The 57671-nt window shown below is 53.1% G+C and carries 52 protein-coding genes and 1 riboswitch (2 of these 53 running past the window's edge); of the genes, 16 read left to right on the top strand and 36 right to left on the bottom strand.

What is annotated here, in order from left to right:
- Positions 1 to 164, bottom strand: the beginning of a protein-coding gene (locus tag J2T14_RS21725) for a response regulator transcription factor (RefSeq protein WP_307474114.1). The gene continues 1513 nt to the left of window position 1, outside the view; only the first 164 of its 1677 coding nucleotides appear in the window; it begins with the start codon at positions 162 to 164; the stop codon falls past the left edge of the window.
- Positions 157 to 1995, bottom strand: a complete 1839-nt coding sequence (locus tag J2T14_RS21720) for a sensor histidine kinase (protein ID WP_307474112.1) — start codon at positions 1993 to 1995, stop codon at positions 157 to 159. The genes J2T14_RS21725 and J2T14_RS21720 overlap by 8 nt, the downstream gene beginning before the upstream one ends.
- Before the next feature lie 210 nt (positions 1996 to 2205).
- Between J2T14_RS21720 and J2T14_RS21715 the strand changes: the two genes are divergently transcribed.
- The 3 genes from J2T14_RS21715 to J2T14_RS21705 all read left to right on the top strand — a co-directional run bounded on the left by J2T14_RS21715 (position 2206) and on the right by J2T14_RS21705 (position 5069).
- Positions 2206 to 3096, top strand: coding sequence for a carbohydrate ABC transporter permease (locus tag J2T14_RS21715; protein WP_307474111.1), 891 nt, complete (start codon positions 2206 to 2208; stop codon positions 3094 to 3096).
- Entirely contained in the window at positions 3096 to 3935 is an 840-nt protein-coding gene (locus J2T14_RS21710; RefSeq protein ID WP_307206123.1) for a carbohydrate ABC transporter permease, read from the top strand. The genes J2T14_RS21715 and J2T14_RS21710 overlap by 1 nt, the downstream gene beginning before the upstream one ends.
- A gap of 333 nt (positions 3936 to 4268) precedes the next feature.
- The gene (locus tag J2T14_RS21705) at positions 4269 to 5069 is read left to right on the top strand and encodes a hypothetical protein (RefSeq protein WP_307474108.1); all 801 of its coding nucleotides are present in this window, start codon (positions 4269 to 4271) and stop codon (positions 5067 to 5069) included.
- A gap of 209 nt (positions 5070 to 5278) precedes the next feature.
- On the opposite strand, the gene J2T14_RS21700 is transcribed toward J2T14_RS21705, so the two are convergent.
- From J2T14_RS21700 to J2T14_RS21675, 6 genes are all read right to left on the bottom strand, one after another.
- Entirely contained in the window at positions 5279 to 6046 is a 768-nt protein-coding gene (locus J2T14_RS21700) for an ABC transporter permease (protein ID WP_307474106.1), read from the bottom strand.
- Complete coding sequence (locus J2T14_RS21695) at positions 6047 to 6808, bottom strand: ABC transporter ATP-binding protein (RefSeq protein ID WP_307474105.1); 762 nt, start codon at positions 6806 to 6808, stop codon at positions 6047 to 6049.
- Positions 6809 to 6822: 14 nt separating this feature from the next.
- Complete coding sequence (locus J2T14_RS21690) at positions 6823 to 7689, bottom strand: pentapeptide repeat-containing protein (RefSeq protein WP_307474103.1); 867 nt, start codon at positions 7687 to 7689, stop codon at positions 6823 to 6825.
- A gap of 14 nt (positions 7690 to 7703) precedes the next feature.
- Complete coding sequence (locus J2T14_RS21685; RefSeq protein ID WP_307205023.1) at positions 7704 to 8033, bottom strand: PadR family transcriptional regulator; 330 nt, start codon at positions 8031 to 8033, stop codon at positions 7704 to 7706.
- A 258-nt stretch (positions 8034 to 8291) separates the two neighbouring features.
- Entirely contained in the window at positions 8292 to 9164 is an 873-nt protein-coding gene (locus J2T14_RS21680; RefSeq protein WP_307474100.1) for a DUF4097 family beta strand repeat-containing protein, read from the bottom strand.
- Between the two features lie 184 nt (positions 9165 to 9348).
- Entirely contained in the window at positions 9349 to 9870 is a 522-nt protein-coding gene (locus tag J2T14_RS21675; RefSeq protein ID WP_307474098.1) for a LysM peptidoglycan-binding domain-containing protein, read from the bottom strand.
- Between the two features lie 457 nt (positions 9871 to 10327).
- On the opposite strand from J2T14_RS21675, the gene J2T14_RS21670 reads away from it, so the two are divergent.
- From J2T14_RS21670 to J2T14_RS21660, 3 genes are all read left to right on the top strand, one after another.
- Positions 10328 to 10990: an HAD family hydrolase gene (locus J2T14_RS21670; RefSeq protein WP_307474096.1), complete on the top strand. Its 663-nt coding sequence runs from the start codon at positions 10328 to 10330 to the stop codon at positions 10988 to 10990.
- Positions 10991 to 11020: 30 nt separating this feature from the next.
- Positions 11021 to 11896 carry an RNA polymerase sigma-70 factor gene (locus J2T14_RS21665; protein WP_307474094.1) on the top strand — a complete coding sequence of 292 codons (876 nt, stop codon included), beginning with the start codon at positions 11021 to 11023 and terminating at the stop codon, positions 11894 to 11896.
- An 84-nt stretch (positions 11897 to 11980) separates the two neighbouring features.
- Positions 11981 to 12418 carry a carboxymuconolactone decarboxylase family protein gene (locus J2T14_RS21660; RefSeq protein ID WP_307206132.1) on the top strand — a complete coding sequence of 146 codons (438 nt, stop codon included), beginning with the start codon at positions 11981 to 11983 and terminating at the stop codon, positions 12416 to 12418.
- Positions 12419 to 12578: 160 nt separating this feature from the next.
- Here J2T14_RS21660 and J2T14_RS21655 read toward each other — a convergent pair whose 3' ends face one another.
- The gene (locus tag J2T14_RS21655; protein WP_307474092.1) at positions 12579 to 13397 is read right to left on the bottom strand and encodes a class I SAM-dependent methyltransferase; all 819 of its coding nucleotides are present in this window, start codon (positions 13395 to 13397) and stop codon (positions 12579 to 12581) included.
- Positions 13398 to 13520: 123 nt separating this feature from the next.
- Positions 13521 to 14375: a protein-glutamine gamma-glutamyltransferase gene (locus J2T14_RS21650; protein WP_307474090.1), complete on the bottom strand. Its 855-nt coding sequence runs from the start codon at positions 14373 to 14375 to the stop codon at positions 13521 to 13523.
- Between the two features lie 171 nt (positions 14376 to 14546).
- Between J2T14_RS21650 and J2T14_RS21645 the strand changes: the two genes are divergently transcribed.
- Positions 14547 to 14843 (top strand): hypothetical protein, encoded by a 297-nt coding sequence (locus J2T14_RS21645; protein WP_307474088.1) that lies wholly within the window; start codon positions 14547 to 14549, stop codon positions 14841 to 14843.
- A gap of 87 nt (positions 14844 to 14930) precedes the next feature.
- Here the strand turns inward: J2T14_RS21645 and J2T14_RS21640 are convergent, their stop codons facing one another.
- The 6 genes from J2T14_RS21640 to J2T14_RS21615 form a co-directional block, all read right to left on the bottom strand.
- A complete protein-coding gene (locus J2T14_RS21640; RefSeq protein WP_307474085.1) occupies positions 14931 to 16082 on the bottom strand; it encodes a bifunctional cystathionine gamma-lyase/homocysteine desulfhydrase in 1152 nt (383 codons plus the stop codon).
- A gap of 1 nt (position 16083) precedes the next feature.
- The gene (locus J2T14_RS21635) at positions 16084 to 17007 is read right to left on the bottom strand and encodes a PLP-dependent cysteine synthase family protein (protein ID WP_307474083.1); all 924 of its coding nucleotides are present in this window, start codon (positions 17005 to 17007) and stop codon (positions 16084 to 16086) included.
- A gap of 14 nt (positions 17008 to 17021) precedes the next feature.
- Complete coding sequence (locus tag J2T14_RS21630) at positions 17022 to 17669, bottom strand: class I SAM-dependent methyltransferase (protein ID WP_307474081.1); 648 nt, start codon at positions 17667 to 17669, stop codon at positions 17022 to 17024.
- A 228-nt stretch (positions 17670 to 17897) separates the two neighbouring features.
- On the bottom strand, positions 17898 to 19646 hold the full coding sequence (locus J2T14_RS21625; RefSeq protein ID WP_307474079.1) for a putative bifunctional diguanylate cyclase/phosphodiesterase: 1749 nt from the start codon (positions 19644 to 19646) through the stop codon (positions 17898 to 17900).
- A 152-nt stretch (positions 19647 to 19798) separates the two neighbouring features.
- On the bottom strand, positions 19799 to 20371 hold the full coding sequence (locus tag J2T14_RS21620) for a DJ-1/PfpI family protein (RefSeq protein ID WP_307474077.1): 573 nt from the start codon (positions 20369 to 20371) through the stop codon (positions 19799 to 19801).
- Between the two features lies 1 nt (position 20372).
- Positions 20373 to 20849 carry a RidA family protein gene (locus tag J2T14_RS21615; protein WP_307474075.1) on the bottom strand — a complete coding sequence of 159 codons (477 nt, stop codon included), beginning with the start codon at positions 20847 to 20849 and terminating at the stop codon, positions 20373 to 20375.
- A 136-nt stretch (positions 20850 to 20985) separates the two neighbouring features.
- Between J2T14_RS21615 and pdxR the strand changes: the two genes are divergently transcribed.
- Positions 20986 to 22386 (top strand): MocR-like pyridoxine biosynthesis transcription factor PdxR, encoded by a 1401-nt coding sequence (pdxR, locus tag J2T14_RS21610; RefSeq protein WP_307474073.1) that lies wholly within the window; start codon positions 20986 to 20988, stop codon positions 22384 to 22386.
- A gap of 12 nt (positions 22387 to 22398) precedes the next feature.
- Here pdxR and J2T14_RS21605 read toward each other — a convergent pair whose 3' ends face one another.
- A complete protein-coding gene (locus J2T14_RS21605) occupies positions 22399 to 22788 on the bottom strand; it encodes a hypothetical protein (protein WP_307474071.1) in 390 nt (129 codons plus the stop codon).
- Between the two features lie 214 nt (positions 22789 to 23002).
- On the opposite strand from J2T14_RS21605, the gene J2T14_RS21600 reads away from it, so the two are divergent.
- The 3 genes from J2T14_RS21600 (at position 23003) to J2T14_RS21590 (ending at position 28179) form a co-directional block, all read left to right on the top strand.
- Positions 23003 to 23386, top strand: coding sequence for a hypothetical protein (locus J2T14_RS21600; protein WP_307474069.1), 384 nt, complete (start codon positions 23003 to 23005; stop codon positions 23384 to 23386).
- Positions 23387 to 23530: 144 nt separating this feature from the next.
- Positions 23531 to 25180 carry an SWIM zinc finger family protein gene (locus J2T14_RS21595; protein ID WP_307474067.1) on the top strand — a complete coding sequence of 550 codons (1650 nt, stop codon included), beginning with the start codon at positions 23531 to 23533 and terminating at the stop codon, positions 25178 to 25180.
- Between the two features lie 2 nt (positions 25181 to 25182).
- Positions 25183 to 28179: a DEAD/DEAH box helicase gene (locus J2T14_RS21590; RefSeq protein WP_307474811.1), complete on the top strand. Its 2997-nt coding sequence runs from the start codon at positions 25183 to 25185 to the stop codon at positions 28177 to 28179.
- A gap of 92 nt (positions 28180 to 28271) precedes the next feature.
- On the opposite strand, the gene J2T14_RS21585 is transcribed toward J2T14_RS21590, so the two are convergent.
- The 5 genes from J2T14_RS21585 to J2T14_RS21565 form a co-directional block, all read right to left on the bottom strand.
- Complete coding sequence (locus J2T14_RS21585) at positions 28272 to 29585, bottom strand: ATP-binding protein (protein WP_307474065.1); 1314 nt, start codon at positions 29583 to 29585, stop codon at positions 28272 to 28274.
- A 138-nt stretch (positions 29586 to 29723) separates the two neighbouring features.
- Positions 29724 to 30716, bottom strand: a complete 993-nt coding sequence (locus J2T14_RS21580) for an ABC transporter permease (protein WP_307474063.1) — start codon at positions 30714 to 30716, stop codon at positions 29724 to 29726.
- Complete coding sequence (locus J2T14_RS21575) at positions 30713 to 32203, bottom strand: sugar ABC transporter ATP-binding protein (RefSeq protein WP_307474809.1); 1491 nt, start codon at positions 32201 to 32203, stop codon at positions 30713 to 30715. The genes J2T14_RS21580 and J2T14_RS21575 overlap by 4 nt, the downstream gene beginning before the upstream one ends.
- Positions 32204 to 32344: 141 nt before the next feature.
- Positions 32345 to 33484 (bottom strand): sugar ABC transporter substrate-binding protein, encoded by a 1140-nt coding sequence (locus tag J2T14_RS21570; protein WP_307474061.1) that lies wholly within the window; start codon positions 33482 to 33484, stop codon positions 32345 to 32347.
- 272 nt (positions 33485 to 33756) lie between these two features.
- Complete coding sequence (locus J2T14_RS21565; protein WP_307474059.1) at positions 33757 to 34506, bottom strand: HAD family hydrolase; 750 nt, start codon at positions 34504 to 34506, stop codon at positions 33757 to 33759.
- Between the two features lie 141 nt (positions 34507 to 34647).
- Between J2T14_RS21565 and J2T14_RS21560 the strand changes: the two genes are divergently transcribed.
- Positions 34648 to 34833, top strand: coding sequence for a hypothetical protein (locus J2T14_RS21560; RefSeq protein WP_307206151.1), 186 nt, complete (start codon positions 34648 to 34650; stop codon positions 34831 to 34833).
- A gap of 48 nt (positions 34834 to 34881) precedes the next feature.
- Here J2T14_RS21560 and J2T14_RS21555 read toward each other — a convergent pair whose 3' ends face one another.
- From J2T14_RS21555 to J2T14_RS21545, 3 genes are all read right to left on the bottom strand, one after another.
- Positions 34882 to 38382: a glycosyl hydrolase gene (locus J2T14_RS21555; RefSeq protein WP_307474057.1), complete on the bottom strand. Its 3501-nt coding sequence runs from the start codon at positions 38380 to 38382 to the stop codon at positions 34882 to 34884.
- Positions 38383 to 38659: 277 nt separating this feature from the next.
- Positions 38660 to 39304, bottom strand: coding sequence for a hypothetical protein (locus J2T14_RS21550; RefSeq protein ID WP_307474055.1), 645 nt, complete (start codon positions 39302 to 39304; stop codon positions 38660 to 38662).
- Positions 39305 to 39319: 15 nt separating this feature from the next.
- Positions 39320 to 39985, bottom strand: a complete 666-nt coding sequence (locus J2T14_RS21545) for a peptide-methionine (S)-S-oxide reductase MsrA (protein WP_307474053.1) — start codon at positions 39983 to 39985, stop codon at positions 39320 to 39322.
- Between the two features lie 218 nt (positions 39986 to 40203).
- On the opposite strand from J2T14_RS21545, the gene J2T14_RS21540 reads away from it, so the two are divergent.
- Positions 40204 to 41124 (top strand): helix-turn-helix domain-containing protein, encoded by a 921-nt coding sequence (locus tag J2T14_RS21540; RefSeq protein WP_307474050.1) that lies wholly within the window; start codon positions 40204 to 40206, stop codon positions 41122 to 41124.
- Between the two features lie 90 nt (positions 41125 to 41214).
- Here the strand turns inward: J2T14_RS21540 and J2T14_RS21535 are convergent, their stop codons facing one another.
- The 7 genes from J2T14_RS21535 to J2T14_RS21505 form a co-directional block, all read right to left on the bottom strand.
- Positions 41215 to 42147, bottom strand: a complete 933-nt coding sequence (locus J2T14_RS21535) for a macrolide 2'-phosphotransferase (protein ID WP_307474048.1) — start codon at positions 42145 to 42147, stop codon at positions 41215 to 41217.
- A gap of 371 nt (positions 42148 to 42518) precedes the next feature.
- On the bottom strand, positions 42519 to 43112 hold the full coding sequence (locus J2T14_RS21530) for a TetR family transcriptional regulator (RefSeq protein WP_307474046.1): 594 nt from the start codon (positions 43110 to 43112) through the stop codon (positions 42519 to 42521).
- An 82-nt stretch (positions 43113 to 43194) separates the two neighbouring features.
- A complete protein-coding gene (locus tag J2T14_RS21525) occupies positions 43195 to 43608 on the bottom strand; it encodes a VOC family protein (protein ID WP_307474044.1) in 414 nt (137 codons plus the stop codon).
- A gap of 156 nt (positions 43609 to 43764) precedes the next feature.
- Positions 43765 to 44232, bottom strand: a complete 468-nt coding sequence (locus J2T14_RS21520; protein ID WP_307474042.1) for a DinB family protein — start codon at positions 44230 to 44232, stop codon at positions 43765 to 43767.
- A gap of 193 nt (positions 44233 to 44425) precedes the next feature.
- A complete protein-coding gene (locus J2T14_RS21515) occupies positions 44426 to 44761 on the bottom strand; it encodes a hypothetical protein (protein WP_307474040.1) in 336 nt (111 codons plus the stop codon).
- A gap of 298 nt (positions 44762 to 45059) precedes the next feature.
- Complete coding sequence (locus J2T14_RS21510; protein WP_307474807.1) at positions 45060 to 46886, bottom strand: APC family permease; 1827 nt, start codon at positions 46884 to 46886, stop codon at positions 45060 to 45062.
- Between the two features lie 92 nt (positions 46887 to 46978).
- Positions 46979 to 47167: riboswitch (cyclic di-AMP (ydaO/yuaA leader) on the bottom strand.
- 345 nt (positions 47168 to 47512) lie between these two features.
- Positions 47513 to 47998 (bottom strand): SRPBCC family protein, encoded by a 486-nt coding sequence (locus tag J2T14_RS21505; protein ID WP_307474038.1) that lies wholly within the window; start codon positions 47996 to 47998, stop codon positions 47513 to 47515.
- 265 nt (positions 47999 to 48263) lie between these two features.
- On the opposite strand from J2T14_RS21505, the gene vanG reads away from it, so the two are divergent.
- From vanG to vanT, 3 genes are read left to right on the top strand one after another with little or no spacing between them, the layout of a single operon-like run.
- Positions 48264 to 49334 carry a D-alanine--D-serine ligase VanG gene (vanG, locus tag J2T14_RS21500; protein WP_307474037.1) on the top strand — a complete coding sequence of 357 codons (1071 nt, stop codon included), beginning with the start codon at positions 48264 to 48266 and terminating at the stop codon, positions 49332 to 49334.
- Entirely contained in the window at positions 49331 to 50137 is an 807-nt protein-coding gene (locus J2T14_RS21495) for a D-alanyl-D-alanine carboxypeptidase family protein (protein ID WP_307206164.1), read from the top strand. The genes vanG and J2T14_RS21495 overlap by 4 nt, the downstream gene beginning before the upstream one ends.
- A complete protein-coding gene (gene vanT / locus J2T14_RS21490) occupies positions 50134 to 52359 on the top strand; it encodes a serine racemase VanT catalytic subunit (RefSeq protein ID WP_307474035.1) in 2226 nt (741 codons plus the stop codon). Before J2T14_RS21495 ends, vanT begins: the two co-directional genes overlap by 4 nt.
- A 320-nt stretch (positions 52360 to 52679) precedes the next feature.
- On the opposite strand, the gene J2T14_RS21485 is transcribed toward vanT, so the two are convergent.
- From J2T14_RS21485 to J2T14_RS21470, 4 genes are all read right to left on the bottom strand, one after another.
- Positions 52680 to 52853, bottom strand: a complete 174-nt coding sequence (locus tag J2T14_RS21485) for a hypothetical protein (protein ID WP_307206166.1) — start codon at positions 52851 to 52853, stop codon at positions 52680 to 52682.
- A 97-nt stretch (positions 52854 to 52950) separates the two neighbouring features.
- A complete protein-coding gene (hflX, locus tag J2T14_RS21480) occupies positions 52951 to 54228 on the bottom strand; it encodes a GTPase HflX (RefSeq protein ID WP_307474032.1) in 1278 nt (425 codons plus the stop codon).
- Between the two features lie 455 nt (positions 54229 to 54683).
- Entirely contained in the window at positions 54684 to 55700 is a 1017-nt protein-coding gene (locus J2T14_RS21475; protein ID WP_307474030.1) for a LacI family DNA-binding transcriptional regulator, read from the bottom strand.
- Positions 55701 to 56161: 461 nt separating this feature from the next.
- On the bottom strand, positions 56162 to 57671 hold the final stretch of the coding sequence (locus J2T14_RS21470) for an S-layer homology domain-containing protein (RefSeq protein WP_307474028.1). 3395 nt of this gene lie beyond the right edge of the window; only the last 1510 of its 4905 coding nucleotides appear in the window; its start codon lies off the right edge, out of view — the gene reads right to left on this strand; its stop codon occupies positions 56162 to 56164.

Below are 57671 nucleotides of genomic sequence, written 5' to 3'. Positions count from 1 at the left end.
TCCACCATGACGAGGTCGATCTTGTTCTCTGGAAGCAGCTCCAGCGCCATTCGTCCATCGGATGCTTCCAGCACCTCGCTAACCCCAAGCCCTCTCCAATCGCCCAATATGCGAATCGCTTCGCGCAGCGGCTCTTCATCGTCGACAATAAGCACTCTATACATAGCTGCCGCCTCCCCGCGGTAATAACATTTGCATCTCCGTACCGGCATTATCCGTCCTGATGACAAGCTCCGCTTCCTCGCCATAGAGCAGCTTCAGCCTCGTATTCAGATTCACGAGGCCGATGCCGTCGCCGGCATTGTCGCCCTGACGCTCGTCCCATTCCTTGCGGAACGACTCCCTTACCTGCTCTAGTCGTTCTTGCGTAAATCCGGGTCCGTCGTCATGGACCGAAATAACCGAATGCTCGGCATCCGCCCTCGCTCCGATACGGATCGTGACGGTGCTCGACACCTTCTCCAGCGCATGCTTGATCGCATTTTCGACCAACGTTTGTATCGACAGCTTCGGTATTTCCAGCTCCATAAGGGATTCGTCCCAGTCGTACACGACTTGCAGCCTGCTCCCGAAACGCGCCTTCTGCAGCGCCATATACCGCTCGATATGTTGCAGCTCCTCTCTGGCGCGAACGATGTCTCTGCCGCTGATCGCATAACGGAGCGTAAGCGCCAATGCATCGATCATATCGGCAATGTCGTAGCGCTCGCTCTTAAGAGCTTTGGTCGAGATCGCCTGCAGCGCATTATACAGAAAGTGCGGGTTGATCTCCGCTTCCAGCGCCTTCAGAATCGCGTTTTTCTCCACCAGCTTCATTTTGTACCGCTCGTTGATGAGCTCATTCGTCCGGCGCACCATCAGGTTGAAATGGCGGGACAAATACGCCAGCTCGTCCTTGCCGACGACCTCCGTCTCCGCCTCGAAGTCTCCTTTACTGAACCGGTTCATCTGATAAGAAAGCTTCTTAAGCGGCCTCGTAATCGCATTCGAGAAAAACGTCACAAGGATGAGCGCGAGCAGCAGGAACATGAATCCGATCAGGAAATTCAAGTTGCGCGTTGTTGTAGCGGCCGCATAGATCTGTCGGTATGGAATCGGCTTTACGAGCTGCCAGCCGTCCTGCTCGCCCGTGTTGTAGACGACCAAATATTTCCGATCCCCCTCCGACCACGTCAATCGCCCCGACCGCTGCTCATCGAGCCGCTCCAGCACCCCGTCAAGCTTCATCCGGTTGTAGAAAGAGGGATCGTCCATGGCGAACGGAACATGATCTCCCGGACTGAGGAACATGAGATGCTGGCCTTCGCTGAACGGAATATCCTTCATTATGTCGTCCTTCACCGACGAATTGAGATAGAACGACAGTACCGCCTGCGGCTCGCGAGACGCGATGGAACGCAGTACGCGGTGATACGCCATGAAGCTTGTCGTTGTATCGACGGGATATCCGGGCTTCGCATCGGCCAGTTCGAAGGATTGATAGGCTTGATTAACGGGATTGTCCATCGCCTCTTGAAACCAAGGCAGACGGACGATATTAGGATCGATTGCCGTTCGTACCGTAACGTTGTAATTTTCTTTCGTAAGCGCATAGTACTTGCCTTGCTCCACAACATACAGGTAGATCGCCTCTACGTCCTTGCGCGAGAAATACAAATTGCGCAAGTACTCCTCTACAAACATGCGGGACGCGTATTCCTCCGACTCATGCATGATGGCATAAGTTAGCTCGTCATAATTGATTTGCGGCAGCGACAATTGCTCGATCCCGTTCAAGTAGTCCTCCAGGTTCTGATTCACGAGCAGCAGGTTATTCGATGTGCTCGCGATGCTGCTCGCCACCGACTCCTTCTGGAGCATCTGGTACGAGATAAAGGTGAGCGAAGCAACGACGAGTATAATAATGGTCGCGAAAAGCAAAATAAGCTTGTTCGCAAGCCGCCTGTTCACATGTTCGATCAGACCCGTTAATGCCTTGGATGCCCGGTTAACCAATGGCTCATCCCTCCTTTTTATCGGGGCGCAGTCCGAAGCCTAGCTGTTCACCTTTTTACCCCTAACTGTTTTCTTAAATCCATTTTGACGCTCATAGCGCTGCTTTATAATCGAATGTAGCGATTGCTCCTTATCATACAATAAAAGATTGTTTTGTATAGGCTTTGTGCACATGAGGCCTACATGAACCGCAATGAAAGAGGTGTACTCATGTTCAAGTCTCTAGGGAGAAAATGGAGCGAGAAGCTTGAGTTCGGCATATTCACACTGCCCGTGCTGATCTGTATCGCTATCGCATTTTATATCCCGTTCGCAATGACCATTCGTTACTCCTTGACGAAGTGGAACGGTATTTCCAAACACCCTACGTTCGTAGGACTGGATAACTTCAAGCAAATTTTCACGGGTGACGCGAACTTCACCAGCTCCGCTTGGTTTACGATCAAGTACGCCGTATTGTACATCATCATCGTGAACGTGCTGGCGATTCTGCTCGCGATTGTACTCGATATGAAGCTGAAGTCGACGACGTGGCTAAGAGCGGCCTTCTTCGTTCCGTACATTCTTAGCCTTGTTATCGTCGGTTTCATCTGGAAGTTTATATTCATGCAAGGCTTCGAATCGCTTTACGGCAGTACAGGCTGGGGCATCTTCAGCCTAAGCTGGCTCGGCGAGCCCGGTCTTGCGTTCGTGTCCATCCTGCTTGTATCGGTATGGCAATCGATCGGCTTCTACCTCGTGATCTATATCGCCGGCCTTCAATCCGTGCCGGATGACTTGAAGGAAGCGGCGACCGTCGACGGCGCCGGACCTGTTAGGCGGTTCTTCAGCATTACGCTGCCATTGCTTGCACCGTCGATTACGATCTCGGTATTTATGGCATTAACCAACTCGATCAAAGTATTCGACGTCATTCTGTCGCTGACCGGCGGCGGGCCCGGCGGTACGACGTACAGTATCGCGTATGACATCTACCGCGATACGTTCCAGAACAATCTGTACGGCTATGGCACGGCCAAAGCGCTCATTCTGTTCGTTGCCGTCCTGCTCGTCACTATCATTCAATTAGCGATCTTCAAACGCAGGGAGGTTGAAGCCTAATGAAACGCAACCGCCAAGGAAAAGCCGGACGGATCGTGCTCGAAATCGTCATGGTCCTTCTCTCGCTCGTCTTCCTGTATCCGTTATTCTTAGCGATCAACAACTCCTTGAAGAGCTTCGGCGAGGTCATGACCGACGTTGTCGCATTGCCGAAGAAGCTCGTCTTCGAGAACTACTCGTACGTATGGTCGTTCATCGACTATCCGAAGCTGTTCTTGAACAACTTCATCATTACGGGCGTCGGACTGGCGGGTATCGTATTCGTCTCCTCGATCGCCGCTTATAAGCTTGCACGTACGAAGTCGCGCTCGAGCGCGCTTCTCTACATGCTCTGCATTATGCCGATGCTGATTCCGTTTCAGTCGATCATGCTGACCGTATTGCAGCTTGCCAAGGATCTTAACCTGTCCGAGAGCACATGGGGGCTCGGCGTTCTGTACTGGGGCTTCGGCGCACCGCTGGCCGTATTCATCTACCATGGCTTCGTGAAGGGTATTCCAAAAGAAATCGACGAGAGCGCGACGATCGACGGCGCTTCGGGCTTCCGCTTGTTCTTCAGCGTTATCTTCCCGTTGCTCAAGTCGGTAACGGCGACGATCATCATCATCGACGTGATGTGGATTTGGAACGACTTCCTGCTGCCGCTCCTTATGGTGAACGGTTCGCCGGATACGAAGACGCTTACGCTGGCCGCGTACACCTTCGTCGGTCAATATACGTCCGACTGGCAATATGCGATGACCGCCATGGTCATGGCCGTGCTGCCTTCGATCATCGTGTTCATCTTCTTGCAGAAGTACATCGTCAAAGGCGTCGTAGCCGGCGCAGTAAAGGGTTAATCGATTATAGGGTTAAAGGCGTTCAGCCGGAGCTGTCCTTGATGGACGGGCTCCCGGTTGAACGCCTTTTTTCTATGGCTGTTGCCGCGGCCGCCATGCTGCTAGCCCGTTACTTGTTTACTGGGTGCAATAACGGGAGGTTTTCCAGTTAATGATGGTCGGCAACTGCTTTCGGCAAAATTAACGGTATTAATTCCAGTTATTCCAACAACCTCGCGCTTGCGCAGCTCAATGTTTCCCTTCACCCGCCGAATGCAGCAATCCCTTTTTTCAAAAACGCCTCGAAGTGGTAAACTATTATTATCGTTGTCCAAACAGAAAGGCGGAGAACCAATGGTACATACGTTCAACATTGTTCCTGACACATACACGCGCTTCGAGGATGAAGCGGAGCTTATCGAAGAATGCAAAGGATGGGGTCTTCTGTCCGACAAGGCCAACAAAAGCAAGTCCTTTACGTACAAAGGCAACGGCATGAACCTAACGTGCACGATCGCCGGATATGTCGATTCCTACACCGCCGTTATCCAGTTCGAAGACGGGCAGCTCCACTGCGTTCATCCATCGTACTTAAAGGAAATGCAAGCCTCGAGTTACAGTCAGAAGTCGACGGCAACAGCGGCGTCCTCCGATCCGGAAGGCATCGGATCCATAACAACGGCAGAAGAACTACCGAGCTCAGAGGCAGCTGTCGAGATCTCGCAAGCAGCCGTAACAGAGGATGAACCGGCACCCCCAGCCGAACCGGCTGCCGCAGCATTGCCTCCTATCGAGGATATTTCCGAAGAGCCTAAGCCGAAGGCGAAGGAAAAGACGTCCAAGCGAGCACCGAAGCTGGCGCTTCCGGAAGAAAAGGTCAAGATGACCGCGACGGTCCAGGAATTCACGAGCGTACCGAACAACTTCTCCGATAACGAGGACGAGGTCATTATTTACGAAGCGGTATCGATTATCGATCCGGCGACCGAAGTCGGCCTTGCTTGGTCCAGCCATAGCGCAACCCTTAAGAAGCTGGAGCTTGAGGTTGGAGACACGTTAACTTTCGAATGCAAAATCGTAGCAAAGAAGCTGACGAAGCACCCCGTTCCTTACAAAATCAACAACCCCGCGAAAATCCAGAAGGTACAAGCTTAGCCTAGATACCGAAGCGAAGCCGCATAGAGGGATACGGTCCGAAATTTCGCCGTTCCCTCCTTGCAGCCGCAGGCCGCGATATATTATGCAATGGGACCAAGCACAAAAAAACGAACGGCCTCCGCAGCAGTCGTTCGTCTTCATGTCTTCGTATAGATGGGAGCATCCCTTATTTCGGGATGGTACCAGCGAAGCTGACATTACCTGTATCACGCCCGCTTTTTATACGCCCTCATCGCAAAGAAATAGGCTACGATCAAAATCCCGACGCACCACGCAAGAGCGACCCATATATCATTTCCCACCGGCTGATCCGACAACAGTGCACGAATGGCTTCCACGATCGAGGTCACCGGCTGATTTTCAGCGAAGACACGAACGACCGATGGCATCGACTCGGTCGGCACGAACGCCGAACTGATAAACGGCAGGAAGATAAGCGGGTAGGAAAAGGCGCTTGCGCCATCGACCGTTTTAGCAGACAGACCTGCAATGGCCGCTAGCCATGTCAATGCCAGCGTAAACAGAGCGAGTATGCCGACAACCGCAAGCCACGACAGTATCCCCGCGGACGAATGAAAGCCCATAATCAAAGCGATGAGAATAATGATGATAAGGGATATAGCATTGGATACCAATGAGGTGAGCACATGTCCCCAAAGAAATGCGGAACGTGAAATGGGCATGGTTTGAAACCGTTCGAATATGCCCTTCTGTACATCGTTGAACAGCCGAAAAGCCGTGTAGGAAATTCCGCTAGCAATGGCAATTAGAAGTATACCTGGCAGCAGGTAATTCACATAATTATCCGTTCCGGCTTGAATGGCTCCGCCGAACACATAGACGAACAGCAACATCAACGCGATCGGAGTGATGGTGACCGTAATAATAGTGTCCATGCTGCGAGAAATATGACGCATAGAACGTCCTAGCATAATGCCCATATCGCTGAAGAAGTGTTTCTTTACTCCATCCATTTACTTTCCCTCCCTTTTGCCGACGATTGCAAGAAATATATCCTCTAATGTCGGCTGTTTTTCAACATACTCCACCTTTGCGAGCGGGAACATCTTTTTCAGCTCCGAAAGCGTGCCGCCGGCAATGATCTTACCCTCATGAAGAATGGCAATTTTGTCGGCAAGCTGCTCTGCCTCTTCCAAATACTGCGTGGTTAGAAGAACCGTCGTACCGCCTTTGGCAAGCCCTTTGACAATCTTCCATACCTCGATACGCGCCTCAGGATCGAGTCCTGTGGTCGGCTCGTCGAGGAATATGATCTTTGGTTTTCCCACAAGGCTCAAGGCGATGTCGAGCCTGCGGCGCATGCCACCCGAATAAGTGGATACTCTGCGGTCTGCGGCTTCCGTCAGGCCGAAGCTTAGAAGCAAATCGTCTGCAACCTGTCGCGGGTTTTTAAGGTATCGCAGCTTGGCAATCAAGATAAGGTTTTCCCGTCCGGTCAATAATTCGTCAACGGCGGCAAATTGACCGGTCAGACTGATCGCTTGTCGCACATTCTCGGGTTTTGAAGCAACATCGAATCCGTTTACGGTAACGGATCCGCCATCTTGTTTGAGCAGCGTGGTGAGGATTTTGACGACCGTAGTCTTGCCTGCCCCGTTGGACCCGAGCAACGCGAAAATGCTGCCCTCTTCCACCTCGAAATCTACGCCCTTTAGGACCTGAAGATCCTTATAGGACTTTTTGAGCCCCGTTACTTTAATTGATTTGGTCAACATATTTTTATCCCCCCTTAAATTACGGTAACCTTAGACAGATCGACCTCCATGCCTTTAAGGGCGGCATAGGTCAGTTTATCCATCATTGCGCCGTCAAAGCAGATGGTTTTGATCATGCGATAGTACTTTTTCGTTAAAGCAAACCCGGGCTGGAAAGAAACATTTCTAAATGTAGCGCCCTTGAACGAAACTTCGGTTAATGCCGCTTTGTCAAACTTAACGCCGATAAACGTCTGTCCGTCAAAACACTGCCCGCTCAGATCAGAATGTTTGAAGTCAACCCCATCAAATAAACAGCCTTCAAAAATCGTTTTTCTAAGGTCGGTCATCGTTAACGTCACGTCGGTCAGCCTTACTCCCGTGAATTTGGCTCCGTCAAGCCCCGACTTGCTGAAATTGGTTCGTACAAGGATCGTCTTATTGAAGCTTGCATTTGCCAGGTCAAGTGCGGATAGGCTGCAGTCCGTCAGATTCGCGCCGTCAAAATTGGCTTCGCGTACGTCGCTGCTCTTAAACGAACTGCCGGTCAAATCTGCGCCCGAAAAGTCGGAACCGTGCAACGCGCTGCCTTTAAACTGTCCTTTATGGGCCGTAACGCCTGCAAAGTCGCTTTTCGCCAGGTTGCTTGCGCTGAAGTTCGTCACCACCTGACGTTCCAGCGAGCGGGAGAGGTTGGCGACCTCCAGGATCGTTTGCTCGATGTCGCCGATACTCTCAATCGTCATCTTAAACGCTGTTTCATCGTCCTTGCCCTCAGCTTTGAGTTCACGGAACCGCTCCTGCAAATCGGAGTGCAGGTCGGCCTTTAATTCGGTGGCGCTTTTTACTCCATCGTATGGCGTAAATACGCCGTTCAAATAATTCGTCAATTTCTGATTCATAACATCATCTCTCCCTATAATAAGTTTTCAAGCACGCGCTTTGCGTACTCCCAATTGCTTTTGTTGCGGGCGTAAGCATCTTTGCCCTTTCCGGTAATCCTAAAATATTTACGCCGGCCGCCCTGCGATTCATCGCCCCAATACCACTCGATATCGCCGTCGGCCTCTAGCCTCCGGACGCTCGAGTACATCGTGGCTTCCTTTAATTCATACTCGCCATCCGAGCGCTCGGCAATCAGTTTGACAATCTCGTAGCCGTAGCGGTCAGCTTCGGACAAGAGCCGTAAAATCATCGTATCGGTATGTCCTCGCAGCAGGTCGGATGTAATTTTGTTTTCGCTCATGTAATCAACCTCCATGTCTGTATAATACGACATACTACTGTGAGTGTCAAGGTAATATTTTTGTTCTAATACCTTGTTGAGTTAATATCATTCATATCGGTATCTAATGACTTGTCTCCATGGGATCACGTGAAGCGAAATTGGGAGTTGGACGAGTTTAATCGATCACTTTACATTTCTTCAACTCGATTCCAAAAACAGCAAAGAAGCCCCCCTGTATCAGAAGAGGAGCTTAAGCGATACTAATAAATTTCCCATTTAATTGCCATATGCTTTGCGGGTGGTGTCAGCTTCGCTGGCACTGCCCCATTTCGTATCGATGCTGATCGCGCCAACAGCCGTCTTTGCTTCAAGGCGGTGTTCGCCTGAACCGATCTTGCCAACCTTCTCGCTGCCGGCATCTACGCTGTATCTGGTCTCGCCAAGATTAGCCGTAACTTTGCCAAGATCGCTCTTCAGGTCGATATCCGCGGCTGTAGGCGTTTCCTCAAGCCGAATATCTATAGCGCCAATATCGGCCGTCGCGATGAGGTCGTTGTCGAGCTTGACGCCTTCCACGCTGATCTCGCCTGCACTCGTCTTAAGCTTCATGCTGCCCTGAACTCCGCTAATCCGAATGGCTCCCGCATCGACTTGAATGTCGAGGCTGCCCGACTTTACATCGTTCGCTTCTACGATGCCAAAATTGTTGCGGATCGTAACCTTATCGTACAATTGATCCGGCAAGGCAATAACGAGCTTACGGGAGCCGTTTTGTTTATTGGCGGCTAAGATCCCCTTCTGCTCGTCCTCGTTCACGGTCAGCTTCAGCTCTTTCGATTGAACGGAAGCATCGAAGCCGAACCGGTTGTCGATCGCTTTGTCCGTTCGAAGCTCGATCTCGGCCGTACCGGTCTCGCTTCTTGTCACTTCGATAGCCATCGCTTCCGTGTCCACATAGATGCTGTCGAATTCGTCTCCTGCAAAAGATTTCTTCTTCACATTCCATTCGCCCGATCCGGATTCCTCGCCGATGGTCGAAGCTTCGACCTTTTCCGTCCATTCTATCGCCTGCCCTGAGCAGCCTTGCAGGACAAGCGCGAATGCGAACGCCGCCGCAACAACCACGCCCGTCTTCTTATTCTTTATCATTGGTGAATTCTCCTTTGGCACGAACCGTTTTTTCCTTGCCTCTACATTCATTGTAGACGCAGAACGACTCGCTTCATTCTGACCGGAGTCCATAAAAGTCCTTAGACCTTGGTCGGGGAAAGCACGCAAAAAAGCCCGCGCGCGGCTGAATGCTACCGCAGGCGGACTCTTTTTTAGTTTTATCTTAGTACAGCTTGCCGGAGAACGGCATCACATTCGATTGGTTCGGTTGATTTGGTTGATTCGCATGATGCATTTGGCTCGGTTGAATTGGATGGCTCGCTTGATACATCTGGTTCGCTTGGCCCGCTTGATGCATCTGGTTAGCCATCATCGGCGCATCCGCTGCACCCTCGATGTACGTCTTCTGGCATCCCATATGGGAGATGCGCGGGATGTGGACTTGCGTCCCCGGTTGAAGCCCTTGGCCTGCAAGTTGCGGGTTCGCTTCGTCCAGTATCACTTTAGGAATATTGTACATGTGGGCGATCTTATCCATCGAATCTCCCGCTTGCACCTGATGCTGGGCAACGAACATATCATTGTCGACGATAGTGCCGTCCTCGCGGAACGGGAAGAACGGGAAGAAGAACGGCGAGAAGAAGAAGAACGGGAACAAAAAGCGGCCAGGGAAGAACGGGTGCGGGAACGGACGGAAAGGTCTGCGGAATCCTCCGAATCCACCAGGAACAAAACCACGATCCATTAAGTAAAACCTCCAATATTTTTTATAGTCATCTGTCTATATAACATATGGGCATTTGCTCATGGTGTGCCCCAGTCACGCGAAAATGGGCTTGTTCGTCTCCCTCCGCCCAGTCGGCTACAGCTTCTGTTCGAGATATCAATCCAAGTAGCGTTGCAGTAACTGCAACGGAATAACCCCATTTGTCCCCCGTATCTGACTCGGTTGCAGGGAATGCAACGGATCCTCCCAATTTGCACTATTCCGCCATGATAAGCAATGAATCTGTTGCTGTCTGTGCAACGAGCGCCTGCTATGTCCGTTGTTTCGCCCTATCCGTTGCAGTTTGTGCAATTGACGTGAGTATGCGATATGACCATTCAAGACATAGCCACCTTAGCCGTATTTTACAAATCATAGATGCATCGATTACAATCGCTTTATCACTTAAACGCATCGAAGTGTGAGGAGGATTCTGTTGATAAAAGCCGTTTTGTTCGATCTCGATCTTACCTTGCTCGACCGCGACGTCTCCGTGGAGCGCTTCGTCAGCCATCAATACGACCGTTATTATGCGGCTCTGCAACATATTCCGAGAGAAGTTTATGCAGCCGCCTTCATCGAACTGGACGCGGGCGGCTATGTCTGGAAGGACATTGTTTATGAACAGCTCGTACGTCAATTCGGCATTGAAAACATCACGCCGGCAGAGCTGCTGGACGACTATGTAGCGCAGTTTCACAAGAGCTGCGTTCCTTACCCCGGCCTCAAGGCCATGCTGGATACGCTCAAGACTGAAGGGTACGCGCTTGGGTTGATCACGAACGCGATCGGTGATTTTCAACAACGCAATATCGAGGCGATTGGAATCGAGCCTTATTTTGATGTTATATTGATCTCAGGTTGGGAAGGGGTTAAGAAGCCTCACCCGGACATTTTTCTGCGGGCGCTCGATAAGCTCGGCGTAGAGCCGGAGGATAGCGTCTATATTGGCGACCATCCGCTGAACGATGTCGAGGCCGCACGCCATGTGGGCATGAAGGGCATTTGGAAGAGCCATACCCGCTGGGAGCAGCCTGCGCAATTGGATGGCGTCGTTCATGATTTGATCGAAATTCCCGCACTCATATCGCGTCTCTAAACCGACTGCCTTGGAAGGAGTTTAGCTGTTATGGATTTTCAAACCGCGTATAACGCCTACCGCTCCCTGCTGCAAGCAATCGCTTACCGCATGACCGGTTCGCTGGCAGATGCAGAAGACATCGTCCAAGACGTATTCATCGAATATAGCAAGCTGCAGACTTCCGATATTGCGAATCCAAAAGCCTACATCATTCGAATGACGGCGAATCGTTGCATAAACTATATGCAATCCGCCCGGATGAGGCGGGAGCAATATGTCGGCGCTTGGCTGCCGGAGCCGCTTGTCAGCTTCGCGACCTCGGGCAGCGATAATCCCGCCGATCTCTACGATCATGCGGAAACCGTATCGTATGCCCTTCTCGTTATGCTTGAACAGTTAAGCGCAGTCGAGAGAGCCGTTTTCATCCTGCGTCAATCGTTCGATTTCGAATATAGCGAGATTGCCGATATTTTAGGTAAAACGGAGGCCAATTGCCGCAAAATATTTAGCCGCGCAAACGATAAGCTGCATAAACAATCGCCTGTTCTGCCGGACAACACGGCGCAGGCAGCACCGCTTGCGACCGCTTTTCTCGCGGCTGCCCGAGGCGGCAGCGTCGATGCGCTTGTCAGCTTGCTGACCGAGGACGCGCTGCTCACATCGGACGGCGGCGGCAAAGTCCGCGCTGCGATCTTCACGATTATCGGCAGAGAACGCGTTCAAGCATTCCTCGAAGGCGTCGTTGCGAAGGGTTTCCTCGGCGACTCGCAGAGCATGGCGCTTATTAACGGACAGCCGGGCATCGTCTTCTATAGAGATGGCCGCCCGCTCAAAACAATCAGCTTCCGGCTTGATGCGGCCGGGGAGCGGATCGAGCATATCTATATCGTGCTTAATCCGGATAAATTACAAAGGATAGGGTAACCTGTCACAAACGAAGCTCCTGTATTGTCTTTTTAATGAGACAGTCAAAAATAACCGGTGCATAACCGGAGAGGAGCCATCATCATGGAACAAAGAATGAATCTGGCCGGTGAAATCCCAGCCGCATACAAAGCGATGAGCGGTCTTGAGGCTTACGTACAATCGACAGGCATCGAGAAATCGTTAATGGAGCTAATTAAGATCAGAGCGTCGCAAGTTAACGGCTGCGCCTTCTGCATCGATATGCATTCGAAGGATGCCCGCAAGGCAGGCGAGACGGAGCAACGCATCTACATGCTGAACGCATGGCGGGAAGCGCCGTACTATAGCGACTCCGAGCGTGCGGTGCTTGCGCTGACCGAAGCGGTTACGCTAGTGACGCAAGGACATGTGCCGGACGATGTATATGCGGAAGCGGCGCGCCACTTCGACACGAAGCGGCTTGGCGAGATCATTATGGCGATCGTTACGATCAACGCTTGGAATCGCATTGCGATCTCCACTCGCATGATGCCGCAGTAGCTTGGAACACGCCAGCCTGACTGCTTAGGATTGATCCCTGCTGCGTTACGGCCTACGATAGAGGCATGCCGCGATAATCATATCGCGGTATGTCTCTTTTTCTACATTGACTGGTTCCTTGACTTGAATCATGTATTTACTGGAACTGCCTTACCGCCAACTATTTCACGCCCAGCCGGAGCCGATAGCTGAACAGCACGTCAAGCTCCCGTCCGGCAAAATATCGCTCGGCAACCTCGCGGAATTCCGCCAACTCCCCGTCCAGCGCCTTCGAGCCCTGCTTCTGCACGGCGCGAACGCCGCCTTGGCTTAGCGCAATGCCGACATAGCGGTCGGCGTCGCAGCGCTCCATGTTATGAAAGACGATCTCCCGCGCATACTTGAACTTTCCGCTCGCCCGAATATGGCCCAAGTGCTGCTCCTTGTCCGCCTTCACTGCCCGCTCCTGCTCTGGAATCAGCTCGGCGATAAGGATCTCCGACTTTGCGAGTAACCGCTCGTATGCCGACTCGACCTCCCAGTGAATAACCGGGGGCCAATCGCAGTCATATGCCGCGAACACGCCGCCATCCGTCAATACGCGGGCAACCTCGCTCAGCGTACCTACCGGTTCCATCCAGTGGAACGATTGCGAGCAGGTTACGAGGTCGATGCTCTCGTCAGCGAGCTCCAACCGGTCGGAGTACCCTTTCACGAACGAGATAGATTCTGCAGCGTCTGCAGCAAGTTTGCTAAGCGCTTTGCCTCGCATATCATCATTGGGCTCGACACCGACAATACGGTCGGCATGCCCCTTCCATACGAATGTAGACAAGCCCGTACCGCAGCCGAGATCGGCAACCGCGCCTGGCCTCCTCCCGAGATAAGTCGTCAGCAGCTCGAGAACCTTCTGCGGCGCCTCCGGGCGATAACGATTATAGTCGTCCTCGAAGCCCGAGAACCGGTTAACGTTATTTTGGATAACCGAATGAGAATTCATTGCTTCAACACCTCCGTCTCTAATTCATCACCCTTATTATGGATATCCATTGCTTTCGTTGCAATAGTCCGCCTCATAGAAAAAACCCGCCGACTAGGCGGGTCCATCCACGATCTAATACACTTATAGAAGCATTCTGTCCTGCTTCCTCATCTTATGATTGCGGTAGACGTAGACAGCCGTGCCGATTCTGGCGACAACGGGCGGTTCCGCCCGCTCCGCAAGGACAGATTCGCGGCTTCTCGAAGGGAGCGTCATCAAGTAACCGAAGTCGGGATGGTTGACCAGATCGGATAGGAACGCCGACTTCGTGCTGCCAGGATTGCGCGTGCGGTTAAGCGCTTCGATCATCCCCGCTGCGCTCTTAATGCCGACACCGTGACCATAGTAGAGATCGTTGGCCAGCTTGATCACATTTTCCCCTTGCCATTCCGGCCTGTCGTCGTCATGATCGGGATTCTCGAAATATAGGATATCTCCCGGATAAGCTTCAACGTAACTGTATAACGTAATTAAACGCAGGTCGTTGTCGTATGTCCAGTCGTACAGCAGCAAGTCGCGAAAGTGGCGGTTGAAGTTGCTTTCGCCCAGCGTCTCAAGCATAGCCTTGTACAACAGAATGACGATGGCCGTCGCGCATTCGAAAGCATACAGCTCGCCGTTCGCATAAATATCCCTAATGCCGTCCGAAGGAAGCACGCCCGGTCTTAGCTTGAAGCCCCCTGCCTCCGTACGACTCCAAAGCCGCTCGTTGCACCTTGATTTTTTGAATACCGCAAAGCTGGCTCCGCTGTCGTTCAAGTCTTTGGCAGCCTGCACAATATTCGATCTTAATACGAGCTCGAACTGCAGCGCTTGAAGCGATGGATACCGATACATCTCAGGGCTGCGTTCCTTCTGGCGCACGATGCTTCTTTGCAATTCCGTGAGCGGCAGCTGGCTAATCTGCTGCGCATTGCTGCCCGTTATATTGATCACCTTCATACCTCCATTATCCGCATTCGTGTATAGGTTATTGTACGTGAGCAGCTGTCTTTTGGTGAGGCGGATTCGTAGGAGGTCTTAGGGAACGATCATGAAACTGTCACAGACAAGCAGTCCGTTTTGTCATACGATACAAGTAATAATAGGAGAGGAAAGTGGGCATTTATGAAAAAAGAACATATCGTCCATTTCAAGGTTATGCGCGGCACTTCAACGGAACGAATGAGAGGGCTTGTGTACTTAGAGGAAAATGAGCAGCCGACTTCCCGGCATTTCGAGCAATGCCTGAAGCAATGCGGCTTCGAAGTTCGGCTTGCGAACAAGGAGCAGTTCATCTATAAGCCGGTTGATCCGAGCGAAGATTACACGATTGACGTACTCGAGAATTACGGCAGGCAAAACGGCGATCTGCAAAGCGACTACCTGGCCAGAAGCTTCATGAAGCCTAATCGACCCATCTGAATGTGCTGCTATTCCGCAGCACACTAGTCACCGGGCAAACAGCGAAAGGTTCTTTCGCTATTTCACGCCGAGCACCCGCCCAACAAGCTACTCCAGCCCCACCTCGAACTTCAGCGCCTGCTCCAAGTCTTCCAGCAAATCCTCGGCGTCTTCGATGCCGATCGATAGGCGGATTAGGCCGCCGGTAATGCCGAGCGCATCGCGCCGCTCCTTCGGAATCGAGGCATGAGTCATCTTGGCCGGAAGAGAAATGAGGCTTTCCACCGCGCCCAAGCTTTCGGCCAACGTGAAATATTTCAGTCGTCCAAGCAGCGCAACTGCCCGCTCCTCGCTGCCTGCATCGAAGGAAATGATGCCGCCGTAACCGCGCGCCTGCCGACCGGCCAGCTCATGCTGAGGATGGCTCGCAAGCCCCGGATAATAGACCGCGACCACCTCGGAGTGACCGTCCAAGTACGCGGCGATTCGCCGCGCGTTATGCTCATGGGCTTCCATTCGCAGCCCCAAAGTCTTCAGCCCGCGCATGAGCAGCCAGCTGTCCTGCGGGCCAAGCACGCCGCCCGTCGCATTCTGGATAAAGCGCAGCCGCTCGGCTAACTCCTCCGAGCTCACGACGGCAAGTCCTGCAACGACGTCGCTATGCCCGCCCAAATATTTGGTCGCGGAGTGGACGACGATGTCCGCGCCCAGCGCAATCGGCGTCTGCCAATAAGGCGTGCCGAACGTATTGTCGACGATGAACAGCAGTCCCGCCGCCTTCGTCCAGCGCGCCAGCTCCTCGATGTCCGTTACCTTCAGCAGCGGATTGGTCGGCGTCTCGACGAACAGCGCCTTCGTATTCGGCCGGAGGGCGGCAGCCAGTTCGGCGGGGTCGGTCGTATCCGCGAAGGTCGACTCGATACCCTGCCGCTCCAGAACCTTCGCAGCGATGCGATACGTCCCGCCGTATACGTCATCCGTTATAATGACATGATCGCCGGAGCGCAGCAGCCCGAATACGGCATGGATCGCTGCCATGCCAGACGCGAAGGCGAAGCCCGCCGTCCCTTCTTCCAAGTCGGCGATCAGCCGCTCAAGAGCGTGCCGCGTCGGGTTGCCCGTACGCGAATATTCATAGCCTTTGTGGACGCCGACACCGTCCTGCTTATACGTGCTGACCTGATAGATCGGCACGCTTACCGCCCCCGTATGCGGATCGATCGGTATGCCTCCATGTATGAGCTTTGTCCTCGGTTTCATGCTAGACGCCTCCGTCGTATATATTTTTGCTTAAATAGCGTTCGCTGCTATCCGGAAAGACCGTTACGATTCGGCTTCCCGCCTTCGCTCCCGCCGCCTCCGCCAGCGCCGCATGAAGCGCGGCTCCCGACGAGCTGCCGACAAGCAGACCCTCCAGCAGCGCTAACTCCTTTACCCGCGCGAATGCATCAACGTCCTTCACCGTATGAATCGCATCGAAGTAGCTGCGATCCATGAACGGCGCGAGCGCTTCAACGCCGATCCCCTCCGTTCGATGCGAGCCCGCTGCGCCTCCGGCAAGTATCGAGCCTTCCGGCTCGACGATGACCGTTTTCACTCGCGCATCCCGCTCCTTCAAGTAACGCGCCGTTCCCATGAATGTGCCTCCCGAGCCCGCTCCCGCAACGAAAATATCGAGCGCTCCGTCCATATCGCCCCAAATCTCCGGGGCAAGCGTGCGATAATACGTCAGCGGGTTATCGGCATTCGTGAATTGCCCCGGCATATAGGCGCCCGGCAAGGTTGCCGCCAGCTCCTCCGCCTTTCGGATCGCGCCGCTCATCCCTTCGGATGCCGGCGTATGCACGATCTCGCTGCCAAGCGCCCGCATAAGCCGCTGCTTCTCGATACTGAATTTCTCCGGTACGACGAACACCGTCTTAATGCCCCTCCGCACCGCCGCCAGCGCAAGACCAATGCCCGTATTGCCCGCCGTAGGCTCAACGATCGTCCCTCCAGGCTTCAGCCGTCCGCTCTCCAAGGCCCGCTCCAGCAGCATCTGGCCAAGTCTGTCCTTCACGCTGCCGCCCGGATTCATGAACTCCAGCTTCGCGTACAACTCCACGCCCTCCGGCAAAGGAAAAGCCGTCAACTGAATTAAAGGGGTACTGCCGATCAGCTCATGCACGTTCCTGTACATCACCATTCGCCGTCCTCCTCTCAGCTGCCGTCCGTCTTGACCGCTTCCATCAGCCACACATAACGGTTCATCGGACTGAGCGCAACATGAAACCCATGGGCTTCGAACATGCCAGTCAGCACATTTAACGTCGTATAATATTCAGACTGCAAATCTTTTAACAGTTCCTTATATCCCGCTTCTTCCACCGCCAGCTCGATGCTTCGCCTTGCCGCCTCATCCTGAAACGCCGTATCCGCGAAAATAATCCGGCCGCCGTCTCCGAGCCATGCCGCATATTGCCTAATCGCCTGCTCCTTCTCCTCATCCGTCAGATGGTGGAACGCGTACGTGCTAACAATCGTATCGATCGGGTCCGCAATGGCCGGATAATGAAGGAAGTCGCCCTCCACCAGCGTGGCGGCCAATCCCCGCTTGCCGAACTGCGCCCGCATCCCTTCGGACGGCTCGATGCCGTATACGCGAAGACCTCTTGCCAGCAGCTTCTCCGTCAGGTTGCCCGTTCCGACGCCGAACTCCACGACCGTTCCGCTTGCACGTACAGCTACCGCCTCCAAGATGTCCTCGTAACCCTCGAACACTTCCCTGTACTGCCTATCATGCCCTGCCACCGTACGATCGTAATGCTCCGACCACTCGTCGAACAGCTTGTTAAATTCGGTTCCCACTTCGCATCCGCCCTCTCTGGCCCGGTATGAAAACCAACCTTGTTCATATGATTAATCGTATATATATCGTTAACATATGAGTTCAGAGTGGCCAAGGTGTAAGCGGGAGCGACCTATAAGCCTTTTTGTGCGGCAGCCTATAAGGCAAGAAACGACGTGCAAAATAAAAAACCTTACCGCCTATGAACCCCAAGGTTCACGGAAAGCAAGGTTTCCCATCCGTTACTTCTATCCAAGCAGAAGCTGTTCCAGTTCGCCGGCCGCCAGCGGCCTGCTGAAGAAGTAGCCTTGCACCTTGTCGCAGCCTTGCTCCCGCAAGTAGGCTAGCTGGTCCGCGCTTTCCACGCCTTCCGCGATAACGTTCATGCTCATTCTTTTGCCGATCAAAATAATTTGTTCCACAAGCGTTGCCTGATGATTCGATTCCGCCCCGATGAGATCGATGAACGACTTGTCAATCTTCAGCGTCGAGATCGGCAGATGGGTCAGATGGCTTAAAGAGGAATAGCCGGTACCGAAGTCATCCAGCGCGATCTTAATATTCGTACGCTTCAGCTCGTTCAACTTCAAACTTACATGGTCGTACGATTCGAGCAGCACCGACTCCGTTATCTCAAGCTCCAGGTCTTGCGGATCGAGTCCCGACGCTTGCAGCGTACTCAGCACCATTTCGTTAAAGCCTGTCTGAAGCAGTTGCAGCACAGAGATATTGACGGACATCGTCAAATGCCCGAACCCCTTCTGATGAAGCTCCCGCAGAAATCGGCAAGCCTTCCCCAGTACCCATTCGCCGAGCGGCACGATCTGATGCGTATCCTCCGCTACCTTAATGAATTTGAGCGGCGACACACAGCCAAGCTCCGGGCTTTTCCAGCGCAGCAGCGCCTCTAGACCCGATATCCGATTCGTCGCCAGATCGATTTGCGGCTGATAGGCAAGCTCGAACTCATTAAGCTCAAGCGCCTTGTACAGCTGTTTCTCGATCATCATCCGCTCGGCGAAGATCTCGTTCAGCGGATGGTCGAAAACGATATAATTGTCCTTGCCCGCTTCCTTCGCCTTGTGCATCGCAATATCCGCACGCTTGACCAGCTCCATCATATCGCTGCCATGATCGGGATACAGGCTGATACCGACGCTTATGCTGATATGAATCATCGTGCTCTCCATGTCGACGGCTTGCTTGAAACAGGATAGAATGCTTCCTGCCGCCTCATGGATATGCTCCCGCTGCGCCAGACTATGCCATACGATAATGAACTCATCGCCGCCGAACCGATAAACGACGCCTTGTTGAGCGACAATCGACTTCAGCCTCTCGCTCGCCTTTACGATAAGCCGGTCGCCGAATCCGTGCCCCATCGTATCATTGATATATTTGAAGTTGTCGATATCCACGAACAGCAGAGCCGCATGGCCCTCTCTCCCCGCAAAAAAAGAATTGCCCACGTTTTCGTACAAGCCCAGCTTGTTGGGCAACCCCGTCAGCAGATCGTGGTAGGCCAGATGCTGCATCTTCTCTTCGCTTTCTCTCAGCTTCCGCTGGTTCTGGGTGACGAAATCGTATTGCTGGCGAAGCTCATCCTCGGCAGCCGTGATTTCCTCATAGGCGGATTCCAGCTCGTCATGGGCTTGTACCATCTCGCGATAAGCAAGCTCCAGCTTCTCTTCTACCTTCTTAATACGCTTAAGCGTCCGCCATATCAGGGCAAAGACGAGCAGCGCCGTAACGAAAATGAAAAACCAGCCTTTTATCATATTAATTTTCGCGATCCATCCGGCATTATTCGTAACTGCCGACACCGCCCGATCGGTTAGCAATATCCATAAGCAGCCTACAACAAAATAAACGCCGGCAATGCGGATCGACCCCAATAGCGGGCTGAAGGCGCGCTTATCTCCCCCTCCCTTGCCTTTCTCCCCGTAAGAATCGCTACTATACAGATGGGTACTTTTGTCTTTTCGTCTTTGCAGCATATGGCCCCCCATTCAACGCGCACAATGTTCACTGTAAATTTTTCTGCAAATTACCCGTAATTCCTCCATAATTCTATCATTTACGCAAACTAAAAAGGAAGGAACATAGCCCTGTCAGGCTAAATCCCTCCCTTACTTCCGAGCCATGCCGCTTACGCTAAGCTCTTATAATACGGATAATCCATCGCTTGCTGAATGTCCGCCGCAACAGCTTCGCCCCAGATCGACTCTATGAAAAAAAGCCCCAAGTCCACCGACGCGGTAATGCCGCCGCCCGTAAAGACGCGACCATCTTGTACGTACCGCTCCCTAACCGCCGTCCCGCAATAAGAAACAAGCAGTTCGATCGCGTTCGGATTCGTCGTCGCCCGCTTCCCCGTGAGCAGGCCCGCTGCGCCAAGAAGAACCGCGCCCGTGCAGACGGACGCCTTATAGGCCGCCTCCTCGGCCGTTCGCAGCCAATCGATGAACGAAGCGTCGCTAACCAGCCGCCTCGTCCCCATTCCCCCCGGAAGGAACACGACATCGTAATGTCCCAAATGCGGCAGAACCAGATCGACCTTCACCCGCATGCCTCGATCGTCCGTAATCTCCTCCTTGGTTGCGCAATAATCCCAGGTCATGTCTTCCACCAGTCCTCGCTTCTTCAGCCACGTTACCGCGTTATGAAAGCCGCTGAAATCAAGCATCGTCATATCGTCGAATAAAATAAACGCCAGCCGCATCTTACCGTTCCTCCCGAACCGCAAAAATGGAATCAATAATAACGGGCAATCCGCCGCGCAACGAAACCGCTCCGAATACGGAGCGCGCATGCACGCCTCTGTCCCCGAACACCTCGGCCATCAGGTCGGAGAAGCCGTCAAGCACCTTATGATGCTCCGCGAAGTCCGCGCTCGCGTTCACGAACCCTTGCGCCTTCACGACGCGCTTCACGTTGTCCAACGAACCGAGATACGACTGCACGACAGCCAATATTTCAATCGCCGTCTCTCTTGCGCACTTGTATCCGTCCTCCGTCGTATAGTCAATGCCAAGCTTCCCTCTCGCTCCGCCGCTTGGCCCTTTGCCCGATACGAACAGTAGACCGCCTTCCATGACGCAGTTCGCATAGCTGGCTGCCGGTTCACTGGCTGTTGGCAGCTTGATGCCTAACGCTTCCAGCTTGGACGATGCCGTATCCGATGATGCTCCATTCCACATATCGATTCCCCCTAAACGCTTCTTTATTGCCGGTGCTTAGCTCACAGTCTATACTACAAGTGACTACTAACGAAGTGTCAGTTGGCAACTACTTTTAGGGGTCAGATGAAGAGAAGCAAGCGGAGGAATCAAACCGATGGACATTACGCTTAATCCGGGCGACGAAGGACCGCTCTACATACAGCTCTATAAACGAGTCAAGACGCTTATCCAGAACGGCAACCTGCAGGGCGGCGCGAAGCTCCCATCGGTGCGGGCGTTGTGCCGACAATTAGGCGTCAGCAAAACAACGGTAGAGACCGCCTACCAGATGCTGCTGGAAGAAGGTTATGCATCGAGCAAGCCGCGCTCCGGCCTATATGTCATCGATTATGAGCATCGGACATTCGCAAAAGCGAAGAGGCCCAATAACAAGGAAAAGAAGAGGTCCGCCGAGCCGCAAGCACCGATGATCGACTTCAGCCTGCTGACCGTCGACGGCGAATCTTTCCCCATTCGTCAATGGCGATCTGCGTTAGCGGAATCGCTTGCCATGAACGGCCGGTCCATTCACGAATACGGCGATCCTCGCGGTGAATACGGCTTGCGAGAGCAACTGGCGCGCTATTTGACGAATTCGAGAGGAGCGGTCTGCACAGCCGAGCAGATCGTCGTCGGCACGGGCATTTCGAACAGTATACATATTCTATCGAGGCTGCTGGGCGATGGCGCGGCCGTAGGGGTCGAGGAGTACGGGATTGCACAGATCAGAACGATTTTCGAGCAGCATCGGATCAAGCTCGTGCCGATTCCGAACGATGACGATCATAAGCAACCGAACCTCGCCCAACTTGAACGAAACCCGCTGCAGGCGCTCTATATGACGCCGTCCCATCGTCCAGCGGGCAGTCCGCTTCCCTACAAAACCAGGCAGCTGCTGCTGCAGTGGGCACAGAAGGGCGATCGTTATATTATCGAAGACGACTATGACGGGGAATTCCGTTATGACGGCAAAACGATTCCCTCCCTGCAAGGGATGGACCGCAACGATTCCGTCATCTATTTGGGCACATTCTCCAAGTCGTTCACGCCGGCGCTGCGCATGAGCTACATGGTCCTTCCAATCGAACTCATGGAAAGGCTGAACGGACTCGCGCAGATTCTAACATGCCCGTCGCGGATCGATCAGTGGGCAATGGGGCTGTTCATCGAGAAGGGGCATTGGTATCGTCATATTCGCAAAATGAGGCTGGTCTATCGGAGGAAGCTCGAGCGGATCATTCAATGCGTGGAGCGCCATATGCCCGGCAGAGCCGAGGTGACAAGCGACCGTGCCGGGTTGCATATCGAGCTGACGCTGCAAGCGGGCTGCAGCGCCGAGAGGCTGATCGAGCTGGCCGCTGCGTCAGGGGTACGCGTCTACGGGCTGCAAAGCCCCGGCATGCGCGGGCATAACGAAAAGCCCAAAATTTATTTGGGCTTCGGAGGTATCGATGATAGCGATATGGAACGCGGCATTCAAATGTTAAGTGAAGCATGGTCGACAGTATGGGGCTGAATGTGTAGCCTGTTATTTTTTTGCCAGCCTAACCATTAAAGATATGCCCTCTACGATCAGTCCGATTACGAATCCGGCTGCAATCGCCTCCATGAAAAAGAGGATGCTGGCGAGGTCCTCCCAACCGTTCATATCTCTGGAATAGACGACCATCCCGATAAGACCGGCCGCCAGGCCGGCAGTGGAGCATAACGCCAGCTTGCGCAAGCCGAGCCATCCGAAGAAGCCGAACAGGAACGAAACGCCCGTGCCGAGCAACAGAAACCGGATTGCATAATCGCCCGTAAACGACTGCCCCAGGAAGCCGAAACGAATAATCCATAGCAGCAAGGTTGCCATAAGCGCGGAAACGCCCGCCCAAAGCCACCATCGACTGCTCCTTGCAACAGGAAGCCACCTCATAATAACTGCCCCTCTCTTTTGCAACGCTTTTTGCTTGATGTCATTATTAAGACGTATTTCATGCTGCAATTGTTTCGGTACAAGGCCGGAATAGGCGTTACGTTATAGTCGGAGATTATGACCGTTATTTCTGAGCCAATCGAGTAGAATCGTCCAAGATTCGCTTCAGCCTTTTCATAGAATATAGTATTCTACCTGAGAGGTTGTGAGACTGATGGCTGTGAATTACAAATATTCAACGGGTCCGGTCGAGAACTCCGTTAATGTCGACACGACGTTCACCCCGCCCGGCGCATCGAGCTTCGTATTCGTCAAGGCGCTCAACAATAGTACCTGCAATAACGTCAGGGTGCGCGTGAAGCTGTTCGAATTGAACGGAGCGAAGAGATTGTTGACCGATCGTTTATTAACGTTAAGTCGATTTCAATCGGACTTCGTTATTCTTGAAGTGGCTTCGCTTGCCCAGTACGAAGTGCAAATCCTCACCGGCAACCGGAAGGTGCTCGTATCCGTTTGGGGCAAAAATGCCGACGGTCAGCTCGTAGCGGCTCAGCGCTTCACGCAACGGGAGCTCACCAAAGTTAAAATTAAACGCTGAAACATATCCATCTTTCATAGAACCTCAATGATCGGCGAGGCTGTCTATTCCACTAGCGAATAGGCGGCCTTATTGCCTCATATGACGACTATTCTTGTTAGTGATATAATTTATTTAATGTGATTTAAGGGAGATTGTACGAACATGGACGACTTGTTTGCAATGGATCAAGGCCAGTGGAATATGCTCATTCAAGACGTCGCCGACAACTTCGACGAGGCAACCGTCAAGCGCGGATACGCTTACTATAGACAAGGGCGCGTCCTTCATCTGTCGATGAGCGCGCCGCAGCACATTGAGGGCGTTGTAGAGGGAAATGAAAACTATGAGGTCGAGATGAATCTTGATTTTTTCACCTTAAATCATTGCACCTGCCCTGTGCGGAACAACTGCAAGCATCAATTTGCGGTGCTGCTCGAGTATGCGAGGCTTCAGAACCGGTCCGTCGAAACGCTTGTGAACGCCCAGCAATATGTGACGGGAAGGCCGGCCCCAAGAACGGCAACCTCCATGACGGTCGATCGAAGGCCGAAGCCGTCAGCGGCTAAGCCGGTTGTCGCATCCGCAGCGGAGCTGTCGGCCAAGGGCGACGAGCTGCCTCGAATGACGATAGAGCAATGGCATGAATGGTTCGCCCTCTGCACGGCAAGCTTGCAGGACAGAACAAGGAACGCGCAATATGCGCAGGATTCGCTGAAGTCCATTTTCGCCCATAAACCTTCGCTGTCCCCCGTTCTGGAGCAGTTTCTTCAATTGCACGCGCGCCTATTCGTGCTGCAAGCGCTGACGATGCCTATGAACGGCTCATCGATGCAGCATAACTTCTATATGGGATTCTTCACCCATTCCGCGGCGTCCGATGTGGAGAAGGAGATTATGGGCTTACTGGATGAAAGGCTTGCGCTAAGAGACGAACCTGAGCAATGGGAACGCGCAACCGGGACGCTTGCTTTCTTGCGCCGCAAAATGCTTACCCAGCCACGCAATCAATCATCTGCTTCCGCTTTTTATTTTGAGCTATGGACCAATTGGCTTCAGCCCAATATGGACGGCACGGAGCTGTATGCCGAGGAGCTGCGGCAGCTGGAGGCGGCTTCCGATACATTAGGGAGTGAATTGCGTGCGTATCCGTGGACGATCGCGCGGAGCTGGGCTTGGTTCGGACAAGAGAACGACCGCGAGTCGAGAGAGCTTCTGCTCGCCGTCAATCGGTCCGAATGGAATCCCGACGATCTGTTTCGTTTTTTGCGGGAGATGATACGAAATGAACAATGGGATCGCCTGGTTGAATGGATGACGTGGATTGGCTCTGGCATGACGGGCTTCTCCGGCAATGCGGAGCTGTTGTATTCCCAAATCTGGGATGTGGCCGTACGCCATCGTCCGGATGCCGAACCGCTTATGTGGGATGCGCTGAAGCGGCGGCTCCCGGCAAGCCTTGATGCTTACGAGGATAAGCTGAAGGCATACGGCAAGCTGCGCGAGTGGATGGACTACCAAATAAGCCAAGGAAGAGAACCGCTTGACTATCGTGTCACGGAATTCGCCGATATCGAGAAAAACGATCCCGGGTTGCTGCTTCCCTTCTACCATCAAGCGGTGGAGCGATACGTACTGCTTAAGAACAGAGCCGATTACAAAAATGCGGTCAAGCTGCTAAAACGGCTGGCCAAGCTATATAAGAAGCTGAAGCGCGAGGACAGATGGGAGCTCTTCTTAGGCTCGTTCCTGGACCGCCACAGCAGGCTCCGCGCGCTTTCGGAAGAACTGCGGAAAGGAAAGCTGATCCCATGAGCATAGGCACGCATGTCGATACGGCCAAGGTTACGGTCACTTTAACGACGCAAGGCGACGCCCTTCTTTACGGGCATAAAGCGAATCGCATTAGCGCTCTGAACGGATTGGTGCTGAAGCAGCTCTTGTTCGCCTGGCACGAGCCCTCCTTCTACGGAACGGAGCTCGAGGTGATGCAGGTGCAGAACACGGAGCTGATATTATTGCCTGCCGAGCAGGTGATTCCTTTCTTCTCCGAGCTGGAGCTGCTCTCTTCTATGGAATGGGAATGGGCGGGACATGGCCCGGCGATCGTCCAGCTCGCGCCTCTGTTGGCGGCAAACCTCGAGGAGAAGCGCTATATCCCGAACCTATCGGCTTTCCTGGAGGGTAAGCTGGAATGGAGCTGGGACGACAAGGATACAGATGCGGCTACGTTTGCGACACAGGATGGCCGGCAAGCCGGAGAAACTCCATCGCAACAAGACGAAGCTCTAACCGAAGGTCTTAAAGCCGCCTTCTCTGCGTCGGTGTTCAAGCGTTTCTATTCTACGGAATCGGAAGAAGCCGATCTGCGCAGAGAATTTCCGCTCTTGTTCGCGAGCGATCATTCGACTGTCGAAGGCATGGACGAGCAGGCTTGGCTCATGGCGATCGGCTGGAGGGCCGATACGGCGCCTTTCCGTCCCATGCTGCAATTGCTTGAGCCCGGCGAAGAGGAGCTGGAATGGCGGCTGCGGCTTGTGCTTCAAGATAAGCTGGACCAGACGGCAATTACGCCAATACGGCTTGCAGGGGACGGCAGCGCGCTCGGCTCTTGGCCCGCCTCGTGGTCAAGCTACGTGCAGGAACGCTCGACCGGATGGCTTGAGCATCTTCGCGCATGCTTGCCGGCTGAACAGCTGGCAGAGGTCAGTTCGGGCAGCAAAGATCTGCTAAGCGCTCCGCTATCGGATGAGGCCGCTTGGCAGTTTCTAACGACGGGCAGCCGCCGCCTGCTCGAAGCCGGCTGGCAGGTGCTGCTTCCCGCCTGGTGGGAGGCGGCCAGCAAGAAGAAGCCGCGGCTGCGCGCCAAAGTGAAGGACAACGCGGGCCGCGGGACGAACCGCTCGTTGTTCGGCCTCGACTCGCTCGTCGACTTCGACTGGCGAATCGCGATCGGAGAAGCCGATCTGACCGAGGAGGAATTCGCCGAGCTCGTCGCCCGGGGCGAGCGTCTTGTCCGCTTCCGCGGACAATGGATCTCGCTTGACCCTGCCCTGCTGTCGCAAATTCGCAAGCTGATGGCAAGCGTGGACCGTTCGGAAGGCCTTTCCTTCCAAGACGTTCTGCAGTTGCATCTTCTCGGAAGCGACGGCGGGAGCAGCGCCGAAGACATTGCTGCGGATGCGGCCGACAACGCGGCCCGCGTTCAGCTGGAGGTCGAGCTTAACGAGCATCTCGTTAAGCTGATCGGACAGCTCGGCTCGCAATCCGAGCTGCCGCCGCTAGAGCCGCCGGCCGGGCTGCGCGCCGAGCTGCGGGCGTACCAGCGCGACGGCTACGCATGGCTCGCCTTCTTAAGGCGTTTCGGCCTCGGCGCCTGCCTCGCCGACGATATGGGCTTAGGCAAGACCGTACAGCTAATCGCGTACTTGCTGCATATGAAGGAATCCGGAGGGCTGCCGGACGGCGCTCCTCCTGCCCTAATCATTTGCCCGACCTCGGTGCTCGGCAACTGGCAGAAGGAAATTCAGCGCTTCGCCCCGTCGCTCGGCGTCACGCTCCATTACGGCGGCAGGCGCAGCAGCGGCGACGCCTTCCTTGCGCAGACCTTGCAAGCCGACATCGTGCTGACCTCTTATGCGACGGCCACGCTCGACCAAGAGCTGCTGCAGCCGATTCAATGGGCTGCCATTTGCCTCGACGAGGCGCAAAATATCAAGAACGCCCAGACGAAGCAGTCGTCCGCCGTTCGCGGCATGCAGGCGAAGCACCGGATTGCGTTAACAGGCACGCCGATCGAGAATCGCCTCACGGAGCTATGGGCGATCTACGACTTCATCAACCCCGGCTTTCTGGGCAGCGCCGCGGGCTTCCAGCAGCGCTTCGTCAAAGCCATCGAAATCGAGCGCGACGAGAAGCGGATGGCCGACTTGCAGAAGCTCGTGAAGCCGTTCATGCTGCGCCGCAAGAAGAAGGATCCCTCTATCCAGCTTGACCTGCCGGATAAGAACGAGATGAAGACCTATATTCATCTTACGGCCGAGCAAGGCGCTCTCTATGACCAGACCGTGAACCAGCTCATGGACCGGATGCAGAAGCTCGAGGGCATCGAGCGCAAAGGTGCCATACTTGCCGCGCTTACGCAGCTTAAGCAGCTGTGCGACCACCCGGTTCTGCTGACGAAGGAGAACTCGGCTGTCGAAGCCTCGGTTAAAGGAGCAGCGGTTGACACGGCACCGGATTTCGAATCGCTCATTAGCCGCTCGTCCAAACTGGAGCGTCTGCTCGCCATGGTTCGGGAGCTGCGCGAAGAAGGCGAGCGCTGCCTTGTCTTCACGCAGTATGTCGGCATGGGTCAGATGCTGCAGCAGGTGCTTCAGCACGAGCTGGGGGAGCCGGTGCTTTACTTGAACGGCAGCACGTCCAAGAGCGGGCGGGATCGGATGATCGAGCAGTTCCAATCGCAGACATTGCCGCCGGCCGAGCAGCCGAACGTGTTCATCTTGTCCATTAAGGCCGGCGGTGTCGGCCTTAACCTGACGGCGGCGAATCATGTATTCCACTTCGACCGCTGGTGGAATCCGGCCGTCGAGAACCAGGCAACCGACCGCGCCTATCGGATGGGTCAGACCCGCGACGTGCAGGTGCACAAGTTCATTTCGCTCGGCACGCTCGAGGAACGGATCGACGAGATGCTGGAGAGCAAGCAGCAGCTTAGCGACACGATCATAACGAGCTCCGAGGGCTGGATTACCGAGCTGTCCACCGACGCGCTCCGCGACCTCTTCACGCTGCGGAACGATTTTGCCGAATAGGATATAGACGGACGGCAATGCAAGGCCCATAGACAAAACAGGGGTTATCCTACAGGTCGATCCATTCCGACCTGTGGGATAACCCCTTTATTTTATTGCGATTCTTCCCGCATCATGCCGACTCGCCGGCTCACTTCTTCCATCCCTTTCGCATCCTTCGCGAAGCTGAACTGAAACGTCGTTCCCGCCCCTACCTTGCTTTGAATGTCGATCTTCCCGTTCATCTTCTTGATGATGCCGAACGAGACCATGGTTCCAAGGCCCGTCCCTTTCTCTTTCGTTGAATAATACGGCGTCCCAAGCCGCCGGATCTGCTCCTGCGTCATGCCGCAGCCGTTATCGCTGATGCGAATAAGCAGCTCATCGTGGGTTTTGTCCGATCGAATCTCCAGTACGCCGCCGCCCGGCATCGCCTCGATCGCATTTTTGCCGATATTAATCATCGCTTGCCGGAACTTGTACCGATCACCCGCAACCAGAAGCGGCTGCCCAGCCGCAACGTTTTCCTTTATCTGAATGTTGTTATAGTTCGCGTAGGTGAGCAGCACGTTCGACAAATAACGAACCTCTTCATTTAAGTCGATATTTTCGACCGTCTCGGGGTCGGGTTTGGCGAGCGCCAAATAATCGGTAATGATCAGCTGCGCCCGATCCAACTCTTCGAGGCTGATTTGTTTGTAAAAGTCTTTTTTCTGCTGGCTTAAGTTAGCCGTTCCGAGCAGCTCGATAAACCCTCTGACGGTCGTTAGCGGGTTGCGGATCTCGTGGGCGACGGATGCGGCCATATCGCCCACGATCTTCATTTTCTCGCTGCGAATAACCTCTTCCTGCATATAGAAGTATTTGACCAATTTCTCGATTAAATAGATGCCGATTCCGACGATGACGCCCTGCACCAAATACGTTTGGAGCGTCGCGAGCGGCTTGCCGTAGAACAATTCAAGCTTCCCGATCAACGCGAAGTATATAGAAAACGCGATCAATTTAATGGAAGTGCATAACAGCACTGCGGCAATGATTTTATGAGGCAGCTTAAGAGTATGATAGCGTTTGTTAACCCCGTACACGACAATCAGACTCGGCAGCAACGCACAAATGTACAGAAGCTCGTTCGGACTGCCCAGCAAATAACGGTAGATTAGTAATGTGGCATATAACAGCAACGCGACGGGCATCCCGCCGTACAAGGATCCGATAGCCAGCGGAATGGAGCGAAAATCGTACGTGAGACCATTAATATGAATCGGGAAAGACATCGTTGTAATAAGCGCAATTGCAAAAACGATATAGAGCAAGAAGCGGTACAGTACCAGCCTGCCCTTCACCCGGAATATATAAGGATAAAACACAAGCGGGGAAAAAATAAGAAAAATATTCAACATAAAATCTTTGTAATAAGCGATCATAATTTCCCCCAGCCTCATACTCTTTTTTGACCTAAATATATCATAAAAGGACGCTATTGGATGCATTTGTCGGCAAGAAAAAAAGCGGCCCTCAGTCCCAATCTAGACTGTCGGAGCCGCTTTGTTTCTATGTTCTCGCTAGTGCTTTCGCTTGTAGTACGTTATCGCGAGCGCGAGCGCCAGAACGGAGCCTTTCACAATATCCATCGCGTAATAGGGAACGGAGAGCATGATAAGCCCATTGGACAAAATACCGATAAGCACAGCGCCCGCGAACGTGCCGAACGCATTGGGCTTGCCTGCGCCGAGTACCGAGTAACCGATAAAAGCCGCCGCGACCGCGTCCATCAAATAAGGGCCGCCCGCATTAACTTCGGCATTCATGACGCGCGCGCCAAGCACGATGCCGCCGATTGCCGCGAACAAAGCCGACACGAGATAGGCGATCAAGCGGTATTTGCCGACCGCGATGCCCGACAGCTTGGCCGCTTCCGGATTGCCGCCGATCATGTACATATAACGGCCATGCTTCGTGTAAGTCAGGAATAGGTGAACGACTGCGACCACAAGCAGCATAATGATGATGATCCACGGCACTTCGCCGAGCTTGCCGAAGGAATCGGGAATGACTCCCGTAGCAAAATCGCCGTTTGGCATGATCATATTTTGCGAGATCGTCGCCCCTCTTGTATACGTGAGCGCCACGCCTTGGAAGATGAACATCGTCGCCAGCGTCATCAACATATCTTGAATCTTGAAGTTGATGACAAGAAAAGCATTAATTAAGCCGATGACGAGACAGAAGGCGATGGAGACGACAATCCCGACGCCGACGCTCTGACCATGCCAGACGAACATCGAGATGACAAGCGCGTTAGAAACCGATGCCGTTGAACCGACAGATAAGTCGAAGCCGCCTACCGAAAGCGATACTGTAAGTCCAGTCGCTATAATCGTTACGATAGCAATCGAGCGCAATATATTTATAATGTTAGCGCCGTTCAAGAAGTTGTCCGTCATCGTACCGAATACGGCAACGAGCAGCAGGATCGTAATTAACGTCCCGTATTTATATAGAAAATCAAAGAAATTAAACCCTTTCGGGCTCCGATTCGCTTCGGCAGCCTTCATGTCAACAAGCCTCCAGTGCTGTACAGCAAGATCTCTTCTTCATTCGTATGCTTCGTCTCCAGCTCCTTAATGACGCCGCCGTCATACATGACGTACATGCGGTCGGTGATGCCCATCATCTCGGACATTTCGCTGGAGGCGTACAAGATGCATTTGCCGCGGCTGGCCAGTTCGGCCACCAGATCGTAGATGTCGCGCTTCGCGCCGACATCGACCCCTTTGGTCGGCTCGTCGAAAATATACACGTCGGCATCGACGAGCAGCCATTTGCCAATGGCAACCTTCTGCTGATTGCCGCCCGACAGATTGCGAACCTTCGCAGCTCCGCTTGGCGTCTTGATGCCAAGATCGCTAATGATCGAAGCAGAGGCATTCTTCTCCCTTGCCGCACTCAGCCAGGAGCCCCACTTCGTGAATCGCGATAGGACAGCCGCCGTAATATTGTCCGTTACCGACTCGTCTACGAATATGCCCTCGCGGCGACGTTCCTCCGGTACGAGCGCCAGCCCGTTCTTCACCGCCTGATGCGGCGACCGAATCCGCAGCTTGCGCCCTTGCAGATAAACATCGCCCGACGACGCAGAAGACGCTCCGAACAAGGCACGGCAGAGCTCCGTCTTGCCAGCGCCCACGAGACCCGCAAGACCGACGATTTCGCCTCTGCGGATGAACAAATCAACGTCCTTCACCTTGCCGGCATCGCGAATCGACTTCGCCTCGAACCATTTCTCCCCGATCGACCGTTCCTTCTTCGGGAACTGACCGTCCAGCTTCGCGCCGAGCATGTGCAGGGCAATCTGCTGCTGGCTCATGCGGCCGATTTCATCCCGCACGACCAGCTTTCCGTCACGCATAATCGTGATGTCGTCGCAAATCTCGTACAGCTCCGGCAAACGGTGGGAAATGAAGATGACGCCGACGCCCTCCGACTTCAGCTGCCCTACGAGGCGGAACAGCTGCTCCGTCTCGTTATGGCTGAGAGGCGCCGTCGGCTCGTCCAATACGAGAAAACGACACTCCATCGACACGGCCCGCGCGATCAATACCATCTGCTTCTCCGCAAGCGTCAGCTCTTGGACAAGCTTTCTCGTGGGTACCTTTACGTTCAATCGGTTCAGCACATCCTGCGCCGAGCGGTGCAACTGCTTCCAGCTGATCATATGCCGTCCCTTCATGTTATGGACGGTTTGTTCCATCATAATATTTTCGCCAACGGTCAAGTTAGGAATAAGTACGGTGTCTACTTCTTGATAGACGATCTGAATGCCGTTATCCTTCGCGTCCTTAGGCGACCGAATGGGGGCGTGCTTGCCATTCAGCCATATTTCGCCCGTGTAGTGATTGTACGCGCCCGAAAGCACCTTCATCAGCGTGGACTTGCCCGCCCCGTTCGCGCCGATCAAAGCATGCGCACGTCCGGCCAACGTATGAAAGTCAACATCGGTGAGCGCCTTCACGCCGGGGAATTCAATGGATATTGCTTTCATCTCAAGCCTGCTTGCCTCTCGCTCCGTCAACTGTCTACCTTCCTCTCCAAACAGGATAGAGCGCCCCCATCCGTATGGACAAGGGCGCCTGCTCTAGCTTCATGCAGCTAGTATATCATTATTTATTTTAGAAATAGATGCCTATTTGCCGTTTGCAGCCTTCAACGATTTGATCCACGTTTCTTCGAAAGCATCCGTCGTTCCCCAGCCGGGAATGATTTCGGCAAGCGTAACCATGTTGACAGGCTCCGCCGACTTCTTCAAGCTTGCTTGATCGATAAGCGCCGCTTCCAGGTTGTACGTCTCCGGAGTCTCTTCGCCGGCCAGCTTCTTGGCAAGCAATCTTACGTTAACCGCACCGATCATCTTCGGATCGACCGCAGCCGTCGATACCCAAGGGCTGTTCTCTTCTTGAATGATTTGCAGGTCGGCATTCGATACGTCAATACCGTAAATCTTGATTTCCGTGCGTCCTGCTTCGATCAGCGCTCTAGCCGCGCCTATCGCGAACGCATCCCATGTTGCGAAGATCGCGTCGATCTCGCCTTTCGGGTACTTGGTCAGCATAGCGGCTACCGCGTTTTGCGTGTCGACGGACGTATTCTCGTTTGCAACGCCGAAACGGTCAACCTCTTTGATGTTCGGGTATTTCGCCAGCGTCTCTGTGTAGACGTTGTTGCGGCGAACCATTGGAGGGAAGCCGTCCACCCACAGGTATACGATCTTAGCATCCTCGCCTTGCTCTTTCACGAGGTTATCCAGCGCGAATTGAGCGAGCGCTTCGTCATCCTGCGAAGTAAGCGTTACGCCGGATACGCCGGACAATTCGCCTACGGAGTCGAAAGCAACGACTTCGATTCCTTTGTCTCTCAGCTCCTGAACGGCCTTCACTGTTGCAGGGTCATCGCCGTGCGAGACGACGACGCCGTCCACGTCGCTGTTCGCCGCTTGGTCAAGCGCGTCGAGGAACTTCGCCGTATCGCCGTTCGCCGAGAACGTGTCGACGCTGAATCCAAGCGCCTCGCCCTCTTGCTTCGCGCCGGCAAGGAATTGGGCCGTGTGATCGTCTCCGCCGATCTTGCGGATAACCTTCAGTTTAATATCGCCTTTATCGGCCAGTGCCGCAGGAATGTCCGCTATTACTTCATCTGCCGGTTTGTTATTCCCGTTGCCCGCACCGTTCGCGTTCGCGTTGTTGCCCTTAGCTTGTCCGCAGCCTGTAGCGACGATCACGACCGCCAGCATCAGCCCAAGCATCGAGCGAAGTTTCTTGTTGTTCATTGCGCATTCTCCCCTTATACCATCTAAAATAATGATTAATACAAGTAATCCTATCGGATATTTAAATGAACGTCAATAGCTTATCTTTAATTGTTTGTGACATTTAATAGAATTGCCAACAATTTGTTCACACAATCCCCATTATACCTCAATTTCCCCTCATAAGACGAAAAAAAAATCCCGAATCCTCGTGAATGTTCGGGAAGTTTAATAGAACAAATATACGTTTTGGCGTTCGCCTTGTCCGTCAACGTATAACCGTCGTTGCCTGCTTATACCGAACTTACCTCGTTTCCCGGAAGCAGCTGGCTTAATTCCTCATAGCTCGACGCTATATGATGCGGCCGGTGCTCCGACTCCGGCATCACGCTCCGATGATTGAACCAAATCACGCTCCACCCCGCCTCAATGGCTCCGATTACATCGTTACGCCAAGAATCGCCAATATAGATGCTGTTCGCCGGCGTTGTCCCCGTCTGTTCGTTCACGTAATCAAATATCCTCCGGTCCGGCTTATCGTGGCCGACCTTGCCCGAAACGAATTGACGCTCCGGCGGGATAAGCGCATCGAGCTCCATCGCCTTGATCTTGCTCATCTGATGCGCTTCCGCCCCGTTCGTGATCAGCCCAACGATATAACCCGCTCGGTTAAGCCGCTCCAGCAATGCCCGCGCGCCGTCGAACATCGTAATGTCGAACTGGCAGCCGATATAGGCCGCCTGAATAGCCGCCGACTGCTGCTCGTTAACCTCTATCCCGAATTCGGCAAGCGTCAATTGGAACCGGCGGCGGCGCATAATCTCCGTCGCTTGCCCTTCCTCCATTTTGCCCGCTCCGCCCATCTCCAGCGACAGAATATCGCTATAATAGCGCATCCTATGGTACGCCTTCTCGTACGGAAACGTTTCGTTCACGCCTACTACGGCATCTACCGCTTTTCGGAACGGCATCAAATGATCGTATAGCGTGTCGTCTACATCGAAGAATACACCCGTATGGGTTAAGCTTATGTCCAAATTCATTGCCTCTCCTGCCTATCAATCGTTTTTTAGTACCTATTCTACCACTACACGTAGGGGATGGCTTCAACGATCGTTAAATGGATAAAAGAACCGCGTCCGAGAATGTATTTATTATTATCTCATCTGCAAAGGAGAAATGGCATGAATACGAGCCAAATCGAGTCGATTCGGGACGCGCTTCCTTTTCTCAGTTCCGTCGCCGATGAGGACTTGCGCGCAGCCGAGCTGGCCTCGGTCGATCTGTGTAAGATCATATGTGCACTTACGGCACTATGCTCGGCGGATGCGTGGCTTCGAAGGAGGCTGCAAGTGCGCATCGGCTCTTAAATTAAAAACGGCGGAACCCAAGGGTTCCGCCGTTTATTCAACTCCTTGCTACTTCTTCACAACGACCGTAATGGTCTCGCTCGAAGTAACGCCTGCCGCATTCACAAGCTCGCATCGATACGCGTATGTGCCTTTGGCCTTGCCGGTGATTGAAGTAACTGCGCTTTGCGCGCCCGGCGTGGATTCGCTAAGCGCCTTCGCCTCGATTAGCTGGCCGTTCTCGTAAAGACGGTATTCCGTCGCATTCGTTCCCCACCACATATTCATCATCACCTTGAACTGGCCGTCTCCATCCCAATTGTCGCTGGATAATACAGCTTTGCCAGGGTTCGCATCCTTCACGGCGACGACGAGCGGCGCGCACGAGGTTGTGCCGTAAACGTTCGTGAGCTCGCAAGTGTACGTATACTTGCCGTTCGTATTGCCTGTAATCGCGGTTGCAACGCTCTGAGCTCCGGGCGACATGTCGGTCAGCCTCTTCGTATTAATCAACACGCCGTTCTCGTACAGCTTGAACTCCGTACCGTTGTTGCCGTGCCACAGGTTCATCGTGACGGTGTAGCTGCCGTCCTTCAATCCCGTATCGCGACCGTTGTTGTCGCTAAGCACCGGCTTGCCGGGAGCCCCCTTCGCCAGCGGCTTCGCAACCGTGAAGCTCACGCTGCCAGCTTGCTCATTGCCTGCCAGATCCGTAACGATATATTGCAACGTGTGAGATCCGACAGCAAGAGTGGAAGAGTTAATAGCCTGACCGCTCGCAATATCCGCTCCGTCAAGCTCCAATTGCTCCGAAGCAACGCCCGAACCCGCGTCCGCGCTTATCAGCTCGAACATCAATGACTCACCCTGCGTAACGTCATGCACGACGCCGCCCGAATGCAGGAGCTGCGCGGACGGCGCTGTTTTGTCCAGCTTCAGCTGAAGCGACTTGACCGATTCCGCAGCGCCTGAAGCATCCGCCGAGTAATACTTGAGGCTTGTTGCGCCTTCGGAAGAAATCATGATAGGCTCTGCGTACACCGCATAAGTGCCATCGTTAACGGCATAATACGTCGTTACCGCATTCCCTTGTTCCGAAGTGCCGGTTAGCGTCAACGTTACATCCTCGTTAAACCATCCGTTCGCATTCGGCGAAGCGGACAAGGAAGCCGATGTTTCCGGAAGTCCGTAACTGTACACGTTATCCGGCAGCTCATCCAGCGTAATGACATATTCGCTGTTGAACACTTTATCCAGATGTTCTGCCGTATTGACGGCGCCGTCTCTAATGAAGTTGCCGGTCCACGTGCTGAACCAGCTCCAATCGGCGTTATAGATTTGAAGCAGATCCGGATCCGGAATCGGTCCGTTCTCCGGCAGCGTCACGAGCTTCTTGTCGTTCACCAAAGCAACGAGGCTGTCATACTTATTGCTGCTTGGGCTGTAATCGCCAGCGGCGTTGTAAATATCTGTACTGATAATGTCTACGACATCGTCGCCTGGATACCAATCCGGCGAAGCCGAGTTCCAAATCCAGATCAGGTTGTTCAGACTATGGTGGTTCGTCATCCGGTCGTACATGATGCGGTACAGCTCCTTCGCCGCTTCCGGACCGCTCGCTCCCCACCAGAACCAGCCGCCTTCCGCCTCGTGAAGAGGTCTCCACAGAACGGCAATGTTCTCGTCCTGCAGGCGCTTCAGCTGCACCGATATCGCATCGATGTCGCGGATCAGCAGCCCGTAATCCTCCGAGTCTTTGTTATCGAGCGCATACTGGAGGTTGAACGTTGTAAATTCCGTATAGAATCCTCTCCACCATTCCTTGCCAACTTCATTGCCAAACAATCCCTTCGGCGCGTTCCAGTGCCAGCATAAGGAGATAAGTCCGCCTCTCTCCGCCCAGTCCATTACTTTCTCGATCTCTTGCGAAGTTGATCCGTACTCCACGCGGGATGGCGAATACTCGATTAAGTCGGACGAAAATATTGCTGGATACTTGCCGGTTTGCTCATAGATCCACTCGACATCTTCCAGGGTTTGTTGGCCCGAAATCATTTTGCTGCCGTAGTTGTCCACGAGATAGTTCATGACCGCCTGCGCCTCCGGCGAAGCGTTCGGATTCGCGAGCGTCTTCGGCACGTTATGCGTCTTCGGCGGGGCCGTCGGCGTCAAGGAAATATAGTCGATATTGTACCATCCCCAGCCAGGCTCGAACCGAATCGTATTTTCACCCGCTTGAAGGAGCAGCTTGCCTGCCTGCTTCTCCGCGAATTCGGTCGTCTGCTCAAGCGGCACGCTTGCCACAGGAGCGCCGTTCAGCAGCACCGAAGTCTCCTTGAAGCCGAAAGGCGCATGATAGCCGATTGCAAAATCATACAGCCCTTCCGAAGCCGCATCGTAAGTCAGCGTAATCGAGCCGCTTCCCGGCATGAACACATAGCCCGTGCCCGAATAACCCGGCGTGTCCGTCAATATTGACGCACCTTCGCCGATTACTCCATCCTCTGCCTCGACGCGGTCGGCTGCAGGCTTGTCGGATTCAAGCGTAATGTACTCAATACCGTAATAACCCCAGTTTCTCGCAAAACCGATCGTGTTCGCGCCTTCTTGAAGCAGTACTTTGCCCGCCGAGTATTCGCCTGTCACTTCTCCGGCAGGCAAGATTGGCAGCTTGGAATTGCCATTAGACAGTCCGTTAACGAGAATCGACGTTTCCTTATCGCCATAAGGGGCGTAATACCCGACGATAAGATTGTACAGCCCTGCCGACGAAACGTTCACATTGAAATTTGCCGTTCCCGGATTCGCTTCATCATGCTCATAGAAGAAGGATACATAGCCTTCGCCGTCATATAGCGCATCGCCGCTGGCAGGAACCGTTCTGAATTCAGGCCCGTTGCCGGCCAGCAAAGCTTCGCCAGCCTTATAAGTGCCAACGACTTGCGTAGGCGGCTCCGGATCGACCGGAATACCGGTCAGCGCTGTCAGTTTGACATTATCCACGTAAATCGAGCCGTTGTAGACGAGGTCCATGTTCTTCTGCAATTGAATAACGAGCTCTCCTTGCGACGAGCCTGTCGGAATGATGACACTCTTATGAATCGGAACATAGTCAATGCCATTGATCGTCTGGGCTCCCGAAGCTAGCGCTGCAATATCATGGTTGCTGTAATCGAGCCCCTGCCAGCTTCCGTTCAGGTCGGTGCTGACGCCAAGCACGCCAGCGAAGGATTGCGGTACGTAGAGATCGTAGTCGATCTTCCCGTATTTCGTTAGATCAAGGCCGTGGTACACCCGAATGGCAGCTGTTTGCCAAGCCGCAGCGTTCGAGTAGCTCGTATTTATTTTGAGCGCGAATCCGTTGTCGGCGGCAGCCAGGTCGCCGCTTGCTTCCACCGAGACAAGCGCATCCCCCCAGCCGCCTTGCCAGCCGCCCGTCGTGCCATCCTCGAAATCATAATTCACATCCTCTGTCTGCGAGTATGCAACACCAGTGAACGGCACTAACAAATAAAGCAGCATAGATAACATAATGATACTGGACAACGATTTTTTCCTTGTTTTGAACAAGCCGCATCCCTCCGCATAATAAATTGGATTATAACGAACCGAATTACACCAATATTATACATTGAAGCGCTTACATAAAATATGGCATTATCATTGTTTTTTGCATGAACACTCATATGTTATCTAACAAACATAACAAATTGAAAAGCGGCTATGGACAAGAGTGCCTCCCGTTCACAGCCGCCTGCGTTATGGTGTATTGCTTGTTAAGATAAGCTGGATGACATTTTAGCATCGCGCTTCGTTCCTCTCCCGAAACGGAGCGCTTAAGCCGCTATTACCCATTCAGATTCGATTGCCCGGCGTATTGCAAAATCGCGATAGCAGCCCGCTCCCTTCGATCCGCATCGTCGCTGCGCATGGCGGCTTCCAATATCGAAAGCGCCTCTCCGACGAGATGAGCGGGTACGGCGGAACTTCCCTCATTTTGCGACGATCGATCCATGCTTGTCGTCCTTACTAGCCAGCTGGCCAGTTGTTCTTTCGAAACAGTCTTCCCGTATCTCGAAACCGAATGCGGCTCCTCCAGGAATGGAAGCAGCTCCTCCCTCAATTCGGATCGGTCGTAACCCTTCAACCAAGTGACGCCGCGCCGATGGCAGCCTCCGTCCTCTTCGTTATCGTAGCGGTCGACATAATAGTAATCGCCCACATCGCCTAGATGGACGGCATCGCCGTCGGCAATAAGGATATAGTCGCCGTCTTGCATGTCGTGCACGAAGCAGCCCAGCTCTTCAACCCTTCTTCCCAGCTCCGCATTCTCCGGGCCGTAAAGCTGTGCCAGCCTGGCGACAAGCTCCACTTGGCTTACATGCTCAAGATCGCCGATCCCCGCCACTCCCGCGCATACGAAGTTGTCATCCAAGAAAGAAGCCATGCGATGCTTCCCTGCTTGCGCAGGCTTCATTTGAAACAATTTCATCCTTCGTCTCCTCCTCTACCAACGAATTTGGGTGATTATATGCAAAATCCGTTCCCTCTCGCCCGAATCGATATTCCAACTCCCGATCTCTTCCCTCAAACGCGACAGGTTGGTATATCCTTTCGCCAAACCGTTCAAACGCGCAGCCACAGTCGATCCAACTAACTCCTCATGCGCAGCATATAGGCCGCTCAGCGCTACAACCGCTTGTGGATATCTGTGCAAATAATATTTTTGATGCCTGTCCTCCGCTGGCCAGAACTGTGTATGCTGTACGATCTCCGTATCCGGGGACGTCTCCCGCTCTTTCAGCACCGAATGAATGGCATCAAGCTGCGACTCGTGATGGTAGATCAATAAGGACCGATATTGCCGTCCCTTGTAGTCGTTAATATTGTATGGATTATGATTATCCCAGAAGAGCCGCAGAAGCTGCCCCAATGTTATGCTGACAGGGTCGTACGTAATCTGTACCGTTTCCGAATGATCGCCCATCTCGCGGTACGTCGGCGCAGGAATTGTGCCTCCCGCATAACCCGTGCGCGTGCGAACGACGCCGGGCAAGCTGCCGAACAATGCGTCGGGGCTCCAGAAGCAGCCCATGCCGATCGTCACCGTATGATGAATCGGTTCTGAGCCGATATCCGCGCCAGCATGCTCCCCATTACCCATCCCGCTCATCTGCACGACTCCTCCTTCAACAAATATAACTGGAATAGCTACCTTTATTGTAGCGGAAATGGTCGGTTTTTACGAAATAGCTGCTGCGGAACCCCTCCATTCAACCGCTGGTTGCAAAGCTTCATTCAACCAACATTTGATAGGCTGCCGAACGGCCGCATGCTATGCTGATATGGACAGTGCGCGCTGTACGTTAACCTTGCGGGAGGAATTGAAAAATGCTTGATTTGCGTCTGATTGGAGCCTACATTTCGAAGCTTAGGAAAGAGAAGGATCTTACGCAGATGGAGGTGGCCGATCAACTGAACGTGAGCCACCAAGCGGTCTCGAAGTGGGAACGCGGCGAGTCGATGCCGGATATCGGAACGCTGCCGCAGCTGGCGAAGTTTTTCGGAACGACAGTCGATGACATCATTAACGGCGGTCTTATAAACAGCGAGCACAGCCAGCATGCCGGTACGATTATTGAGAAAATAGCAGACAACGAAACCGAGCAGCTTGCCGATATGGTGAACGACGGGATGATCGAGGCCGAAGAGCTTGTGGAGGTTGCTCCGCTTATGAAAGCAAGCACGCTGAAGCAGGTGACCGATAAAGTGGATAAAACCCGCTTCAGCATGGACGTTATTCAGCAATTAGCGCCCTTCATCGACCCGGAAACCATTGACAGTCTCGTGCTTCAGGCAGCGGATCAACAAATACCATGGGAGACGGTAAGCTCGCTCGCCCCATTTATCAGCAGGGGAGCGCTTAGCGAACTGGTCGATCGGACGATCGCCGGCACTGTAGATCTATCGCACATTGTCGGACTCGCTCCCTTCCTCCACAATGAGCAGGTCGATAGGCTCGTCTTGCAAGCGGAGACCGGCAATCTGAACTGGGACGCCGTTCAAAGCCTCGCCCCGTTCATCGGCCAAGATACGCTCGGCCGACTCGTCGATCAAGTGGCCGATGGCAGCCTGGGCGCGGGTCGCATCGCGGGTCTAGCCCCCTTCCTTGCCAGGCAGCATATCGAGAAGCTGCTGGAAGGCATGAACGAGGACAATTACAACCCCGACCTGCTCGCCAGCCTCGCCCCTTTCATCGGGAAGGAAACGCTCAGCAAGCTTGTGGCAGGCCTCGTAAGCCGTATGAAATAATCGAGACGCATAACGAAGGGAAATTACCAATAACCGCGCAGCTACGAAGCTTCGCGGTTATTGGTTCAGATAGATCTACTTTTCTTCGTCTCAGTCGACATTCCAGCTCGCTATCATGCCTCTTGCCATTTCCATATCGGTTTCTTTGCCCGTAATAAGCGCAAACTTGGCTACCAATGCCGGGTAGGCGGCCCATTGCTCGGCGATATGCTCGGCCATGCGAGGCCATGTTCGGCCTCCCGCAATTTCATAGCGCGTTAGCAGATCCTGCAGCCCTTCCTTGCCGAATAGAGCATAGTAAATGACAAAGTCCTTGCCCGGGTCCCCAATCTCCGCCTCCGTCCAGTCAATCAAACCCGTCACGCGCTGCGTTTGATCCACGATAATATGCGGCGGATGCATATCTCCGTGATTTAGCACCGAATGCTTCGGCCAATATGAGCCTGAAGACAACCAAGCGGTCCAACGCTCGCTCAATGCGGCGGGAATGGCGAAGCTTTGTTTAATTTCTTCGATGTTCGCGGCAAAAGCTTCCCGGGCCTCCGTAGGCGACTTGATGCGAACGCCGGCCCGTACCGCCTCACCGTGATCGATGTTATGCAACGCGGACAACGTCTCGGCAAACGAATTGAAAAAAACATCCGACAGCGAATCCTGGGCGAATTGCCACGCATAACCGCCCCCAGCCGGATCAACGACGGCAACGGGCTGCCCGCTTAACAATGGATAAGCAATAAGCTCAGGCGTACAGATCTGCCAGTCGGGCACCTCGACGGGAAGATGCTTGCCTACGACTGCCAGCACCTTTCGCTCGTTTTCCGCTCGTTCCCATACATCGGAACGTCTAGGCTGGCGAAGAACCCATTCGCGGCCGCTATCGTCCTTCGCGAAAGCGACGAGGAAATCCATCCCCGATTCGTTCATCTCGACATGCTCGGGCGACAATTGCAACCCGTTACGCAGCGACAACACCAGCAGTTCTTGCTTCACAGTCTCATAATCATTTGAAAGTCGTTTTGTCATAATAGGTATTCTCCTCTTCGATTGAAAATAAAAAAAAGCACAGACATCATCTGTCTGCGCAGCCGTAATCGAAAGTAGAAACGCCTAAATACGCGTAAAACGAAGCACCCGAAAAACACGCAAAACAGACGCTCCCCGGGCGGGAGGATCACATTACGATAGACGGGCACACGTGTATTAGGCATAATAATCCCGATTACTCTGCACGAAACAGAGACGAAGCAATCATTGCAAGATGTCGCAACGCTTCATTAACCGAGAAAATTTACCACACGTAACCCTCCCATCGATAAGTTACCAACATAATAACATAGATGGCAGAATGCAGCCAGTTGGTAACTGAAGAAAAAGTCGTCGTTCTACCTTTCCTGCTACTCTTGCCGTCTAATGCCCTCTAGAAACAATGCCAGCGTCCGCATTGCTTCCTCGAGCGCATTCGGCCGTGTCTCCGCATGGGCCAGCCACAGCGAGGCTTCGTTAAGCGCGCCGGACAAAAAATGCGTCATCGCATCGACCGAAGCATCCTTCAAATACCCTTGCTCTTGCATAAGCTGCAGCTGTCCTCTTAACAAGCTCATCGAATGCGTCTCGTCCATTTCACGCCATACGTTCCAGCCCAAGATAGCCGGACCGTCGATCAGCATGATGCGCTTGCTGCTGTCTTCTATCGCAGCCATCACGAAGGCGCGGCAGCCCAGATAGAGCTGCTCCCATACGTCCTCCGACGTGGAAGCATCCTGCTCAATACGCTGGGCCACCTCGCGTTGGACGGATTCCAGCACGCTGCGGAACAGCTCTTTTTTGCTGCGAAAATGATGATACACCGCGCCGCGCGTTAGGTTCGCTTCAAGAACGATCTGCTCCAGCACGGTATCCGCGTAACCGTGCTCCGTGAAGTGCCGCCTTGCTATATCCATCAGCTTAAGAATCGTCTCATTCGTCTCTGCTTTCGTTTTTCTTGCCATAGGGGAACTCCATTCGTCTGCTTATCACCGTCTCAAGACGGTGCAACTAGTTGTCATTCATTGTAGCGGACGTTATCCAAGCTTACAAGTATTGATCGCGATAAGACTCGTCCGGCGGAATCACTTGAATCATATCGATCAAGACGCCGTTCGGATCGATTGTAATAAAGTGCCGCTGTCCAAACGCTTCATCCCGGATCTCCTGAATTAAGGGCAGCTTGGCTATCCGTACGAGGCGCTCATATTCGGCATCGACATCTTCTACCTCCAGATTTAAAATAAGTCCCTGCGCGCTCGACCGATGTCCCTCTGGAACAGTGGGATGATTTGCATCCAAAATGGCCAATTCAAACGGCATATCGCCGCTATCCAGCTTTAAGCTCACATACCAATCCGCCTCGAACACCTTCTCGAAACCGAAGTAAGTCGTATAGAAGTCTGTCGTCCTCGCCACTTGTCCTGTCTGGATGACCGGATAAAAACTCGTTACTTTCATTTGAATAGCCTCCTGTGCTCTTATAATGGAACCTAATTTCATGTTCACTTTAACATACATTCTGTATGTATGTAAATAACGTCGTCCAGAACGTATAAGGGAATGAAAGAAAAGAAGGTCATCCTTTGCATTGATGCAAGGGATGACCTCTTTATTTTAGTTGGCAAATCGTTTGAGCAGTCTGATCGTATTGATGTGCATTCCTTCGTGGTAGAGGGTGAACGTTAGGAACTCTCCTATCGTACTTAGTTGCACGCCAGAACCTGTCGTATAAGTTGGTGTGACTGGTTCGTCCAAACGGTCCAGCAATGCCTTATGAATCCGTTTTGGCTGCTCGGCCAGCATCTCCAGCAGCACCTCAAGCGCCGGAGGCTTTTCCTTCCAATCGGCAGGCTTCGTCCCTCTCGCAAACAACCGCTCGAAGCTCTCTGACAATTGCACCGGCTCACCGGCAAAATGAAACGCAAACTTCTCTTGCACCAAGTAAATATGCCCTAAGTTCCATCTCAAACTGTTGTTGAACCCTTCCGGAACGATATCCAGCGTCTGCTCGGAAATGCCCTCTACTGCCTTAATCGTAAGATTGCGGATAGATTCGATTTGGGTGAACAAATTTTCGTTCATAGGATCCCTCATTCTATTGTGAATTTTAATAGCTTAGGAGCAGATGAAATTCATTACCCATAGTTTACCATATGAATCCTCTCTGAGACATAGGAATACGCATTTCAAAATAGAGTGCTTGATTACCGTAATGGAGCATGTAGCTTTGTTTTATTCTTCTCGATTTTTCAAAGTTGAATTTTTGCGAGCTTGGTCATACATCAATCTTGTAATGATTCTCGCCTTGCTTTTCATGAAGATATTCAATACCCAAATCATCGTTTTTATGATTAACCGTGTCGTTTATGCATCTGCCAAAGTGATGGGTAAATGCAATCGAAGGCAATTTGTAGGGCAATTTAAGTTCTTTATGATGAAGCGTTTCGCATTCTTGCAATGCTTCTTCAACCGATTTATAGCCAATTTCAAAAAAAGGCTTCTCATATGGGGGAACGTCGCCGCGTGGTTCTGCACCCACCGTATGAATCTGGGTTGTCATTGTCATCAAAAGGCACACGGACAAACACATTATGAAAGCTCTGCTCGTCATAGAAGTTTCACCACCTTAACTTATTACCGGTAGTGTACCCATTCCCATCGGTGGATAAGAACCGTTTTGTAATAATAACTGCAAAAAACTCCCGCTAATTCCGCCCATTTCAGCGTCTCGGCCACCTACCGCCAATATTAACGCCAGAAAAAGGAGCTATTTCGTTCAACCGGCCGATAGCACTGAAATTAACGGGATTAATTCCCGTTTTTGCTAACCCCCAGCAAGCGTAGCCCATTAGAAAGAGGCTGCCCACAAGCTCGCTCATGGAACAGCCTCTCCCCTATCGACAAACCCGCTATTTTTTCAAATGGTACGGAACGGTCGTAACGATTACGTCTCTGCGATGCAGCAGGTTGGCCCGAATCATGAGACTGGTTTGATTGTGGAGGATATTGTGCCAGCCCTTCTTCGGAATGAACTGCGGGATGACGACCGTCACCTGATAGCTCGACTCGCTTGCTTTGCGCTGAACCGTATCGATGAACTTGAGCAACGGATGGATGATCGACCGATAGGGCGAGTGAAGCGTCACTAGCCGAACGTCAGGCATCCATTTCCCCCATTTCTCCTGGAATGCCGCTTCTTCCTCCCTTTCGAAAGGAATGTACACGGCAATAATCTGATCCGCCTTTAACGACTTCGCATAGTTGATCGAATTCTCGACGACATGCGTAATGCCGGCCACCGGCAAAATCATAACATTCCCTTCGATTACAATAGGCGGCTCGCATGTAGCCAGGCGGAGCTGCTCGCCCACCGCTTCATAATGCTTCTTAATCCGCAGGAATAAATAAATGATGAGCGGAAGGAACACGAGAATCGTCCATACCTGCTCGAACTTCGTCAAGAAGAACATGATCGTTACGACAAAGCTGATGAGCGCGCCCGCCGCGTTAATGATAAGCTTCGTGACCCAGCCCTTCGGCTTCTCGCGAATCCACTTCACGATCATGCCCGTCTGCGAAAGCGTGAACGGAATGAATACCCCCACCGCATAAAGCGGAATCAGATGCTCCGTCTGTCCATGGAACGCGACAATAAGCACGATCGACAACACGCCCAAAATAATAATGCCGTTGGAGTAACCAAGACGATCGCCCCTCGCGGTGAACATGCGCGGGATGAACTTATCCTTCGCCAAGTTGACTGCCAGCAGCGGAAATGCCGAGTAGCCCGTGTTCGCGGCCAGAATAAGAATAAGCGCCGTCGTACCCTGAATGAAATAATACATCAAATTCCGGCCAAACGTCTCCTCGGCAATCTGCGATACGACCGTCGCTTCCACTTTCGGCGTAATGCCGTAATAGTAAGCGAGCCAGACGATGCCTGAGAACAGCAGCGCCAGCAATACACCCATCGCGATCAGCGTCTTCGCGGCATTGTTCGGGGCCGGATCTTTGAAATTCGGAATCGCATTGGAGATCGCTTCGACGCCCGTTAGGGCCGAGCTGCCCGACGCGAACGCCCTAAGCAGCAGGAACAAGCTAATGCCCGCAACCGGCGTTCCGATTGGCGCATGCAGCTCCGGCGACACTTGGCCCGTCATCACGTTATAGATGCCGACACCGATCAAAACGAACAATGCCAATACGAACAAGTAGACTGGATAAGCTAGAATCGAAGCCGATTCCGTAACGCCCCTTAGGTTCAATATCGTGATCAGAATAACGAAAATTATCGCGATCAGAACCGTTTGCTCATGCAGACTCGGAAAAGCGGACGTAATCGCGTCCGTCCCAGCCGACACGCTTACTGCAACCGTTAATATATAATCGACCAGCAAAGAGCCTCCCGATATGAGCCCGGGGAACAACCCCAAGTTTTGTTTCGATACGACATACGCTCCGCCGCCATGCGGATATGCGAAAATAATTTGCCGATACGATAAGATCAATGCCGTCAATAATACTAATACGCCGATTGCAATCGGTACCGAATACCAGAATGCCGCTACGCCGATCGTAACAAGGACGAGCAATATTTGCTCTGGTCCATACGCTACCGAGGAAAGCGCATCCGAGGACAGAATGGCGAGCGCCTTCGACTTCGCGAGCTTCTGTTCGCCTAATTCCGCCGACTTAAGCGGACGACCGATCAATAATCTTTTGATTGAAGCGAACATCATGTCACCACCGTTAATTAATTGTGCAAAAAAGGCATAACAAAAAAAGCCTGCAGGGAACTCCCCGCGGCCCTAAATCCAGCCGAAGTTGATTCACCTCTCCCAACGCTTGCAAGGTTAGCTGACGGATTCGGGCGTTTAGAGTCGCCCTACCGCGGATGCTGCCTGCATGCAGGCGGCGATCGCGGATTCACCCCGGCGACGTGGCAAGCATTTGCCTGGCGTCGCAATTGGTTCCCCTGCTTCCCGCTTCAAGAGCGGAAACTCAGCGATTCGTGATCATATATTTAAATGCATAACGATCATAGTCCTCTGCGATTGGAAAGTAAACCGGCGTTTTCGTTCAAAAAACGTTAAAAAAGTCAGATGAAATGCATGAATGCGCATACATAAGAAGAATTCGCCTTGGATGTCTTCTCTTTGCGGATATAGGCCTCGATGTTCTTCGATCTTGTGCTTACGCTTAATAGGATGTCCAGTCCCTTGCGAACGAATTCGCCTTCGAATACGCTTTTCTGGATACCCTCGGAAATTAGAAGGATATTGGAGTATATAATCCCGGACGCAAAAGAGGCCGCCCCCAGGGCAGCCTCTTACTCGTTTATGATGATCTCTTACTAACCTTCTTATAACGATGCCAACAGCTCCGCTAGACGATCCAGTGTTTGATTGCCGCCTTCGATTGCTCCGTATTCCTTGACGACGAAATCGCGCTCCGCCGCTGTTTTGAACAGCATCTGCATCGTAATCGATGTTTTGTCCCCGTCTGCTTCGAACGTAACTGTCGTTTGGAATTGGCCCGGGCTATCCTCTTCTCCGTCACTGGAAGCGTAAACGAGGAGCTCCGGATTCCGCATGTCGATAAATACGATTTGATTCGGATAATCGACGCCGTCCGGCCCATGCATAATAAACCTCCATGCGCCGCCAAGCTTGAAGTCGAATTGCTGCGTCGTAATCGCGAAGCCCTTCGGACCCCACCAGTTGGCGAGATGCTCGGGTTTCGACCACACCTCCCAGACCAATTCCCTCGAAGCGTTGAACGTACGGCTTATTACGATTTCTCGATCCTTTACATCTTCCACTGCTTGATTCGCGTTATTCCCTGTCATTTTTATAACCTCCGCTATTTTGATGATTCTTTATCGCAAACGTTGTTCAATCCCATGAATTGAATATACCATAAAGAGAATATTCCTGTAAAGGAATATTTAATTTATAATATACCGCGTGAGCCAGTACACCTGACCTTGCTGTTCATATTTATAAAATATTTAAGTCATCTTAATAGTTCTTAATGTTTTCTTTCCGGTTTATTTAATTCCGCTCTCTATAATCAAGGGCAAGCTCGATATTCGAGAGGGGAGAAAATAAACAATGACTATTCAAAATATAGCCGTGCTGTTCGGCGGCCAATCTACGGAATACGGGGTTTCTTTGCAATCAGCCGCTTCGGTGATCGACCACTTGGACCGCTCCAAGTATGCGGTCATTATGATCGGAATAACGCGCGAGGGCGCTTGGTTCAGATACAACGGAAGCACGGATGAGATCCGGAACGATCGCTGGCATTCGCATGCGAGCCGCATCCCAGCCTTCCTATCGCCTAGCCGGTCTATAGCCGGAATCGTTGAATTGGCAGGCACGGAATATCGCACTGTACCTGTAGATGCAATAATTCCCGTGCTGCACGGCCGCAATGGAGAGGATGGAACGTTGCAAGGGCTGCTTGAATTGTCCGGTATCCCTTTCGTCGGCTGCGATACGCTTTCGTCGGCGATATGCATGGACAAGGCAATCGCGAGTTCGCTCGTACGGGCGGCCGGCATTGAAACAGCCGCAACGGTTACGGTATGGGAAGGCGGAGATATGGAGGCTGCGGCGGTTGAGGCTGCGAAGTTCGGATTTCCTTTGTATGTGAAGCCTTCCAGATCGGGTTCTTCGTTCGGCATCACGAAAGCTTATAATCGTTCGGAGCTTCTTGCAGGGATTCGCGAGGCATTCGCCCACGACAAGAAAGTTGTGATCGAGCAAAATATAGACGGGTTCGAGGTCGGCTGCGCGGTTCTTGGAGGCGGGGACGAGCCGTTCATCGCCGAGATCGACGAGATCGAGCTGGCGGGCGGGTTTTTCGATTATGACGAGAAATATTCGCTGCGCACCTCGCAGATTGTGCTCCCGGCACGGTTGGATACGGGACTTGCCGACCAGGTGAAAGCGGCGGCTCGGTTAATCTACAAGACGCTAGGCTGCACCGGACTTGCCCGAGTAGATATGTTCATTGCGCAGGATGGCCGCATCGTGTTCAACGAAGTCAATACGATGCCCGGCTTTACCGCCTCCAGCCGTTATCCGAACATGATGCGTCACAGCGGCGTCACCTATCCGCAGCTAATGGATCGGCTTATTGAGCTCGCTATCGCCGGGAAGGAGTTGGGCACGCGATGACCCATACGACCATTGTCAGCCTGGATAGCACATTCATTCATGCCGGGCCTATAGTACTCGTGAACGGCGAGCATCCCGTCATCGCGCCGCCGCTGGCGAGCAGCCTTATACCCGTCGCATCCGTTCCTTCGGCAAGCGCCGAGGAGCGGCAGCCGTTGCTTGAGCGTACATGCTTACGGCAGCTTGAGGCATGGCTTGCGGCAAGCGGGGCGTCGGGCAGCATCGGGATCGTCAGCGGTTATCGCACCCGCGAGCAGCAGCAGCAAATCTATGAACGTTCTCTCGCGGAGAACGGCTTTGCCTTTACGTCAAGCTACGTCGCTCTGCCGAACCGCAGCGAACATCAGACCGGGTTGGCCGTCGATCTTAGTGAACTGGCCGACAATGTCGATTACATCCGTCCTTCGCTGCCCGATCACGGCGTATTCGCAGCTTTCAAGCGAATGGCGGCATCCTTTGGATTCATTCAACGTTATAAAGAAGGCTTCGAATCGATGACGGGCATAGCGTGCGAACCGTGGCATTATCGTTATGTCGGCGCTCCGCATTCGCTTATTATGGAGCGGCATAATTGGTGCTTGGAGCAGTATATCGCGGTAATGAGGCGATTCACGGCCGATAATCCTTATGAGCATTGGAGCGATGGGACATTGACGGCAGAAGTCTATTACGCGAAGGCCTCTGAGACGCCGGAGACGACAATTCCGATTGGCAATGCAATCTCAAGGCATGAGTGGTCGGGCAATAATAGCGACGGATTCATCGTAACGGTCTGGCGCGGGCAGGAGCAGATGCTGTCGTGATTGCCTCTCAACGCGGCCGTGCGGGCGTTAACATCGACGGGTTCAAGCTTGTCGCAGCCCTGCTCGTCATTGCCGTTCATACCGGCCCGCTCATGACGTATAGTCCGCAGGCCGACTTTTTGTTAACCGGAATCATCGCGCGGCTGGCCGTACCTTTTTTCTTCATCGCATCCGGCTACTTCTTGTTCCGTAAAGCCATGAACGATTATGTAAGCAGCCTAGGTTGGAAGCCATTGCACCGCTTTGCGTTCAAAACGGCCAAGCTATACGGGATCGCTATTGTGATTTATATCCCGCTTAATCTCTATACGGGGTATTTTACGGCGGCGGAAGGATTCAGTCCGGGAGGGTTAGTCCGCGATCTCGTTTTTAACGGGACGTTCTATCATTTATGGTATTTGCCCGCATCGATACTCGGGATGTATATCGCCTACGCGCTTTATAGAAGCTTATCGTTGAAGGCAACGCTAACCGCAGCGTCCCTTCTGTATATGGTTGGATTGTTTGGCGACAGCTACTATGGGCTGACGGCTTCGAACGATACTTTATCGGGGGTTTATGACGGCATGTTCGCAGTGTTCGATTATACGCGTAACGGCGTTTTCTTTACTCCTTTATACTTTGCGCTAGGGGCTTTGGCGGCGCATCAAGCAGTCCGGCACGCGGACGGAGGCAGGGGGCTTTCTTTTAAAGCTAATTTCGCTGGGTTTGCAGTATCGATGGCTCTCCTGTTTGCCGAAGGAATGACGCTTCGCGGTTTGGAATGGCCTCGCCATGACAGCATGTACCTGCTTCTCGCTCCCTCCGTTTATTTCCTGTTCCAGTGCTTGCTCATAGGCAAAAACCGGCTCGGCATTTCCAAGAGTGCCGGGCTCTATATGAGACAGCTGAGCGCTTGGATTTATATTTTGCATCCTGCGCTCATTGTGGCCGTTCGATTTGCCGCGAAGGCGACGGGACTAGCCGATGTTTTCGTCGCGAACAGCTTGGTTCATTATTTAGCCGTGTCCGTGCTGTCCGTTGCGGTATCCATGCTCGTCGTCTATGCGGGAGCCCGGCGGCGGCGGCGCGACGCGGTGAATCATGAGGTTCATGCGGTCAAACACCGCGCCTGGGCGGAGATTAGCCTCACGAATGTGCGGCATAACTTGTCGGAGCTGAAGCGCGTGCTTCCCGGCTCCTATGCCGTTATCGCCGTCGTGAAGGCGAATGCTTACGGACATGGAAGCGTCCGCGTCTCGCAGCATCTTAGTGCGTTAGGCGTCAAACAATTCGCTGTTGCCGACATCGAAGAAGCCATTGCATTGCGGAACCAAGGCGTTCGCGGCGATATTCTAATACTGGGATATACTTCGCCAAGCCGCGCAGGCGACCTCAAGAGGTTCAAGCTGACCCAGACTTTGGTTAGCGCGGAATACGGCCGGCAGTTGGATGCGTGCGGCAAGCGGCTTCGCGTTCATGTGAAGATCGATACCGGCATGAATCGACTTGGCGTGCTGCACGACGATATGGACCGCCTGCTCGATTGCTACAAGCTCGAACGGCTTACCGTTACAGGGACGTTCAGCCATCTGTCCGTGTCGGACAGCCGGAAACCGGAGCACATCACCTTCACGCATAAGCAGCTGCAGCGGTTCGATCATGCGCTAGCCGTGATCCGAGCGGCCGGGTTCGATCCCGGTGTCGTTCATATGCAGAGCAGCTACGGCATCTTGAATTATCCGTACCGCGAGTATGATGCAGCCCGCCCCGGCATCGCCCTTTACGGGGTCATGAGCAATGAAGACGATGCGCTTAGATCGCAAGTCGACTTAAGACCCGCTCTCTCGTTGAAGGCGACGGTTACGCAAGTTAAGGCAGTTGAAGCCTATAGCCCCGTTGGTTACGGGCATTCCTATGTACCGGAACGCGACGTGCGGATCGCTACAATCTCGATCGGCTATGCGGACGGCATTCCCCGCGAGCTGTCCGTTCATGGAGGCTATGTCCTCATTCACGGTCAGCGTGCTCCGATCAAAGGCATCATCTGCATGGATCAGATGATCGTGGACGTCACCCACATTAAGGATGTGCAGCAGGGCGATACTGCGACAATTATCGGACAAGACGGCAGCGAGCTCATCACCGCAGGCCAGCTCGCAAAGCGCTGCGGCACGCTGACGAACGAAATTTTGAGCCGCCTCGGAAGCCGCATTGTCCGCGTTTATACGCAGGGTGGCTAAGCTGGAACGTCGGTTAGTTGAGCAAACTTGTCGAGTACAACACCCCAATCGATTTGCCTATGTTGGATTTCTGCAATAACTTTGCCATGATAATGTCTTTTCACGCCCAAATCGGCCTGCTAAGTTGCAAATATCCAATATAGCTCATCCTATGGGGTCATTGATGAAAAGTTACTGCAATAATCCACTATAGCCTCTCTTGTGGCAGCGATGCGGAGATAGTGCAGCCGTAATAAAAACCCTCTTGTGCACACAAAGGAAGCTTGCAGCTTCTCAATGCCGCACAGGAGGGTTTCTTTTTCAAAAAAATCCCCTTCTAGCTATTCCCGCAGTTGACCTATACCTTCATATATTTCCGCCATCCCATCCAATATCCCGGACAACATGGTATGCGAATCTTTGCTTCTCCACGACTGTGCCAGTATGACGTCGGCCGTCTGAATATAAGGCGCGTCAATGAGCTCTCCCTTCCGTACATCGAGCATCGTAGCCATGCAGGCAGGTGCTAGGGGGAGACGGTAACGACAAAAAAGAGCGCCCGCAGGCACTCTCTTTCATTCTTGACTTAACCAACATGGCATACCGTCCGCTCTATTCGACCTCTACCGGCTCAACGAATACATCCTTGAATTTATCGTAATCCGCTTGCCTGCATTCCATGACAAGGCGCGTGCCGTTCAGTTCATAACTCGTTTCTTGAATGTTCGCGTTCGTATTGAAATACGCCACGACGCGGCCTTCCGTGAACGGGATAATGACCTCGCACTTCACGTAGTCCTGGAAAATCCGTTTCTTCGTGAGCGTGACCAGCTCATCCAGTCCCGCACCCTCCTTGACGGACATATATACCTTATCGTCATTTACTTGCGGGTATGGCTCGTTCGTCAGATCCGTCTTGTTATAGGCAAAAATCATCGGAATATGATCGGCCCCCAGCTCCTTGAGCGTCGAATTCGTCACGTTGATGAGCCGCTTGTACTCTTCGTTCGAGTAATCGACGACCTGAATGAGAAGATCGGCTTCGGCCACTTCCTCGAGCGTCGAGCGGAACGCCTTCACCAAATAATGCGGCAGCTGGCTGACGAAGCCGACCGTATCGGTGAGCAGGAACGACTTGTTGTCCGGCAGCTCGATGCTGCGAACCGAAGTCTCCAGCGTGGCGAAAAGCATGTCTTTGGCGAACACTTGCTTGTTCGATTCCGGCATGAACGCATCGAGCAGCTTGTTCATGAGACTCGACTTGCCCGCATTCGTATAACCGACGAGACAGACGACTGGGATGCCCGTCTTCTGCCGCTGCTTGCGCTGAACTTGACGCTGCGCAACCAGCTTCTCAAGCTCGGTCTGCAGCGCGGAGATCCGATCCTCGATACGCCGGCGATCGAGCTCCAGCTTCGTCTCGCCCGTTCCTTTGTTCTTCATGCCCGATCCGCCGCCTTGGCGTCCGAGCGATTCGCGCAGGCCGACAAGCCTTGGCAGCATATATTGGAGCTGCGCCACTTCGACCTGCAGCTGCGCCTCGCGCGTCTTCGCCCGTTCCGCGAAGATATCGAGAATGAGGATCGTACGGTCGATGACCTTCTTCTCCAGCGAGCTCTCCAGGTTGCGAATTTGCGAGGGGGACAGCTCATCGTTGAAAATGACGGTCGACGCGTCGACGCCCGCTACGAGCGCGGACAATTCATCGATTTTGCCGCTGCCGATGTAATGCGAGCTGTTGATCTTGGCCATATTCTGGGTCAGCTCGCCAACCACCTCGATATTGCATGCTTCAGCCAGATTGCGAAGCTCTTCCATGGAGTAAGCAAAATCAGGCCGATCCTGTAAGTTTACGCCGACGATAACGGCTTTATTGTTAGGTTGTTCCATATAGTAATTCCTCCTTCAAGGTCCGATAAATACAAAAAAACACACTGGCAATGCAGCCTGTGCGTTCGACGAACGAAATAGAGAAGCCCGAGTAGGAGCTGCCGTTATACAGCAGCGAAGCGAGGTCATTCCGGACAACGATAGGAAAGAAACCCGTCACTACGGACGAGTACCCTTCAAGCGCTTCCGAAAGCATCATTTGGTTAAAGGCGGCATGAGTTATCCGATCAATCCATTCCTCTCATGCCAATCATAGTTCATATGGGTTACCTTTAATGAGGCAGACCTATCCCGAGTTCTCTGCACACAGGCAGAGTATTGGCGCTATTCAATTAGCCGCGCGAAATTCTAACTCGGATAAAGTCTATCACACGTAACCCTCCGTTCCCAATTAAAGTAAAGCCATTCTAACATAGGACAATGCTGAAAAGCAAACGTCAGAACACCATCGTTTTCTATCCGGTTGTTTCCGGTCGTTTGGACGATTCCCGAATAATCACTTGCGATTCGATCAGAAATTCATGCTTGTCCGCGAACTCGTTCTCGTTCAAGCTGTCGATCAGCTTCTCCGCCACAATCGCGCCCATCGCATACTTCGGCTGCTCTACCGTACTAAGCGGGGGAAGCAAGTATCTCGTAATTCGGTTGTTGTCCACGCCTATGACGGCAAGCTCATCAGGGATGCGAGTCCCTCTCTCCCGGCAAGCCTTATAGACGCCAAGCGCCATTTCGTCGTTCGCCACGTAAACGGCCGTGATCGGCAGCGATTTATCGAACAAACGGTGAATCGCCTCGTAGCCGCCTTCTTCCGTAAAATCGCCGTTATCGATCAGCATCGGCTGGAATGGAATTTGGCTGCTCTTGAGCGCCTTCATGTAGCCTTCGAGCCTCTCGTACGTTTCTACCGAGTCGGGATACCCTCCAATATAGGCGATTTGGCGATGGCCCTGCTCGATCAGATGAGATACGGCCTCGTACGAAAATTTGACGTTGTCGGTTTTGCAGCTCGGTATTTTCTCGTGGTCAACGGACTTTCCGATGACGCCTAGCAGATGGCCCTTGTCCGCATATTCATATAGCACGTCGTTAGCGAGAAGCGGCGTGACCAGGATAAGCGCATCGACGGTCCGGTTCGGCAGAAGGCTTAGGTATTCATGCTCCTTCTCCACCTTGTTATCGGAGTCGCAAATAATGACCTTATACTTTCTGGCGTAGGCCATGTTCTCGATACCTTTAATGATTTCGGCAAAATACGAGACATTGATATCAGGCACGATAACGCCGAGCGTCATCGTTCGCTGCGAGCGAAGATGCTTGGCAGCCGCGTTCGGATAATAGTCCATTTCCTTGATCGCGGCAAGCACCTTCGACTTCGTCCGCTCCTTGACGAGAGAGCTGTCGTTCAACACTCTGGATACCGTGGCCGGCGATACGCCGGCTAATTTTGCCACATCGACGATTTTTTTGTCCACCAATATAATCAACCTTTGTTAAATTACTATATTTCCTTACATTATAGGCATTATAGAAATCGATTTCAATACGCGCGGACGCTGCTGACGGAGGCACCTTGCAAAAGACAGCCATATTCATAAACGCTAGCGAACGATACGATTGCTCTGTTGGATTTGCGCAGCATAAAAGCCCTCAATTGGTGCGTGCGAAGAGCTATGCCGGAGTGTCTGCAGCAACTTTGTCTCCTAAGCCACTGCATTCCGTTATATCGGTGAGCTATAATGCGAAAATCCATTATAGCCCGTCTAGAGTACCAAAACGGCTCCAAGTTCCTGCAATAAACCAACTTAAGATTGAAACGGTGCCCGCAGACGTCAAACAGCTCAAGCTGTCTTTTCGGTCAAGCGACGCAACCAGCAATCGAAACAAAAACCGAGCAGTCTATTTAGACCGCTCGGCGTGCCTGGCTTCCATGCCGCTAGATCAAATCAATAAGCTTGAATAGGATAGCCGCCGCCTCGGCGCGAGTCCCGGTCTCGGTCGGACGGAACAGGCCGTCCGGCGAACCCTTAATGAGGCCCGCGTTCAACACCTGCTCCACCGAAGCTAGCGCCCACGCCGCGATGTCGCCGCGATCTTCAAGCCCATCAAGGCTTCCTGCACCTTCGGCCGCAGCAGAATCGAATCCGCCTAACAGCTTCGCAGCGGCGTTAGCAAGCGTAACTGCCATCTGCTGCCTTGTCACCTGCTCGTTCGGGCGGAAGGTTCCATCCTCGAAGCCGTGAACGATTCCAACCTCCACGGCAGCTGCAACCGCCTCCGCATACCACTCTTCCGCAGATACGTCGCCGAACGCTTCCGAAGCCTGCGCCGACGCGGATAGCCCGAGCGATCGAGTAAGCATCGCCGCCCATTCCGCGCGAGTAACTCCACCCTCTGGGACAAACCGGCCGTTACCGGTGCCGTGCAGGATGAGCTTCGACGCAAGCGCTTCGATTGCCCGCTCGTCCGAGTGCCCTTCTACATCGGTGAACTGTTTGTCGAACGACGCCACCGCGTATATGCTGTTATGATTCGATTTCAGAATGGCCGTTGCCGTTCCATCCGGCGCCAAGCTTATGGAAATCGGAATCGGATGGAGCTCGCCATCCTCATCGACCATAACGCCTGCAGCCGTAGACGGGTGTTGATTGCCTAGCGCTATAGACCGCGTCACGAAATGCTTTCCGAAGCTTGTTAATTCCCGCCATGCCGCATCCTTCCCTATCCACGCTTGGAACTGCACCGGGCTGCCGACCAATGTGCCGCCGTTATTCGTGATGGACGCGCTTGCCTCTTCGGCCGCCGCTCCCTTCGCAGCATGAATATCGATGCGAATTCGATCTCCAGATTCAAGCTCCTCAATGATAGCCGCAAGCGGCAACTCATAAGAGCCTTGGCTTGCGAGAACCGTAAGAACGAGCTTGCGGTTGTTTTTCGCGATTTCGCGAAGAGCGGATACCGGGAAAATCGCTTCCGTACGATCCGCCCTGTTTGCCCCGCGTGCGTCGAGCGTTACGCGGCTTACGCCGTCGCCTTGAGCAGCACTCGCAACTATCCCGGCGTCGACGCGGAAGATATCGAGCCGGCTTCCGTCTGCATGAACCTCACGCTTAGGCTCCATGCCTTTAATTACATTCGAGTCGCCTTGCCGCTCGATGATTAACCCTGGCGCCTGACCATCGCCTCCACCATTAAAGACAGGCGGCGGTGTTGTTCCCCGCTTCACCGTTACGATCGCACTGGCCCTGAAGCCGCCATCCGCTGTCGTCGCCTCAATGACTGCTTCGCCAACGCTTCGAGCCGTTACGACCCCGCCCTCTACCGTAGCAACGGCCTCATCGCTGCTGCTCCAGCTTACTTCCTTGTTCGCCGCGTCCGCCGGTGCGACGGTCGCCGTCAACAGCCCTGTCTTGTTAACGCCTAGATTCAAGCTAAGAGCGCTCTTA

Source organism: Paenibacillus harenae, assembly GCF_030812415.1.
Classification (GTDB): Bacteria; Bacillota; Bacilli; order Paenibacillales; family Paenibacillaceae; genus Pristimantibacillus; species Pristimantibacillus harenae_A.
Note: the sequence above shows the minus strand (reverse complement) of the source record. Positions and strands in the feature narration are given on the sequence as shown.

Excerpts from the sequence above, each read along its gene's own strand:
- J2T14_RS21675 (WP_307474098.1), bottom strand. The coding sequence starts at position 9,870 with ATGGATCGTGGTTTTGTTCCTGGTGGATTCGGAGGATTCCGCAGACCT.
- J2T14_RS21710 (WP_307206123.1), top strand. The coding sequence starts at position 3,096 with ATGAAACGCAACCGCCAAGGAAAAGCCGGACGGATCGTGCTCGAAATC.
- J2T14_RS21705 (WP_307474108.1), top strand. The coding sequence starts at position 4,269 with ATGGTACATACGTTCAACATTGTTCCTGACACATACACGCGCTTCGAG.
- J2T14_RS21605 (WP_307474071.1), bottom strand. The coding sequence starts at position 22,788 with ATGAGGTGGCTTCCTGTTGCAAGGAGCAGTCGATGGTGGCTTTGGGCG.
- J2T14_RS21510 (WP_307474807.1), bottom strand. The coding sequence starts at position 46,886 with ATGTTCGCTTCAATCAAAAGATTATTGATCGGTCGTCCGCTTAAGTCG.
- hflX (WP_307474032.1), bottom strand. The coding sequence starts at position 54,228 with ATGGAACAACCTAACAATAAAGCCGTTATCGTCGGCGTAAACTTACAG.
- vanG (WP_307474037.1), top strand. The coding sequence starts at position 48,264 with ATGACTATTCAAAATATAGCCGTGCTGTTCGGCGGCCAATCTACGGAA.
- J2T14_RS21645 (WP_307474088.1), top strand. The coding sequence starts at position 14,547 with ATGAAAAAAGAACATATCGTCCATTTCAAGGTTATGCGCGGCACTTCA.
- J2T14_RS21520 (WP_307474042.1), bottom strand. The coding sequence starts at position 44,232 with ATGAACGAAAATTTGTTCACCCAAATCGAATCTATCCGCAATCTTACG.
- J2T14_RS21570 (WP_307474061.1), bottom strand. The coding sequence starts at position 33,484 with ATGAACAACAAGAAACTTCGCTCGATGCTTGGGCTGATGCTGGCGGTC.
- J2T14_RS21715 (WP_307474111.1), top strand. The coding sequence starts at position 2,206 with ATGTTCAAGTCTCTAGGGAGAAAATGGAGCGAGAAGCTTGAGTTCGGC.
- J2T14_RS21685 (WP_307205023.1), bottom strand. The coding sequence starts at position 8,033 with ATGAGCGAAAACAAAATTACATCCGACCTGCTGCGAGGACATACCGAT.
- J2T14_RS21495 (WP_307206164.1), top strand. The coding sequence starts at position 49,331 with ATGACCCATACGACCATTGTCAGCCTGGATAGCACATTCATTCATGCC.
- J2T14_RS21660 (WP_307206132.1), top strand. The coding sequence starts at position 11,981 with ATGGAACAAAGAATGAATCTGGCCGGTGAAATCCCAGCCGCATACAAA.
- pdxR (WP_307474073.1), top strand. The coding sequence starts at position 20,986 with ATGGACATTACGCTTAATCCGGGCGACGAAGGACCGCTCTACATACAG.
- J2T14_RS21620 (WP_307474077.1), bottom strand. The coding sequence starts at position 20,371 with ATGCGGCTGGCGTTTATTTTATTCGACGATATGACGATGCTTGATTTC.
- J2T14_RS21690 (WP_307474103.1), bottom strand. The coding sequence starts at position 7,689 with ATGAATCAGAAATTGACGAATTATTTGAACGGCGTATTTACGCCATAC.
- J2T14_RS21565 (WP_307474059.1), bottom strand. The coding sequence starts at position 34,506 with ATGAATTTGGACATAAGCTTAACCCATACGGGTGTATTCTTCGATGTA.
- J2T14_RS21560 (WP_307206151.1), top strand. The coding sequence starts at position 34,648 with ATGAATACGAGCCAAATCGAGTCGATTCGGGACGCGCTTCCTTTTCTC.
- J2T14_RS21585 (WP_307474065.1), bottom strand. The coding sequence starts at position 29,585 with ATGATCGCTTATTACAAAGATTTTATGTTGAATATTTTTCTTATTTTT.
- J2T14_RS21700 (WP_307474106.1), bottom strand. The coding sequence starts at position 6,046 with ATGGATGGAGTAAAGAAACACTTCTTCAGCGATATGGGCATTATGCTA.
- J2T14_RS21525 (WP_307474044.1), bottom strand. The coding sequence starts at position 43,608 with ATGAAAGTAACGAGTTTTTATCCGGTCATCCAGACAGGACAAGTGGCG.
- J2T14_RS21600 (WP_307474069.1), top strand. The coding sequence starts at position 23,003 with ATGGCTGTGAATTACAAATATTCAACGGGTCCGGTCGAGAACTCCGTT.
- J2T14_RS21680 (WP_307474100.1), bottom strand. The coding sequence starts at position 9,164 with ATGATAAAGAATAAGAAGACGGGCGTGGTTGTTGCGGCGGCGTTCGCA.
- J2T14_RS21695 (WP_307474105.1), bottom strand. The coding sequence starts at position 6,808 with ATGTTGACCAAATCAATTAAAGTAACGGGGCTCAAAAAGTCCTATAAG.
- J2T14_RS21530 (WP_307474046.1), bottom strand. The coding sequence starts at position 43,112 with ATGGCAAGAAAAACGAAAGCAGAGACGAATGAGACGATTCTTAAGCTG.
- J2T14_RS21485 (WP_307206166.1), bottom strand. The coding sequence starts at position 52,853 with ATGGCTACGATGCTCGATGTACGGAAGGGAGAGCTCATTGACGCGCCT.
- J2T14_RS21535 (WP_307474048.1), bottom strand. The coding sequence starts at position 42,147 with ATGACAAAACGACTTTCAAATGATTATGAGACTGTGAAGCAAGAACTG.
- J2T14_RS21575 (WP_307474809.1), bottom strand. The coding sequence starts at position 32,203 with ATGAAAGCAATATCCATTGAATTCCCCGGCGTGAAGGCGCTCACCGAT.
- J2T14_RS21550 (WP_307474055.1), bottom strand. The coding sequence starts at position 39,304 with ATGAAATTGTTTCAAATGAAGCCTGCGCAAGCAGGGAAGCATCGCATG.
- J2T14_RS21615 (WP_307474075.1), bottom strand. The coding sequence starts at position 20,849 with ATGTGGAATGGAGCATCATCGGATACGGCATCGTCCAAGCTGGAAGCG.
- J2T14_RS21580 (WP_307474063.1), bottom strand. The coding sequence starts at position 30,716 with ATGAAGGCTGCCGAAGCGAATCGGAGCCCGAAAGGGTTTAATTTCTTT.
- J2T14_RS21515 (WP_307474040.1), bottom strand. The coding sequence starts at position 44,761 with ATGACGAGCAGAGCTTTCATAATGTGTTTGTCCGTGTGCCTTTTGATG.
- J2T14_RS21540 (WP_307474050.1), top strand. The coding sequence starts at position 40,204 with ATGCTTGATTTGCGTCTGATTGGAGCCTACATTTCGAAGCTTAGGAAA.
- J2T14_RS21640 (WP_307474085.1), bottom strand. The coding sequence starts at position 16,082 with ATGAAACCGAGGACAAAGCTCATACATGGAGGCATACCGATCGATCCG.
- J2T14_RS21655 (WP_307474092.1), bottom strand. The coding sequence starts at position 13,397 with ATGAATTCTCATTCGGTTATCCAAAATAACGTTAACCGGTTCTCGGGC.
- J2T14_RS21505 (WP_307474038.1), bottom strand. The coding sequence starts at position 47,998 with ATGACAGGGAATAACGCGAATCAAGCAGTGGAAGATGTAAAGGATCGA.
- J2T14_RS21595 (WP_307474067.1), top strand. The coding sequence starts at position 23,531 with ATGGACGACTTGTTTGCAATGGATCAAGGCCAGTGGAATATGCTCATT.
- J2T14_RS21665 (WP_307474094.1), top strand. The coding sequence starts at position 11,021 with ATGGATTTTCAAACCGCGTATAACGCCTACCGCTCCCTGCTGCAAGCA.
- J2T14_RS21635 (WP_307474083.1), bottom strand. The coding sequence starts at position 17,007 with ATGGTGATGTACAGGAACGTGCATGAGCTGATCGGCAGTACCCCTTTA.
- J2T14_RS21545 (WP_307474053.1), bottom strand. The coding sequence starts at position 39,985 with ATGAGCGGGATGGGTAATGGGGAGCATGCTGGCGCGGATATCGGCTCA.
- J2T14_RS21625 (WP_307474079.1), bottom strand. The coding sequence starts at position 19,646 with ATGCTGCAAAGACGAAAAGACAAAAGTACCCATCTGTATAGTAGCGAT.